This window comes from Planotetraspora sp. A-T 1434, assembly GCF_025420585.1.
Classification (GTDB): domain Bacteria; phylum Actinomycetota; class Actinomycetes; order Streptosporangiales; family Streptosporangiaceae; genus JAOEGB01.
Genome location: NZ_JAOEGB010000011.1, coordinates 1 through 55596, shown reverse-complemented (window position 1 = coordinate 55596; position 55596 = coordinate 1). Strand labels below are relative to the sequence as shown.

General features: G+C 68.6%; 60 protein-coding genes and 2 tRNA genes (1 of these 62 only partly in view). 33 read left to right on the top strand and 29 right to left on the bottom strand.

Annotated elements, in window-relative coordinates; translation table 11 throughout:
• Positions 1–2583 carry the 3' portion of an AAA family ATPase gene (locus N5079_RS16010; protein ID WP_261584605.1) on the top strand. Its footprint begins 1701 nt before the window's first position, so 2583 of the gene's 4284 nt are visible here — the last part of the coding sequence; the start codon falls outside the window, past its left edge; the stop codon is at positions 2581–2583.
• 3 nt (positions 2584–2586) lie between these two features.
• On the opposite strand, the gene N5079_RS16005 is transcribed toward N5079_RS16010, so the two are convergent.
• The 3 genes from N5079_RS16005 to N5079_RS15995 all read right to left on the bottom strand — a co-directional run bounded on the left by N5079_RS16005 (position 2587) and on the right by N5079_RS15995 (position 4733).
• Entirely contained in the window at positions 2587–3099 is a 513-nt protein-coding gene (locus N5079_RS16005; RefSeq protein ID WP_261584604.1) for a hemerythrin domain-containing protein, read from the bottom strand.
• Positions 3100–3312: 213 nt separating this feature from the next.
• Entirely contained in the window at positions 3313–4284 is a 972-nt protein-coding gene (locus N5079_RS16000; protein WP_261584602.1) for an RNA polymerase subunit sigma-70, read from the bottom strand.
• A gap of 32 nt (positions 4285–4316) precedes the next feature.
• Positions 4317–4733, bottom strand: a complete 417-nt coding sequence (locus tag N5079_RS15995; RefSeq protein WP_261584601.1) for a VOC family protein — start codon at positions 4731–4733, stop codon at positions 4317–4319.
• Between the two features lie 253 nt (positions 4734–4986).
• Between N5079_RS15995 and N5079_RS15990 the strand changes: the two genes are divergently transcribed.
• Positions 4987–5157, top strand: coding sequence for a hypothetical protein (locus N5079_RS15990; RefSeq protein ID WP_261584600.1), 171 nt, complete (start codon positions 4987–4989; stop codon positions 5155–5157).
• A gap of 37 nt (positions 5158–5194) precedes the next feature.
• Here N5079_RS15990 and N5079_RS15985 read toward each other — a convergent pair whose 3' ends face one another.
• A complete protein-coding gene (locus tag N5079_RS15985) occupies positions 5195–6637 on the bottom strand; it encodes an MFS transporter (RefSeq protein WP_261584599.1) in 1443 nt (480 codons plus the stop codon).
• A gap of 98 nt (positions 6638–6735) precedes the next feature.
• Between N5079_RS15985 and N5079_RS15980 the strand changes: the two genes are divergently transcribed.
• Positions 6736–7182, top strand: a complete 447-nt coding sequence (locus N5079_RS15980) for a MarR family winged helix-turn-helix transcriptional regulator (RefSeq protein WP_261584598.1) — start codon at positions 6736–6738, stop codon at positions 7180–7182.
• Positions 7183–7233: 51 nt separating this feature from the next.
• Here N5079_RS15980 and N5079_RS15975 read toward each other — a convergent pair whose 3' ends face one another.
• Positions 7234–7359 carry a hypothetical protein gene (locus tag N5079_RS15975; protein ID WP_261584597.1) on the bottom strand — a complete coding sequence of 42 codons (126 nt, stop codon included), beginning with the start codon at positions 7357–7359 and terminating at the stop codon, positions 7234–7236.
• Between the two features lie 115 nt (positions 7360–7474).
• Here N5079_RS15975 and N5079_RS15970 point away from each other — a divergent pair, with 115 nt between their 5' ends.
• The 4 genes from N5079_RS15970 (at position 7475) to N5079_RS15955 (ending at position 11436) form a co-directional block, all read left to right on the top strand.
• Positions 7475–8830 (top strand): transaminase, encoded by a 1356-nt coding sequence (locus N5079_RS15970; RefSeq protein ID WP_261584596.1) that lies wholly within the window; start codon positions 7475–7477, stop codon positions 8828–8830.
• Positions 8831–8987: 157 nt separating this feature from the next.
• Positions 8988–9434: an Lrp/AsnC family transcriptional regulator gene (locus tag N5079_RS15965; RefSeq protein ID WP_261584595.1), complete on the top strand. Its 447-nt coding sequence runs from the start codon at positions 8988–8990 to the stop codon at positions 9432–9434.
• A gap of 121 nt (positions 9435–9555) precedes the next feature.
• Positions 9556–10374 carry an SAM-dependent methyltransferase gene (locus tag N5079_RS15960; protein ID WP_261584594.1) on the top strand — a complete coding sequence of 273 codons (819 nt, stop codon included), beginning with the start codon at positions 9556–9558 and terminating at the stop codon, positions 10372–10374.
• Between the two features lie 213 nt (positions 10375–10587).
• On the top strand, positions 10588–11436 hold the full coding sequence (locus N5079_RS15955; RefSeq protein WP_261584593.1) for an MBL fold metallo-hydrolase: 849 nt from the start codon (positions 10588–10590) through the stop codon (positions 11434–11436).
• 122 nt (positions 11437–11558) lie between these two features.
• On the opposite strand, the gene N5079_RS15950 is transcribed toward N5079_RS15955, so the two are convergent.
• A complete protein-coding gene (locus tag N5079_RS15950) occupies positions 11559–12635 on the bottom strand; it encodes an MFS transporter (RefSeq protein ID WP_261584592.1) in 1077 nt (358 codons plus the stop codon).
• A 137-nt stretch (positions 12636–12772) separates the two neighbouring features.
• The gene (locus N5079_RS15945; protein WP_261584591.1) at positions 12773–13648 is read right to left on the bottom strand and encodes an NUDIX hydrolase; all 876 of its coding nucleotides are present in this window, start codon (positions 13646–13648) and stop codon (positions 12773–12775) included.
• Positions 13649–14223: 575 nt separating this feature from the next.
• Here N5079_RS15945 and N5079_RS15940 point away from each other — a divergent pair.
• A complete protein-coding gene (locus N5079_RS15940) occupies positions 14224–16521 on the top strand; it encodes an ATP-binding protein (RefSeq protein ID WP_261584590.1) in 2298 nt (765 codons plus the stop codon).
• A 178-nt stretch (positions 16522–16699) separates the two neighbouring features.
• Complete coding sequence (locus N5079_RS15935; RefSeq protein WP_261584589.1) at positions 16700–17254, top strand: hypothetical protein; 555 nt, start codon at positions 16700–16702, stop codon at positions 17252–17254.
• Between the two features lie 225 nt (positions 17255–17479).
• Here the strand turns inward: N5079_RS15935 and N5079_RS15930 are convergent, their stop codons facing one another.
• Positions 17480–17944 (bottom strand): M15 family metallopeptidase, encoded by a 465-nt coding sequence (locus tag N5079_RS15930; RefSeq protein ID WP_261584588.1) that lies wholly within the window; start codon positions 17942–17944, stop codon positions 17480–17482.
• A gap of 1 nt (position 17945) precedes the next feature.
• Here N5079_RS15930 and N5079_RS15925 point away from each other — a divergent pair, with 1 nt between their 5' ends.
• The 6 genes from N5079_RS15925 (at position 17946) to N5079_RS15900 (ending at position 23776) form a co-directional block, all read left to right on the top strand.
• Complete coding sequence (locus tag N5079_RS15925) at positions 17946–18395, top strand: hypothetical protein (protein WP_261584587.1); 450 nt, start codon at positions 17946–17948, stop codon at positions 18393–18395.
• Positions 18396–18527: 132 nt separating this feature from the next.
• Complete coding sequence (locus N5079_RS15920; protein ID WP_261584586.1) at positions 18528–19409, top strand: prolipoprotein diacylglyceryl transferase; 882 nt, start codon at positions 18528–18530, stop codon at positions 19407–19409.
• A 227-nt stretch (positions 19410–19636) separates the two neighbouring features.
• Positions 19637–19927, top strand: coding sequence for a hypothetical protein (locus tag N5079_RS15915; protein WP_261584585.1), 291 nt, complete (start codon positions 19637–19639; stop codon positions 19925–19927).
• Between the two features lie 5 nt (positions 19928–19932).
• A complete protein-coding gene (locus N5079_RS15910) occupies positions 19933–21489 on the top strand; it encodes a radical SAM protein (RefSeq protein WP_261584584.1) in 1557 nt (518 codons plus the stop codon).
• The gene (locus tag N5079_RS15905) at positions 21486–21938 is read left to right on the top strand and encodes a hypothetical protein (RefSeq protein ID WP_261584583.1); all 453 of its coding nucleotides are present in this window, start codon (positions 21486–21488) and stop codon (positions 21936–21938) included. The genes N5079_RS15910 and N5079_RS15905 overlap by 4 nt, the downstream gene beginning before the upstream one ends.
• Positions 21939–22594: 656 nt before the next feature.
• Positions 22595–23776 (top strand): ATP-binding protein, encoded by a 1182-nt coding sequence (locus N5079_RS15900; protein ID WP_261584582.1) that lies wholly within the window; start codon positions 22595–22597, stop codon positions 23774–23776.
• A 101-nt stretch (positions 23777–23877) separates the two neighbouring features.
• Here N5079_RS15900 and N5079_RS15895 read toward each other — a convergent pair whose 3' ends face one another.
• On the bottom strand, positions 23878–24726 hold the full coding sequence (locus N5079_RS15895; protein ID WP_261584581.1) for a MauE/DoxX family redox-associated membrane protein: 849 nt from the start codon (positions 24724–24726) through the stop codon (positions 23878–23880).
• Positions 24727–24732: 6 nt separating this feature from the next.
• Positions 24733–25671 (bottom strand): hypothetical protein, encoded by a 939-nt coding sequence (locus N5079_RS15890; protein ID WP_261584580.1) that lies wholly within the window; start codon positions 25669–25671, stop codon positions 24733–24735.
• A 601-nt stretch (positions 25672–26272) separates the two neighbouring features.
• On the opposite strand from N5079_RS15890, the gene N5079_RS15885 reads away from it, so the two are divergent.
• Positions 26273–26833 (top strand): SigE family RNA polymerase sigma factor, encoded by a 561-nt coding sequence (locus N5079_RS15885; protein WP_261584579.1) that lies wholly within the window; start codon positions 26273–26275, stop codon positions 26831–26833.
• A 45-nt stretch (positions 26834–26878) separates the two neighbouring features.
• Here the strand turns inward: N5079_RS15885 and N5079_RS15880 are convergent, their stop codons facing one another.
• Entirely contained in the window at positions 26879–27865 is a 987-nt protein-coding gene (locus N5079_RS15880) for a thermonuclease family protein (protein ID WP_261584578.1), read from the bottom strand.
• 226 nt (positions 27866–28091) lie between these two features.
• Positions 28092–28586: a MarR family winged helix-turn-helix transcriptional regulator gene (locus N5079_RS15875; RefSeq protein WP_261584577.1), complete on the bottom strand. Its 495-nt coding sequence runs from the start codon at positions 28584–28586 to the stop codon at positions 28092–28094.
• A 103-nt stretch (positions 28587–28689) separates the two neighbouring features.
• Here N5079_RS15875 and N5079_RS15870 point away from each other — a divergent pair, with 103 nt between their 5' ends.
• The 4 genes from N5079_RS15870 (at position 28690) to N5079_RS15855 (ending at position 31274) form a co-directional block, all read left to right on the top strand.
• A complete protein-coding gene (locus N5079_RS15870) occupies positions 28690–29253 on the top strand; it encodes a YceI family protein (RefSeq protein WP_261584576.1) in 564 nt (187 codons plus the stop codon).
• Between the two features lie 240 nt (positions 29254–29493).
• Positions 29494–29583 (top strand) — tRNA-Ser (locus N5079_RS15865).
• A 207-nt stretch (positions 29584–29790) separates the two neighbouring features.
• Positions 29791–30657, top strand: a complete 867-nt coding sequence (locus N5079_RS15860; protein WP_261584575.1) for an Imm10 family immunity protein — start codon at positions 29791–29793, stop codon at positions 30655–30657.
• Between the two features lie 389 nt (positions 30658–31046).
• Complete coding sequence (locus tag N5079_RS15855; protein WP_261584574.1) at positions 31047–31274, top strand: hypothetical protein; 228 nt, start codon at positions 31047–31049, stop codon at positions 31272–31274.
• 321 nt (positions 31275–31595) lie between these two features.
• On the opposite strand, the gene sepF is transcribed toward N5079_RS15855, so the two are convergent.
• On the bottom strand, positions 31596–31841 hold the full coding sequence (sepF, locus tag N5079_RS15850) for a cell division protein SepF (RefSeq protein ID WP_261584573.1): 246 nt from the start codon (positions 31839–31841) through the stop codon (positions 31596–31598).
• Positions 31842–31899: 58 nt separating this feature from the next.
• On the bottom strand, positions 31900–32370 hold the full coding sequence (locus N5079_RS15845; RefSeq protein WP_261584571.1) for a DUF3052 domain-containing protein: 471 nt from the start codon (positions 32368–32370) through the stop codon (positions 31900–31902).
• A gap of 297 nt (positions 32371–32667) precedes the next feature.
• Between N5079_RS15845 and N5079_RS15840 the strand changes: the two genes are divergently transcribed.
• Together N5079_RS15840 and N5079_RS15835 are read left to right on the top strand one after the other, a co-directional pair.
• Positions 32668–33057, top strand: coding sequence for a hypothetical protein (locus tag N5079_RS15840; RefSeq protein WP_261584570.1), 390 nt, complete (start codon positions 32668–32670; stop codon positions 33055–33057).
• Positions 33058–33278: 221 nt separating this feature from the next.
• Positions 33279–33791: a DUF4142 domain-containing protein gene (locus N5079_RS15835; protein WP_261584569.1), complete on the top strand. Its 513-nt coding sequence runs from the start codon at positions 33279–33281 to the stop codon at positions 33789–33791.
• Positions 33792–33858: 67 nt separating this feature from the next.
• Here the strand turns inward: N5079_RS15835 and N5079_RS15830 are convergent, their stop codons facing one another.
• Both N5079_RS15830 and N5079_RS15825 read right to left on the bottom strand, forming a co-directional pair.
• Positions 33859–33981 (bottom strand): hypothetical protein, encoded by a 123-nt coding sequence (locus N5079_RS15830; protein WP_261584568.1) that lies wholly within the window; start codon positions 33979–33981, stop codon positions 33859–33861.
• Between the two features lie 252 nt (positions 33982–34233).
• Entirely contained in the window at positions 34234–35430 is a 1197-nt protein-coding gene (locus tag N5079_RS15825) for an esterase-like activity of phytase family protein (protein WP_261584561.1), read from the bottom strand.
• A gap of 98 nt (positions 35431–35528) precedes the next feature.
• Between N5079_RS15825 and N5079_RS15820 the strand changes: the two genes are divergently transcribed.
• Both N5079_RS15820 and N5079_RS15815 read left to right on the top strand, forming a co-directional pair.
• Positions 35529–35984 (top strand): MaoC family dehydratase, encoded by a 456-nt coding sequence (locus N5079_RS15820; protein ID WP_261584560.1) that lies wholly within the window; start codon positions 35529–35531, stop codon positions 35982–35984.
• Positions 35985–36125: 141 nt separating this feature from the next.
• A tRNA-Arg gene (locus tag N5079_RS15815) sits at positions 36126–36198 on the top strand.
• A 218-nt stretch (positions 36199–36416) separates the two neighbouring features.
• Here the strand turns inward: N5079_RS15815 and N5079_RS15810 are convergent.
• The 3 genes from N5079_RS15810 to N5079_RS15800 all read right to left on the bottom strand — a co-directional run bounded on the left by N5079_RS15810 (position 36417) and on the right by N5079_RS15800 (position 38432).
• Positions 36417–36650: a DUF2945 domain-containing protein gene (locus N5079_RS15810; protein ID WP_261584559.1), complete on the bottom strand. Its 234-nt coding sequence runs from the start codon at positions 36648–36650 to the stop codon at positions 36417–36419.
• Positions 36651–36774: 124 nt separating this feature from the next.
• Complete coding sequence (locus N5079_RS15805) at positions 36775–37908, bottom strand: CU044_5270 family protein (RefSeq protein ID WP_261584556.1); 1134 nt, start codon at positions 37906–37908, stop codon at positions 36775–36777.
• Positions 37905–38432, bottom strand: a complete 528-nt coding sequence (locus N5079_RS15800; RefSeq protein WP_261584554.1) for an RNA polymerase sigma factor — start codon at positions 38430–38432, stop codon at positions 37905–37907. Before N5079_RS15800 ends, N5079_RS15805 begins: the two co-directional genes overlap by 4 nt.
• Positions 38433–38938: 506 nt before the next feature.
• Here N5079_RS15800 and N5079_RS15795 point away from each other — a divergent pair.
• From N5079_RS15795 to N5079_RS15785, 3 genes are read left to right on the top strand one after another with little or no spacing between them, the layout of a single operon-like run.
• Positions 38939–39784 (top strand): peptidoglycan-binding domain-containing protein, encoded by an 846-nt coding sequence (locus N5079_RS15795; protein ID WP_261584552.1) that lies wholly within the window; start codon positions 38939–38941, stop codon positions 39782–39784.
• Between the two features lie 48 nt (positions 39785–39832).
• Complete coding sequence (locus tag N5079_RS15790; protein WP_261584551.1) at positions 39833–40729, top strand: peptidase inhibitor family I36 protein; 897 nt, start codon at positions 39833–39835, stop codon at positions 40727–40729.
• A 34-nt stretch (positions 40730–40763) separates the two neighbouring features.
• Positions 40764–41711: a SpoIID/LytB domain-containing protein gene (locus N5079_RS15785; RefSeq protein ID WP_261584545.1), complete on the top strand. Its 948-nt coding sequence runs from the start codon at positions 40764–40766 to the stop codon at positions 41709–41711.
• Positions 41712–41771: 60 nt separating this feature from the next.
• On the opposite strand, the gene N5079_RS15780 is transcribed toward N5079_RS15785, so the two are convergent.
• The 3 genes from N5079_RS15780 to N5079_RS15770 form a co-directional block, all read right to left on the bottom strand.
• Complete coding sequence (locus N5079_RS15780) at positions 41772–42818, bottom strand: NBR1-Ig-like domain-containing protein (protein WP_261584780.1); 1047 nt, start codon at positions 42816–42818, stop codon at positions 41772–41774.
• Positions 42819–43026: 208 nt separating this feature from the next.
• Positions 43027–43755: a hypothetical protein gene (locus N5079_RS15775; protein WP_261584542.1), complete on the bottom strand. Its 729-nt coding sequence runs from the start codon at positions 43753–43755 to the stop codon at positions 43027–43029.
• A complete protein-coding gene (locus N5079_RS15770; protein WP_261584779.1) occupies positions 43752–44171 on the bottom strand; it encodes a sigma factor-like helix-turn-helix DNA-binding protein in 420 nt (139 codons plus the stop codon). Before N5079_RS15770 ends, N5079_RS15775 begins: the two co-directional genes overlap by 4 nt.
• Positions 44172–44422: 251 nt before the next feature.
• On the opposite strand from N5079_RS15770, the gene N5079_RS15765 reads away from it, so the two are divergent.
• Entirely contained in the window at positions 44423–44989 is a 567-nt protein-coding gene (locus tag N5079_RS15765) for a hypothetical protein (protein WP_261584541.1), read from the top strand.
• Between the two features lie 220 nt (positions 44990–45209).
• On the opposite strand, the gene N5079_RS15760 is transcribed toward N5079_RS15765, so the two are convergent.
• From N5079_RS15760 to N5079_RS15750, 3 genes are all read right to left on the bottom strand, one after another.
• Entirely contained in the window at positions 45210–45839 is a 630-nt protein-coding gene (locus tag N5079_RS15760) for a hypothetical protein (protein ID WP_261584538.1), read from the bottom strand.
• Positions 45781–46668, bottom strand: a complete 888-nt coding sequence (locus N5079_RS15755; protein WP_261584536.1) for a hypothetical protein — start codon at positions 46666–46668, stop codon at positions 45781–45783. Before N5079_RS15755 ends, N5079_RS15760 begins: the two co-directional genes overlap by 59 nt.
• Positions 46669–46989: 321 nt before the next feature.
• Positions 46990–47904 (bottom strand): LysR family transcriptional regulator, encoded by a 915-nt coding sequence (locus N5079_RS15750; protein ID WP_261584535.1) that lies wholly within the window; start codon positions 47902–47904, stop codon positions 46990–46992.
• Between the two features lie 239 nt (positions 47905–48143).
• Between N5079_RS15750 and N5079_RS15745 the strand changes: the two genes are divergently transcribed.
• The 3 genes from N5079_RS15745 to N5079_RS15735 all read left to right on the top strand — a co-directional run bounded on the left by N5079_RS15745 (position 48144) and on the right by N5079_RS15735 (position 49905).
• Positions 48144–48638 (top strand): hypothetical protein, encoded by a 495-nt coding sequence (locus N5079_RS15745; RefSeq protein ID WP_261584534.1) that lies wholly within the window; start codon positions 48144–48146, stop codon positions 48636–48638.
• 363 nt (positions 48639–49001) lie between these two features.
• The gene (locus N5079_RS15740) at positions 49002–49343 is read left to right on the top strand and encodes a glycosyltransferase family 2 protein (protein WP_261584533.1); all 342 of its coding nucleotides are present in this window, start codon (positions 49002–49004) and stop codon (positions 49341–49343) included.
• On the top strand, positions 49312–49905 hold the full coding sequence (locus N5079_RS15735) for a restriction endonuclease (RefSeq protein ID WP_315967844.1): 594 nt from the start codon (positions 49312–49314) through the stop codon (positions 49903–49905). The genes N5079_RS15740 and N5079_RS15735 overlap by 32 nt, the downstream gene beginning before the upstream one ends.
• Positions 49906–50111: 206 nt before the next feature.
• Here the strand turns inward: N5079_RS15735 and N5079_RS15730 are convergent, their stop codons facing one another.
• The 4 genes from N5079_RS15730 to N5079_RS15715 are packed head-to-tail and all read right to left on the bottom strand — an operon-like array spanning position 50112 to position 54084.
• On the bottom strand, positions 50112–51641 hold the full coding sequence (locus tag N5079_RS15730) for an SCO6880 family protein (protein WP_261584530.1): 1530 nt from the start codon (positions 51639–51641) through the stop codon (positions 50112–50114).
• Between the two features lie 31 nt (positions 51642–51672).
• Positions 51673–53070: a hypothetical protein gene (locus N5079_RS15725; protein WP_261584529.1), complete on the bottom strand. Its 1398-nt coding sequence runs from the start codon at positions 53068–53070 to the stop codon at positions 51673–51675.
• Positions 53071–53074: 4 nt separating this feature from the next.
• Positions 53075–53794, bottom strand: coding sequence for a hypothetical protein (locus N5079_RS15720; RefSeq protein ID WP_261584527.1), 720 nt, complete (start codon positions 53792–53794; stop codon positions 53075–53077).
• The gene (locus tag N5079_RS15715; RefSeq protein WP_261584526.1) at positions 53791–54084 is read right to left on the bottom strand and encodes a hypothetical protein; all 294 of its coding nucleotides are present in this window, start codon (positions 54082–54084) and stop codon (positions 53791–53793) included. Before N5079_RS15715 ends, N5079_RS15720 begins: the two co-directional genes overlap by 4 nt.
• A 306-nt stretch (positions 54085–54390) precedes the next feature.
• Between N5079_RS15715 and N5079_RS15710 the strand changes: the two genes are divergently transcribed.
• Together N5079_RS15710 and N5079_RS15705 are read left to right on the top strand one after the other, a co-directional pair.
• Positions 54391–54624: a hypothetical protein gene (locus N5079_RS15710; protein ID WP_261584525.1), complete on the top strand. Its 234-nt coding sequence runs from the start codon at positions 54391–54393 to the stop codon at positions 54622–54624.
• Positions 54624–55592, top strand: a complete 969-nt coding sequence (locus N5079_RS15705) for an NlpC/P60 family protein (RefSeq protein ID WP_261584524.1) — start codon at positions 54624–54626, stop codon at positions 55590–55592. Before N5079_RS15710 ends, N5079_RS15705 begins: the two co-directional genes overlap by 1 nt.
• Positions 55593–55596: the final 4 nt, after the last annotated feature.

The following is a 55596-nucleotide window of genomic DNA, read 5'->3' as shown; positions in this document are numbered from 1 at the left end:
CTGTACGGTCAGGGCGATCACGCCGATGACGTCGACGCGGTCCTGGACGCTTTCACCGCCAGACGGCTGATCGTGCTCAACGACACGACCGCGGAGATCGCCCATGACTGCCTGCTGCAGGCGTGGCCGCGGTTACGCGGCTGGCTGAGCGAGGATCAGGCCGGGCACGCCGTATACGGCCAGCTCCTCGACGACGCCCGCGACTGGAGCGATCATGGCGAAGACCCGTCGTTCCTCTATCAGGGCGCTCGCCTGACGGCCGTCCGGCAGGCCCGCGCCGGCTGGGATGCCGACCCCGGCCGTTACCCACCCATGGGGGAGACGGCCGAGGAGTTCCTCGCCGCTTCCAAGCACGCCGCCGAACGCGCCGAGCAGGCCGCCACTCGCCGCAGGCGCTGGGCACGCATCGGCGTGGCCGGTTTGACTGCTCTATCCCTCATAGCTTCGCTCGCGTCCCTGGCCGCCGTCAGGTCGGAGCGTACGGCCGAGGCCCGGCACAAAGACGCTCTGTCGCGACAGCTGGCCGCGCAGAGCATCAGCCTGACCGGCACCGACGTCGTCGTGTCCGGGCTACTGGCCGCCGCCGCGGGGCACTTCGCCGCCACGGACGAAGCCCGCCACGCCATGCTGAACGCTCTGGCGATGCCCATCCGAGGCATCTTGGACGACGCCACGTCCGTGACCTTCAGCCCTGACGGCGCGACCTTGGCCACCACTGGCCACGACGGAACCGTACGACTGTGGGACAGGGCCACCCGCAAGCAGGTGGGGAGTCCTCTCGCGGGCCATACCGGCTCCGTCCACTCCGTGGCCTTCAGCCCTGACGGCGGGACGCTCGCCACAGTCGGTGACGACCGGACCGTACGCCTGTGGGACAGGGCCGGCCACAAGGAGGTGGGGAGCCCTCTCACCGGCCACAGTGGGCCCGTTCACGTGGTGGCTTTCAGCCCGGACGGCAGGACCCTGGCCACGGCGGGAGAAGATGGCGCAAGAACGTGGGACCTCGCCACTCACAAGCAGATCGGCGGCGTCTTCAGGGGCGACGAAGAGACCGACGCCGTCGCCTTCAGTCCGGACGGCAAGACCGTGGCCACCTTCGGATTCGGCCCCGGCACCGGGCTGTGGGACCTCGCCACCCACGAACGGATCAGCCCTTCCCCGGCGAGCCACACCAGGGAGGACGTCACCGCCGTGGGCTTCAGCCCCGATGGGAGGACGCTGGCGACCGGTGGCGACGACGGCAGCGTCCTGCTGTGGGACGTGGCCGCCCACAAACCGATCGGACCTCCCCTCGCCGGCCACAAGGGCGGCGTCAGGGCGCTGGCCCTCAGCCGTACGGCCCTGGCCGCCGCCGACCACGATGGCCGTGTCCGGCTGTGGAATCTGGCCACCCACGAACCGCTCGGCATCCCGCTCACCGGGCAACCCAGCTTTGTCCGGTCGATGGCCTTCAGCCCGGATGGCGCCACCCTGGCCACTGTCGGCGGTGACGACACCGTCCGGTTGTGGGATGCGGCCGGGGGGAAGCAGGCGGGCACTCCACTTACGGATCAGGTCGGCGCGGCCTACGCGGTGGCCTTCAGCCCTGACCGGACCACCCTCGCCACAGTCGGCGACGACACCGTCTGGCTGTGGGACGCCGCCACCCGCAAGCAGCGTGGTGCTCTCCGTGGAAAGACCGGCTATGTCACGGTGCTGGCTTTCAGCCGTGACGGCACGACCTTGGCGACCGGTGGCCAAGACGGCGTTGTTCGGTTGTGGGATGTCGCCACCCGCGAGCAGGCGGGAACCGCCCTTACCGAGCACGGGGGCTCCGTCTACGACATGAGCTTCACCACCGACGGCAAGGTCCTCGGCACTGTGGACGCCGGCCAGGATGTCCGGCTGTGGGACATCCCAACCCACAAACGGATCGGCCGCCCGCTCACCGGTGACTCCATGAGATTCGCCGACCTTGTGGCCTTCGGCCCGGGCGGCAGGACCGTGGCCGCCGCCGGCCGTGAAGCCGACGGCACCGTCCGGCTGTGGGACGCCGTTACCCGCGAGCAACTCGGCGGCCCCTTCCGGCACACCGGCGACGTCGAGGTGCTGGCCTTCAGCCCTGACGGCACGACTCTCGCCACCGGGGAGGTGAGGGATGGCGCCTTGAGGTCTGAGGGCGGGCCCCCGGCCGACGGCGGCGAGGGCGGACTCACCGGTGAGAGCACTGTGCGGCTGTGGAGCCTCGCCACCCGCAAGCAGATCGGCATTCCCCTCGGCCACGCCGGCTTCCTCACGGAGCTCGCCTTCAGCCCGGACGGCAAGAGCCTGGCCGGCGGCAGCCAGGATGGCAGTGTCCGGCTGTGGGATCTCGCCACCTACAAGCAGGTCGGCCCTCCCCTCACCGGGTCCCTCACATCGTCGGCTTTCAGCCCTGACGGTAGGACCCTGGCGACCACCGGAACCAATGGAGCTCGGCTGTGGGATGTCGGGCCGCCACGCGACCCGGTCTCCTCGATCTGCGCCATCGCCGGTCGCCCCCTCACCAGGCAGGAGTGGGATCAGTACCTGCCGGGCGAGCCGTACGAGAAGATCTGCCCGTAGGCACTAGCCGCTGGTGATGCCGGTCAGCAGGAAGCCGGGCCGGGAGGCGTCCCAGCCGGGGGCGGTCAGCGAATTGAGGGCCGAGACGATCCGTTTCTCTTCGTAGACGAAATGCGACTCCAGCAGGGCGGCCAGGCCGTCCAGCTCGGCGCGTACGCGTTGCGCCTCGGCCGCGACGGGCTCCAGATCGCGGAGGAGGTGTTCCAGCCGGCGCAGGATGTCGGCCACCATGTGATGGTCGCGTGTCAGCTCCTCCAGCACGGGCCGCAACTCGGGGAATCGCTCAGCCAGGACGGGGAAGGCCCCGCCGTCTTCGCCGGTGTGATGCCGATCGACCGCCGAGCAGAAGGTCAGGCAGTGCGCCCGCAGGTCCCGGGGCCGGTCCCCACCGCCGTCGAGGTAGACGTCGACGGCCTCACGGAGCCGGGCGAGCTCCTCGCGGAGCCAGAGGTGGACTTCGATCAGCTGGTTGCCGAACGCCGCGAGGCGGCCGCTCGGCTCGTTGGATGTTTCCATGGTCGTCCCATGATTCGGCGCCTCCATGCCCACGGCGGTCTCTCTGCCGGGTGCACCGCGACGCTGACGTGGGATCCCATCATCCTTCGGTGGGATCGTCAAGCCCGGCCGGCGGATCCCCCGAGCACGGGTGCCGAGCCGGGCGGCTGTGCCTTCCGATTGAAGCCGGAAGGCCGCCCAGCTCGGCGACGCCCGTGCCGTACGGGGATCTCCTCAGAGCGTCGGCGGGAGGCCGAACGCCGGGAACAGCTCCGGGCCGAAGGTCGTGATCTCGGCGATCACGCCGTTCTCGACGCGCAGGACGTCGAACTTGAACGCGCGGAACTCGGAGTCGCCGGGCCGGCGCAGGTAGCTCGCGGCGGTGGGCATCCGGTTGGCCTGCGTGGGCAGGAGGCGCCAGTCGCCGTCCCTGTCCTCTCCCAGGGCGCGTTCGAGCAGCGGGGTGATCATCGCCAGCCCCTCGAAGCACATGGGGTGAGGCGGCATCGTGATGCGGAGGTCCTGCGCCGCGATGGCGACGGCCGCTGCGGCGTCACACCGTTCGTGCGCGTCGATGAACCGCCCGAGCAGGGTGCGCTCCTCCTCGTTCAGCTCCCGCGCGGGCCATTCGGCGCGGCGCGCCGGCAGGTGGTTCTGCATGGTGGCGCGGGCGCGCTGGAGGGCGCTGTTGGCCGCGGCGACGCTCGTGTCCAGGGCGGCCGCGGTTTCACTGGCCGCCCACCCGAGCACGTCACGGGCGATGAAGGCCGCCCGCTGCCTCGGCGGAAGGACCTGCATGGCGGCCACGAACGCCAGCTCGATCGTCTCCCGCGCCACCGCGACCGCGTCCGGCTGCTCGTCGCTGGGCGCGACCTCGTCCAGCAGGCGGTCGGGGTACGGCTGGAGCCACGTTACCTCGGCGAAGGAGTGCATCATCGTCAGATGACGTGAAGTGCGCCGGAGCATGTCGAGACAGACGTTCGTGGCGATCCGGTAGAGCCACGCGCGGAACAGAGAGCTGCCGTCGAAGCTGTCGCGGCTCCGCCAGGCCCGCAGGAGCGTCTCCTGCACGGCGTCCTCGGCCTCGTCGAACGAGGCGAGCATCCGATAGCAGTGGACGTGCAGCTCACGCCGGTGGCGCTCGGTGAGCTCGGCGAAGGCGGACTCGTCGCCGGACAGAGCGGCGTGGATCTCATCGGTCGGCATGTGCGTGGCGTTTTCTCGCGTCGAGTTCATGATCACGCGGGCGATCCGTCGCGCTTGACCTCCTGGACCAGCCAGCCGTTGCCGTCCGGGTCGCTGAAGGACAAGAACGAGTTGTAGCTCGCGCGCTGCGGGTCGGGTCCCGGCGTCTGGCCGTTCGGCCCGAAGTGGAAGATCTCGCTGGCGGCGATCCCCCGCCCGAGGAGCTCGGCGCGCGCCGCGTCGATGTCGGAGACGACCAGGTGCAGGCCCTGCAGCGAGCCCGGCGCCGCGATGTTGCGCATGAGGGCGATCGAGCAGGCCGAGCCGGGCGGCGTCAGCTGGACCACCCGGAAGTCTTCCCCGGCGCTGTGGTCGACTTCCAGGGTGAATCCGGCGTTGTCGATGTAGAAGGTCTTCGCGCGGTCCACGTCAGAAACGGGCACGACCACGAGTTCAAGCGTCCAGTCCACGATGCGGCCTCCTTGGCTGATCGGTGGGGGTCACCGAGGTTACGACACATGAAACGTCCGCCCCCGCGGAAACTCATCGGTGATGCGATGAGAAGATTCCGCGACGAGCCGGCGAGCGGAGCGGACGGCCTCGGGTGGTGACCCGGACCCTCACACTCGTACAGTTCCTATCGCCGCGTGATGACATGGATGGTCAATTCTGGGTAGCAGACGACGCCGAAGAGGTCTCCATCTGAACCGCACTGGAGCGACCGTGATCCTGCGACAGCCCGCTCAGCAGTCAGACTCGCCCCCCTTCGACGTCCTTCTTTCGTACGGCCGGCCCGGCAGGCGCTACCGGCTCCGCGGCCTCATGGGCATCACCGCGACCGGGATCCTCTGCTGGGCTGTGATCATCGGCCTGGCCCTGTGGCTGCTGACGTGACACCGCGGCGACGCCTGCGAGGACGCATCGGTGCTCGCTAACGCTGGGAGTTGTCCCGGCCGGTGATGAGGAAGACCGCGAGTGCGGCGAGGCAGAGGAAGCCCGCGGCGCCGAGGCTCGCGACGGTGAAGCCGTGAACGGCCGCCTGAGGGGCCGACGCGGGATGCGTGCGGAGATAGTCCGCGGCGGCGGTCCCGGCGATCGTGCTGAGCAGTGCGGTGCCGAGGGACGCGCCGATCTGCTGCGAGGTCATGACCATGGCGCCGGCCACGGCGGTGTCGGCTCCGGCGCCGAGGGTGGCGGTGCTGTTGGCGGTGACCAGCACCCATCCGGTGCCGAGACCGACCAGCGCGAACACGGGAAGCACGTGCAGCCAGTAGCCGCTGTCGACCCGGATGAGACCGAGCAGCGCGAGCCCGGAGGCGATGGTCAGCAGTCCGGGGACGAGCAGCGACCGCACCGGCGCGCGCATCAGGAGGGGGCTCACCATCCGCACGCCGACCATGAGCCCGGCGGTGAGCGGCAAGAAGGCCAGGCCCGACCGGAGCGGTGAGTAGCCGAGCACATTCTGCAGATAGAAGGTGAGGAAGAACAGCGCGGCGAACATGCCGACCGCCAGGCTGAACACCGCCAGATACGACCCGCCCCGGCGGCGGTCGAGGATCACGCGTAGCGGCAGCAGGGGGCCGGCGACCCGGCTCTGCACCCACACGAAGGCGACCAGTGCCAGGACGCCGACGGCCAGTGGCCCGACGGTGGTCGCCGCGCCCCAGCCGTCGGGTTCGGCTCGGGCGAAGCCGAATACCAGGGCCATCAGGCCGGCGGTGGCGAGCAGCGCGCCGGCGATGTCGACGCGTACGCCGGTCGCGCGGGGGGCGGGACGGACGGCGTAGAGCACTCCGGCTCCGGCGGCGACCGCGATGGGCAGGTTCACGTACATGCACCAGCGCCAGTCGAGGTAGTCGGTGAGGAGCCCGCCGAGGATGACGCCCAGGCCGGAGGAGCTGCCCATGGCGGTGCCGTAGATGCCGAACGCCTTTCCGCGCTCGGCGGGCGTGGCGAAGGTGGCGGCGAGGGTCGCCAGCACGGACGGCGTGAGCAGGGCACCGAAGACGCCCTGGAGGGCGCGGGAGGTGAGCAGCATCGCCGGGGTGACCGCCGCTCCGCCGAGCGCGGAGGCCAGGGCGAACCCGGTCAGCCCGATCATCAGGCTGCGCCTGCGGCCGATGAGGTCGGACAGGCGGCCGCCCAGGAGCAGCAGGCCCCCGTAGCCCAGAGCGAAGAGCGTGATCACCCACTGGCGGTCCGGGTCCGACAGGTCCAGTGATCTCTGCATCGACGGCAGCGCGATGTTCACGATCGTGAGATCGAGGCCGATCATCAACTGAGCCGTGGCGACCGCGGTGAGCGCCCACCAGCGCCGGGGGTCGGGAGCGGCGGGGTCGGAGGGGAGCCGGGCGGAGCCGACTGTTGTGGTCATGGCCATCCTCGGAAATCGATTGGTCAAGCCAACGTTGGCTTGACCAACGGTATACCGAAAATCGTTGGCCGTGCCAATGGATTGCTAGACTTTCCCCCATGGAGATAGGGGCCACCCGCCTGCGCGCGAAGGCCAGCTGGCTGATCAACAAGACCTCGCTGCACGCGCATCGGCTGGTGGCCGAGGGGTTGGGCTCCGTGGACGCCCGTGGCTACCACTTCGCGATCCTCGCCGCGCTCGATGAGTACGGCCCGGCGAGCCAGGCGGCTGTCAGCCAGCGCACGGGGATCGACCGCAGTGACACCGTCGCGATGGTGAACGAACTCGTCGATCAGCGCCTGGTCGTCCGGGCGCCTGATCCGGATGACCGGCGCCGCAACGTCATCACCATCACTCCGGCGGGCCGGCGGCGGCTCGAGCAACTCGAGACCGTGCTTTCCGAGGTGCAGGACGAACTGCTCGCCCCGCTGTCAGCGGCCGAACGCCGGCAACTGGTCGGCCTGCTGGCCCGCGTCCTCGACCACCACACCTCGCAGTCCGGCTGATCGCGCCGCTCGTGCTCCAACTGGCCGCGGAGACCTCCAGCGGAGTCTCCCTCAGCGTGCCGCGGTGGCCGCGTGTTCGCCGTACGCCTCGCGGGCGTCGAGAAGTGCGGACATGTGGTCCTGGTCCAGGCGCGGCGTGCGGCCATCGGCGCACCACCACCCACGCACCCTCACCACCCACGCGCCCTCCGCTCTCTGACGCCTGGGTGAAGGATCGAACGTGCTGGTGTATGTTGACTTCAGATTCCGTCATGAAGACGGTTTTGCGCGATCTTTTCTGAGGCAGTGAACAATGTTCGACCGTACTCATCTCGCCGACCTCCTCGACCGCGAGCGCCGCACGTTCCGGGAGCGCAACCCGCGCTCGGCCGCCGCCTACGAGCAGGCGCGGGCCCACCTGTTCGGCGGCGTTCCGATGACCTGGATGAACAAGACCGCCGCCGGCTTCCCGCTCTACCTGGCGGAGGCGCGCGGCGCGCGGGTCACCGACGTGGACGGCCACGAGTACGTCGATCTCTGCCTGGGCGACACCGGAGCCATGGCGGGGCACTCCCCGCAGGCCACCGTGGACGCTGTGGCCGAGCGGTTCGCCCGCCTCGGCGGCGCGACGGTGATGATGCCGACCGAGGACGCGACCTGGGTCGGCGCTGAGCTCGGCCGCCGCTTCGGCCTGCCGTACTGGAGCTTCTCGCTCACCGCGACCGACGCCAACCGGTGGGCCATCCGCCTGGCCCGGGCGATCACCGGCCGGCCCAAGATCCTCGTCAACAGCTACTGCTACCACGGCAGCGTCGACGAGGTCCTCCTCGTGGTGGGCCCGGACGGCGAGCAGGTCTCCCGTGAGGGCAACGTCGGCGCTCCCGTCGACCCGACCGTGACCTCGCGCGTCGTGGAGTTCAACGACCTGCCGTCCCTCGAGCGCGAGCTGGCCCACGGCGACGTCGCCGCCGTGCTCATGGAGCCCGCCCTCACCAACATCGGCATCGTGCTCCCGGAGCCCGGTTACCTCGACGGCGTGCGCGAGCTGACCAGGAGGTACGGCACGCTGCTGATCAACGACGAGACCCACACGTTCTCCGCCGGCCCCGGCGGCTGCACGGGGGCATGGGGGCTGGAGCCCGACATCGTCACGATCGGCAAGGCCATCGGCGGGGGCATCCCCAGCGGCGGGTACGGCCTGTCCGCCGAGGTGGCGGCTCGGATCGAGGGCATGAGCGGCCTCGACCTGATCGACATGGGCGGCGTCGGCGGCACGCTCGCCGGCAACGCGCTCTCCGTCGCCGCCATGCGGGCCACCCTGGAGCACGTGCTGACCGACGACGCCTTCACCGGAATGACCGAGCTGGCCACCCGCTTCACCAAGGGCGTCCAGGCCGTCATCGACGACCACGCGCTGCCGTGGTCGGTCACCCAGCTCGGGGCGCGGGCGGAGTATCGCTTCACGAACCCGGCCCCGCGCGACGGTGGAGAGTCGAACGCCGCGGGCGACCCCGACCTGGACGACTACCTGCACGTCTATCTCGCCAACCGGGGCGTGCTGCTCACGCCGTTCCACAACATGGCGCTGATGTGCCCCGCCACCACCGAGGCCGACGTGGACCGTCACCACGAGGTCTTCGCGGCGGCCGTGTCGGACCTCGTCGGATGAGCCGTACGGCGGCGCGGAGCGTGGTCCGGCTCCCTGGCGGCACTGTTCCTTCCGGTGTGAGCACTGTCCGCATCAGTGGGGCCACGCTCGGTCTTGGTGTGGGCACGGTCGGTCCCGGTGGAGGCACGGTCGGCCGTGGCGGGAGCGGGGTCCGCGGATGAACCTCGACGAGATCGATCGGATCGTGCTCCGAGAACTGCAGCAGGACGGCCGGATCTCCTACACCGCGCTGGCCGAGGCGACCGGGCTCTCCGCGCCTGCCGTACGGCAGCGCGTGCAACGGCTAAGGGACGAGGGCGTCGTGCAGATCGTCGGGGTGACCGACCCGATGGCGCTGGGCCTGCCGGTCATGGCCCTGATCGGTGTGCGCGTCGACGACGACGTGCACACCGTCGCCGACCGGATCAGCGAGCTGCCCGGCGTGATCTACGTGGTGCTGACCTCCGGCTCGTTCGACATGTTCGTGGAGGTGGTATGCAAGGAGCCGGCCGAGCTCCTCGCAGTGCTCAACGACCACGTTAAACGGGTTCCCGGGGTCACCCGCGCCGAGGCGTTCACCTACTTCGGGATCCATACGCACCGCTTCGCGTGGCCCGGCACGTGAATGAAATGGGTTCCATAGATCACGAATCGCGATCAGGTTCGGGAAACGCCGTGAGCGGCGGGCGTTGATATCTACTTTGTGGTGATTCGATCGGAAATGCCTGCTGTTGAGGAGAGCATCAGTGACCGACAGCTCCTTGCCCCCTGCCACGCCCCCCGGCATCGACACAACGGTGTCCCACTCACCCCGAATCTGGAACTACTGGCTAGGTGGGAAGGACAACTTCCAGGTCGACCGCGAGATTGGCGACCAGTTTCGCGGCATCTTTCCTGACATCGTCGATATCGCCCGTAGTTCGCGGGGCTTCCTTGCCCGCGCGGTCGAGTATCTGGCCGGCGAAGCCGGGATCCGCCAGTTCCTGGACATCGGCACGGGGCTCCCGACCCAGAACAACACCCACGAAGTCGCCCAGCGCGTGGCCCCGGAGTCGCGGGTGGTCTACGTCGACAACGACCCGGTGGTCCTGGCCCACGCCCGCGCCCTCCTCGTCGGCGCTCCTGAAGGCGTCACCGAATATGTCGACGCCGACCTGCGGGAGCCGGAGAAGATCCTGGAGGCCGCCGGCCGGACCACGCTGGACATCAACAAGCCCGTGGCGCTGATGCTGCTGAACATCCTCGGGCACCTCACCGACTTGGACGAGGCCCGCTCGATCGTCGGCCGGCTCCTCGACGGCCTGCCCTCGGGCAGCCACCTGGTGGTCGCCGACGGCACCAATGTCATCCGGGGCAAGGAGTTCGACGAGGCCATCGCCATCTGGAACGCGAGCGGCTCGGTTCCGTACACCCTGCGCAAGCCCGAGCAGATCGCCCGCTACTTCGATGGTCTGGAGATCGTCGAGCCAGGCGTGGTCTCGTGCCCGCTCTGGCGGCCGGGCCCCACCGACGTCGGCCTTACCCGTGAAGTCGACGAGTTCTGCGGCGTCGGCCGCAAGCCGTAACCTCACACCTGCGCGACCCCGTCGCCGGTCACCCGATCCCCTCGAGCCGGTTCGGCGCGATCGCCGGTCAGCCGGCCTTGCCGGATTAGCGGGTTCGCATATAGGCAGCCTGCCGGCTGCGTGTCAACGCCGTTCCTGCGGAGTGACGGCCACCCCAATACTGGGGGATTTGTCCGTTTATGCGTAGCCTGATGGTAAGGGGAGGAGGACGCCATGCGCGATCAAGCGGACGCCACCGTGTTCTTCGTCGGAAACGCCACCATGATCATCAGGTCTCACGGCTTCACCCTGCTGACCGATCCGAACTTCCTCCATCGAGGTCAGCGGGCCTATCTGGGCTGGGGCATCACCACCCGGCGCCGCACCGATCCCGCGATGGACGTCAGCGAGTTGCCTCCGGTGGACGCCGTGGTCCTGTCGCACATCCACGGGGACCACTGGGACCGGATCGCCCGGCGCGGCCTGGACAAGGGCGTGCCGATCATCACCACACCGCACGCCGCCCAGCGGCTCAGGCATCAGGGGTTCCACAACGCCCTCGGCCTGGAGACCTGGGAAGATCACAACCTGCGCCACGGCGATCACACGCTGAAGATCACCGCCACACCGGCGCGGCACGCGCCGGGCCCGGTGCAGATGCTGCTCCCACCGGTCATGGGCAGCGTCCTGGAGTTCGGCGACAGCGGCCAGATCAACCTCCGCATGCACATCAGCGGTGACACGATCATGGATCCGTGCCTGTCCGAGATCCCGGAGCGCTTCCCCGACATCGACGTGGGCGTCGTCCACCTCGGCGGCACGAAGATCTTCGGGGTGCTCGTGACGATGGACGGCATGCAGGGCGCCGAGTGGCTCAACCTGATCAAGCCCGATTCCGCCATCCCGGTGCACTACGACGACTACGAGGCGTTCAGCTCCGGGCTCGAGGACTTCCGGCGCCACATCAGCCGGGCGGGGCTGTCGCACCTCGTGCACTACATCACCCGCGGCGAGACCTACCACCTGCCCGTACGGCGAGCGGGCACCCAGCAACAGCGGCCCACACCCGGCCCGCCGCGCTAGTCCGCGCCAGTCCTGCGCCAGTCCCGCGCTGGTCCTGCGCTGGTCCTGCGCTGGTCCTGCGCTGGTCCTGCGCTGGTCCTGCGCTGTCCCGGATGCGCCTCACCGCCTCAGCGTCCTCGGCCTCACCGCCTCAGTGCGAAGGCGATCAGCAGGTACGGCAGGGCCGCCACGGTGAAGATCAACCATGGTCCGGCCCAGAGCGATCCGACGGCGTAACCGGCGAAGACGAGTATCGCCACGACCTCCACTCCGAGGCCGGCCATCGAGGTGACGGTCGCGCGGGACCTGTCGGCGATCTGTTCCTGCAATCGGGCCTCCGCGGCGGCGACGGCCCATCGGAAGATCCCGTACGCGACGGCGACGAGGACGAACCCGGCGGGCCGCCCGCTGGACGCCCCGGCCGCGAGACACACGGCGGCCACGGCCAGAGCGGGAGCGACCACGCGTGACCCGCGGCCCGCGAACCAACCACCGAGCGCGACGCCCGCCGTGACCAGCAATTCGAGCAACGGCACCGTGGGGGTCGTCACCCCGGTCGCCTTGGCGAGCAGCGGGAGGTACTCCTCCAGCGCATCCGCCACCGAGATGACCGAGATCAGCAGGACGGAGCGGCGGACCAGGGGCGCCTGCCGCACCTCACGGAGGCCGTCGCGAAGCACCCCGAGATAGGAGGTGTCCTCCGCGTGCTCCTCCGGGCGGGTTCTGGTCTCGGGCAGTGACCACCCGACGGCCGATCCCAGCAGGGTCACCAGAACGCTGGCGACTCCGACCGCCGTGTATCCGCCGGCGGCGAGCACCGGCGCGGCCAGGCCGGTCGCGGCCATCACCGCCGTCGTGCCGACCGCTCCCGAACGGCCGATGAGCCGGGCGTAGCCGTCCGCCGCCCCGGCCCGGGCGAGCTCCTCGTAGACCAGCGCCTGGAGTGTGCCGGACCGCAGCGCGCTTCCCGCGCCCCACAGCACGAAACCGGCCGCGAAAGCGGGATAGGACGGGACGAATGTCCACAAGGCGTATCCCGCACCGGTGACAAGCGGGGCGACGGCGAGCAGCCGCCGACGGGAGACGACATCGGCCCACAGACCGGATGGAACCTCCAGCACGATCCCGGTGATCGACCAGATCACGAACAGGGACGAGATCTCGCCGGGAGACAGCCCGGTCTCCGCGAACAGCACCGCGTATACGGGATACAGCAGCACGAAGTCTTCGAGGAACGCGTAGGCGTAGAGCCGGGCCGCGAGTCGTGACTCAGGTGAGCATCAATGTCGCCATGTCATGCCCCGCACACTACCCAACGATCGACGACCGGGACAGGGGCTTCCCGTCGCGGGCCGCATCAGAGCTGGCTGAGGAGCCAGCGGGGGCCGGTGACCAGAGCTCCCAGGGTGGTCACGCGCTCACGGAGCTCACGGTCAGCCGTGATCACGAGCACCTTCTCCCAGGGTCTGGTGTCGCGGACGACGTCCACGATCGCGTCGTCACCGCTGCCCGGCGCGACCACGGCCGTGATGCCGGGCCGGGTGGGCCCCTCGTCGGCGCCCCGGGCGGCGGCGCCCTCCAGGACCACGACGATCCGGGGAAACCACCGTGTCAGCTCCGGCAGGCCGTCGGGGGCCACGCGCAGGCCGTCCGACGCGAGCGGCAGGAGGTCGTTGAGCAGCCGGTTGGCGGCTCCCGCCCGGTCCTTCCACCAACCGTGCTCGGCCCGCGCCCCGATGATGTTGGCCACGTCGAGGACGACGACCAGGGGGCTGAGCGCGAGCCGGATCTTCGGCCAGGAGTCGGCGAACCCGGGGTGCAGCTTCTTCGCCGTCACCTCGTCGGCCGCGACCCAGCGCATGTCCGTGCTCTCCCCGTTGGCGGGGGCGGCGTCGAGCAGGCCCTCCGCCTCGGCGATCACGGTGTGGAAGGACCAGCCGCCATGGTCGTCGATGTAGACCCCCTGCACCCGGAGGAGGTCGGCGGTCAGCGCCGCCTCTTCCATCGCCTCACGCAGCGCGCCGGCGACGGCGTCCTCGTGGCTGTCGCGGGCGCCCCCCGGCAGCCCCCATGTCCCGCCGTGATGGCTCCACCAGGACCTTTTCTGCATCAAGACGTACGGCATGCCGTCGAGCGTGTGATGGACCGCGAGCAGGCCGGCCGCGCCGTGGAGCCCCCAGTGCTGGTGCCCGCGGTCGCAAAGGGCCCAGCCGTCCCCGTCCTTCGCCGTCATGGCTCCAATCCTTCCGTACGCGGCCTGGCCAGCCCGATTCACCGATTGCCCACCCTGCGGTGCCGTACGGCAGGCAAGTGGCCGGCCGTACGGGAGAGCGGGCGACGTGATGCGGCCGATGGCCGATCGTTACCAAGTGGTAAGCGATCCCCCTGAGGCCGGACACGTAGGCCCGTTAACGTGTGACCCCTCGCTCGTCATTCCCCTCCTATCCCAGCAATCTCACAAGTCGACATGAGATCGCGCGATTGCGGCTGAATCACGAGATGTCATAGCAAGGACAGATACGCCCGCTTCGTTCGGTTGAGGAAGCGGGCGTTGTTCTTTTTCACGAGGCCGGACCAGTCTGGCCCGGAACTCGCCGGGCCTGGCCGATGTCGTTGGGGGCCCGGTCCCATGCGGGCGTACATGCCCAAACCGTGACACTTCTTTTCGTACGATGTGACTCTGAAGAAGAAGTCCTTCGTGACGCGGGACCGTCACGTACAGGACAGCGGATCCGCTCGTGGCCGGACGAGGCGATTTCGGTGACAGCCGTAGCGCAGCAGAGAAGAAGAGACCTTCTCCCGCATGACTTGACGACCTTCGTCGGTCGCCGGCAGGCGGCGGCTGACGTGCGCGGCCTGCTGACCGAGGCCCGCTTGGTGACCTTGACCGGTGTCGGGGGAGTGGGGAAGTCTCGCCTGGCCGTACATGTGGCACGCCAGATCAAGCGGACTTTCAAGGACGGCGTCTGGTTCGTCGAACTCGCCAAGCTTCGTGACCCGTCTCTGGTTGGCATAGCGGTGAGCGCGGCACTGGGACTGCCCGAGACCTTCTCCGCCCGAGACCCTGAAGAGGCCCTCGCGGACTACCTGGCAGACCAGGAATCGCTCTTGCTGCTCGACAACTGCGAACACCTTCTGGACTCCTGCGCTCATCTGGTCAATATCGTGCTCGCGGCCGCGCCGGGGTTGCGGGTGCTGGCCACCAGCCGGGAGCCGCTGGGGCTCACCGGGGAGTATGTGTGGCCGGTTCAGCCGTTGACCCTGCCTACCTCGGACCATGGCTCTCCTGGCGAGGCAGCCGGGCGCCGGTACGAGGCGTTGGTGTTGTTCGAGGATCGGGCGTCCGCGGTGTGCGGCTTCGCGCTGGACCCGCAGAACGCGAGCGCGGTATCTCAACTGTGCCAGCGGCTGGACGGACTCCCCTTGGCCATCGAGTTGGCGGCGGTGTGGCTCCGCAGCCTGTCGGTGGAGCAGGTTCTGGCGCGGCTGGACAACCGTTATCGCCTGCTGTCGCGGGGTAGCCGCGACGCCCCGCCGCGGCATCAGACGTTGCGGGCCGCGGTGGAGTGGAGCTTCGATCTGTGCACAGACCTGGAGCGAACGCTGTGGGCCAGACTGTCGGTGTTCGCCGGAGACATCGACCTGGAGGCGGCCGAGGAGGTATGCGCCGGCGACGACCTGCCGGCCCAAGACGTGATGTTGGGCCTGGCCGACCTGGTGAACAAATCCATCCTGGCCAGACGGGGCCAAGGCGCGCACAGCCGCTACCGCATGCTTGAGACGATCCGCCAGTACGGCCGTGAACGGCTGGCGGAAATCGGCGAGGAGGTCACCCTACGCCGTCGCCACCGCGACTATTACCTGCGATTGATCGAGAAGGCCGAAGCCGACTGGTTCGGACCGCGCCAGCCGATGTGGCTGGACCGTTTCCAGGTCGAGCGGCCCGATGTGTGGGCGGCGCTGGATTTCTGCCTCACCGAACCGGGTGAGGCGAAGACCGGGTTGCGGATGGCGGGCGGCCTGTGGTGGTACTGGACCGGCCGTGCCAGCTGGGACGGCCGGCAGTGGCTGGACCGGTTGCTGTCCGTGGAGGGAGGGCCAAGTCGTGAACGCGCCAAGGCGCTCTGGGTGAACAGTCTCCAGGCGCTCGCCCTGGGCCAGGTGACCGAGACCCTGTCGATCGCCGACGAGTGCATCGCTCTCGCCGACGCTCTGGGGGACGACTTTGCCAGCGCCTGCGCGAACCACTGGATCGGGACGGTCAAGTGGTCCCAGAACCTGCTGCCGGAGGCGGTGGCGTATCTCGAGCAGGCCATCAGGTTGCACGGCCCCGGTCCTCCCCGCGACTCCCTCAGCGCGCTGACGTCGGGCAATCTCGGCATGGTTGCCGGCCTGCTGGGCGACGTGTCACGCGCCCACGCGCTTTGCGAGCAGAGCAGGGCGGCCTGCGAGGCCCTCGGCGAGCACTGGGCGCGGGCTTGGGCGCTGTGGGACTTCGCCATCGCCGTATGGAGCCAGGGCGACATTCGGCGGGCGGACGAATACATGAAACAAGCCCTTCACCACAAGTGGGCCATTCGCGATCAGCTCGGCATCCCGGTCTGCGTGGAGGTGCTGGCCTGGGTCGCCATGGCGGACGGTCACGCGGAGCGCGCCGCCGTCCTGCTTGGGATGAGCGACAAGTTGTGGGAGCCGATGGGCGCCCGGCTGTTCGGGGTCAACCGCTTTCTCCAGTGGAGCGAACAATGCCAGTCGCGGGCCCGGGATGTTCTCGGAGACCGCGCGTTCCAGGCCGCTTACCTGCGGGGCACCCAGCACTCCGCCGACACGGCCGTGGCCTATGCGCTCGGTAAGGCGCCCGCCACCCCCGCCGAGCCCTCCCCCGCCGCCGCTCCGGCCATGCCGCGGCTGACCCGGCGGGAACGCGAGGTCGCCGAACTCGTCGCCCAAGGCCGGTCGAACAAGGAGATCGCCGCAGAACTCGTGATCTCCCAGCGCACCGCCGAAGGCCACGTCGAGCACATCATGGCCAAACTCGGCTTCACCTCTCGCGCCCAGATCGCGGCCTGGGTCACCGAACACCACAACCACGATGCCCCTCGATGACCACTTGCCTCGCCGTCACGTGGGCACGGCGCAGGGGGCGTGGTGGGGTTTCAAACGGCGACGAACCTCGTGGCGTTATGGCCCATCTTTGACCGGACACTGATCATTAGGCACGTCATTGGCCGGTGTGTGGCGCTTACCGTCTTTCCTGTCCAGTCCACCACTTCGGGGGAATCTCATGCCTATATGTACCGCAGTAATCGCCGCCGCCCTCCTGTCCGGACCGGCGGCCCTGCCCGTTGACCCAATGCCGAAGTCCGGCAACGACGCCGCCGTCTCGTCCGGCAAGCAGTTCGCGAAGGAGGCGATGAAGCACCCGGACGACCCGGATTTCATCATGGGCAAGGCAATGGACCTGCTCAAGGCGAAGGGCCCCAAGATGGGGCAGGGGCCTCAGGGCGCCGGCACAACGTCGGAGGGCAACGCGACGCCGCAGGGCAACGCGATGCAACAGGACGACTCGGCGCCGCGGGGCGACACGACGTCGCGGGGCGACACGGAGGACGACTCGGCGCCGCAGGACGTCTCCCTCAAGGGTGACAATGCCACGACGGGCCCGCAGGGGTCCGTCTTGCCGCAGGGCATGACCTTCAAGAAGCCGAATGTCACCGGCCAGCAGTCCTCGGATGAGGCCGCGGACGCCTGGGCCTACCCCCCGGCGCGCCCGCACAAGCACAAGAAGACGACATCCCACCGCGCTCACCACGCCAAGCCGTACGACGACTGGCAGTAAGGCGTTGTTCTTGGGATGGTCAGAAGCCGGACGGTCAGAAGCCGGACCGACGGCGACGTCCTTACCTCCCACCAACGCCACGCGTCGCGCGCAGGCTCACATCTGCGCGCGACGTAGCGCCATCCCGCACGGCGAGGGCCGATCGCGACTGCGTGCGACTGGCCGTGACCGGCGCGCCCGCGTGCGACCGCGTGCGACAGGCGCTCCGCGAGTCAGCGCGGGGGATCAGCGTCCCGATGCCGAGAAGTGCTGGTAGTCCTTCGTGCCCGACCACAGGCCGCCCCAGCCCCAGCCGATGTCCTCGAAGGCCCGCACCACCCGGTCGCCCTCGTTGATCACGCCCGGCTTCTTGAGCGGGCGCTCGACGAAGGCGTCGGCGTTCCTGTGGGCATTGGACCCGTCCGCGTAGACGTACGGATTCTCCCGCGGATTGATGTCCACGGCCCTGCCGTACGCGTGCTCCGACCAACTGCTCGACCCGGTGGCGTTCCGGCAGTTGAAAGCCGACGTGTTGTCCGCGTCGATCGAGTCGTTGTCGCTCCCCTTGTAGACATCGACCGGTTCCATGCGGCGAATGGGGAAGCGGAAGTCGTAGAGCTTCCCGAAGACGGAGACGACATCCCGGGCGACGGCCGCGTTCACCACCAACTCGCCGGTGTGCGCCTTGTCGTCGAAACCCCAGTAGGTCATCGTGATCTTCCGCAGCCCGCTCAGGCCAACTGGACAGCCCGGACGCCACGAGTGCGGCACCTCGCTTCGCGAGAGCCTGCCGATCGCGGCGGTGAACTTCGGCGGCCCCGAGGGAGTTGGCGCGGGCGGAGCGGGAGTGCTCGCCACGGGCGGTGTGGCGGCCGGTGAGACAAACCAATCCGGCGACGACACCGACGCCCCCGGGGACGCCGCTGACGCTTCCACCGGAAACACGGCCGGAGTGGCGGGCGGCGCCGATTGGGGCGATATAGCATCTTTCGTCCCCCCGCAGGCCGTCAGGCTCAGCAGAGCCACCAACACCACCGCTGACCTGGGGTTCCATCTGGAAGCCATACGCGCAGAGTACCCGCGCCGCGCAAATGTGACGGTGCTTTCCGTCACCGCCGTGGTGACGGCCCTGCTGGGATCGACCGTGGTGGCTTCGTCCTGACGGCCGCCGGCGGCCCACTGTGGCTTGAGCGCATCGGGATCAGCCGAATTCGGGGAGCGAAAGCCGTACAGGAGCGAAAGCCGTACAGGACGGGGATCGGAAACGTCGGCGGGCGCGGCTATGGTGTCGATCGTGATTCCCGAGCTGCGCATCGGTGGGCTGGCGGTGCCGGCCCACGGCTTCTTCGTGGGTCTCGGGGTGATCCTCGCGAGCGTGGTCTTCGTCCTGGAGGCCCGGCGCAGAGGCGCGCTGCGGGAGGAGTCGCTCGTCGCGGTGACCGGCGCGCTGGTGGGGGGCGCCATGGGGATGCGCCTGTCCGGCTGGGCCGAGCACCTCGATCCCTCGTTGAACCCGAGCCTCCTGGAGGCGTGGATGTTCGGCTCCCGGAGCATTCTCGGGGGTCTGACGGGCGCGTACGCGGGTGTGCTGATCGCCAAGCGGCTCATCGGATATCGGGAGAAGACCGGCGACCTGTTCGCCCCTGCCGTGGCCCTCGGCATGGCGGTCGGCAGGATCGGGTGCTTCCTGACCGAGGCTCCGGGCCGCCCTACCAGTCTGCCCTGGGGGGTCCACGCGCCCGCGTCCGTGCCGGAGTGTCCCGGATGCCTGACCGGTCAGGCCATGCATCCCTCGTTCCTCTACGAGATCGCCTTCCAGCTCGCCGCCTTCGGGGCGCTGCTGTGGGCACGAGGCCGGGTCAGCCGGCCCGGTGAGCTGTTCACGCTTTACGTGGCGGCCTATGCGGTGTTCCGGTTCGCCGTCGAGTTCACCCGGGCCAACGAGACGGTCTGGCTCGACCTCACCCGGCCGCAGTGGTTCATCATCCCCGGTCTCGTGCTCGTCGCCGTCAGGCTGCGGTACGGCTACCGCCACGGGTTCTACGACCGGTTGCTGGGCAGATCCCCGGAAAGCCCGGAAAGCCCGGGAAGCTCGGAAAGCCGGATCCATCACGAGGAAGAGAGCGCAGCCCCATCGGCTTGGACGCCGGCGGCTCCGCGCCAGGAGATCTCATGAGCACACCCCCCGAGCCGCCCAACGGGCCCCAGAACGGGCCCCAGAACGGATCCCAGAGCGAGCCCCCCGAGCTCCCGGCGAACGGTCGGCCGCCCCAGTCTCCGCCGACCCCGCCGCCCCCGCCGGGGCCTCCGGGGCAGTTCGGGGCTGGTGGGCCGCAGGGATGGGGGCCGCCGCCGACCCCACATCCGGCCCCGCCGCGGAACACCACCGGGATCGTCGTCGGAATGACGTTCGCGGGCATCGCCATCTTCGTGGTCGTGAACCTGCTGGCGTTCATCGCGACGCTGAGCGCGGCCGACAGCGTCGGAAGCGGCAAGAACATCATCATGGGAGTCGGGGCGGTGATCCTCGCGGCGGCCGCGCTTGGCGGAGGGGCTGTGCTGATCATGCTCCGCAAGCCGTGGAGCAGGGGCCTCGGCCTGGGTCTGATGATCGGATGGGCCCTCATGTCCATCGTCTCCGTCGGTTTCTGCACGGGCATCAACCCGGCGATCTATACAGATGGTGCACTGTGACCGGTATGCCGCTGCGTGGGGATCGCATCCTCCGCTATGTCAACGCGTTCTGCCCGCGCTGCCACGACGAGCAGCCCGACCGTCCGCTTGAGGACGTCCCGCGCCTGTCCGGGTGGCTCGCCGCCCGGAACGAACGGGTTTACCTGGAGCGCGCCTGCCGTACGCATGGCATGGTCCGGACCCTCTATGACGAGGACCCCGACATCCTCGCCTATTTGGAGGAGTGGACCGCGCCCACCAAGGCCCACATTCCGGATGTCGCCGGAAACTTCGACCCGGTGCCCATGGCGTATCTGCGTGGCCTGCCCGAGATGCAGACCCAGCACACGTGCATCCTGCTCCAGGACGTCGCGGAGACCTGCAACCTGCGCTGCCCGACCTGCTTCACCGAGTCCTCACCGGACCTGCGGGGCGTCGTGCCGGTGGCGGAGATCCTGGCAAGCGTGGACCAGCGGCTCGCTCGCGAGAACGGACGCCTCGACGTGCTCATGCTGAGCGGCGGCGAGCCCACGCTGCACCCCGACCTGCCCGAGCTGCTGGCCGAGCTCGCGGCCCGGCCGGTCACCCGCATCCTGATCAACACCAACGGCATCCTCGTGGCCAGGGACGACGCGCTGCTCGACCTGCTGACCGAACATCGGGAGCGGGTCGAGGTCTATCTTCAGTACGACGGGGTGTCGGCGGAGGCGTCCCGCCACCACCGGGGCGGTGACCTGCGGCGGTTCAAGGCCCAGGCGATCCAGAGGCTGTCCGGGCGGGAGATCTTCACGACGCTGGTGATGACCTGCGCCCTCGGTGCCAACGACGGCGAGATCGGCGATGTCGTACGGCTCGCGCTGGGCACGCCCTACGTCGGCGGCGTCTCGATCCAGCCGCAGTTCGGCTCGGGACGCTCTGGGCTGATCGACCCGATGGACCGGCTGACGCACACGGGCGTCCTCAAGCGGCTGGGCCCCCAGACGGACGGGCTCGTCACCTGGCGTGACCTGACCGCGCTGCCGTGCTCGCATCCCCACTGCTGCTCGGTCGGCTACATGATCCGGGACGACGCCGACCAGTGGCGGTCGCTCACGGCCCTGATCGGGCACGATCGTCTGAAGGAGAACCTGGGCTTGGTCGCCAACCGGATCGCGGACACGGAGATCCCCCGCGAGTTGCGCCTCGCCGTACAGGAATCGCTCCTCGGGCTCCTGTCCGAACAGTCATCGCTGTCTCACCCGGAGATCGGCAAGCTCTGGCGGGACATCTGCGAGAACTGCGACCTCGGCCTGTCGACCCTGCTGACGCTCGCGTCCTCGGCCCTGCCCGGCCGGAAGCGGCGGCTTCGCCGGCTGCTCGGGGAGCGGGTGGTCCGGATCACGGTCAAGCCGTTCATGGACATGTCGACCATGCTGGAAGAGCGGCTGATCCAGTGCTGCGTCCACGTCGGCACCCGTTCCGACCAGGATCAATGCGCGCCCTTCTGCGCCGTGCAGGCCTGGCCCGCCCTCGCCCGGCAGCGCCTGTCGGCCGTCGCCTCCGTCGACCCCGGGGTACGGCTGCCACTCGTAGAGATCACATGACGCCGGAGCCGCCGAGAGGCGTCGCCTACGAGGAGGCTGTCGCAGCCCAGCGGCGCCGTGCCGCTGAAGAGGCCGGCACCGCCGAGCAGGGCAGTGCCGGTGAGGACGCCGGTGGGGCGGAGCAGGGCAGTGCCGGTGAGGACGCCGGTGCCGCGGAGCAGGGCAGCGCCGGTGATCAGCGCCGCACCGCCGAGCGTGGGGCCGCTCAGCCGTACGATCCGCTGAAATTGTGCGTGTACGCCACGGTCGCGTTGCTCGCCTGGCTGCTCGGCCCGTGGGCGGTGCTGGGATTCGCGGTCCTTGGCCTGGTGGGTTACTGGCGGGCTCGCCGGGCGGGTCTGACCAGGAGCAAGTGCGTGCTCCGGGACACCCGCCTGGTGCTGGCCTATCTCGCCCTGATCGCCATCGCGGCCATCGTGGCCCTGGTCCTGGCATACACCCCTCGGTAACCACCCCCGCTCGTGATCATGCACGGATTCCCGGGTAGGGCCACCGCCTCCCACCACCCCGCTCGTGATCATGCATGGATTCCCGTACGTCGCCCTTAGCTGCGCGTACATGCTCGGTGATCTGGCAATTGCATGATCACACTGGGCGTCGGGCCAGGTGAAGAGCTTGGCCGTGAACCTGTGCATGATCACGCTCGGGGTTGCGGGGTCTGTCGCGACGCGTGGCTGAAGCTTTTCATCGAAAAGCTCGCGCACGTGTTCGATGCCGCGCTACAGTCTTGGCCATCGGATCGAACAGGGGTTCGGTCCCCGTCTCGGCAGGTGAGGGGTGGGCCATGGCAGTGCGCGCGGCTGAAGTGTCCCTCAGCGGCCCGCCGGTCGCCGGGATCGCCCCCTCCGGTGAGCCCTTCAGTGGCCCCTTCAGTGGCCCCTTCAGTGGCCCCTTCAGTGGCCCCTTCAGTGGCCCCTTCAGTGGCCCCTTCAGTGAGCCCTCAGGTGGGCCCTCCGGTGAGACCGCGCCGGTGCCGTCTCCCCGGCCTCCGGCCGACGCGCCGGTCCCCGCCTGGTGTGTCCCGCTTCGATCGCGAGCGACACGCCGTAGCGCTTTCTACGGAAATCTACGACGGCCGCTATATCCCGTCATAAAGTCCGAGAGCGTGGACCCCGTGCGCAATCCCTACGCCCCCGGTGCGGGTCAGCGACCCCCGGAGCTCGCCGGGCGCGATCGCGAGTTGCAGCAGTTCGAGATCGTGCTGGAGCGGGTGGCCCGCGGCCGTCCCGAGCGCAGCATGGTTCTCACCGGCCTTCGCGGCGTCGGCAAGACCGTCCTGCTCAACACCTTCAAGTCGATGGCCATGCAGAGGCTGTGGGGCACCGGGAAGATCGAGGCCCGGCCCGACCAGTCGATCCGAAGGCCGGTCGCCGCCTCGCTGCACATGGCGATAAGGGAGCTCGCCCCCCGCCACCGGGCTCCCGAGCGGATCGAGGAGTTCCTCGGCGTGCTGAAGGCGTTCGCGATGCGCGATCCGGCCGCGGCGAAGGGCACGTCCCACTGGTCGCCCGGCATCGACGTCCCGGCGTCGCGCGGCCGGGCCGACTCGGGCGATCTGGAGATCGACCTGACCGAGCTGTTCGTCGATGCCGCGGGTGTCGCGACCGACCTCGGCGTGGGCATCGCCCTGTTCATCGACGAGATGCAGGACGTGCAGGCACCGGACATCTCGGCCCTGTGCGCCGCGTGCCATGAGCTCTCGCAGTCCGGCGGCCCGCTGATCGTGGTCGGCGCCGGCCTGCCCCATCTGCCGAGTGTCCTTTCGGCGAGCAAGAGCTATTCCGAGAGGCTGTTCCGCTACGCCCGGATCGACCGGCTCGACCGGGACGCCGCCGACCTGGCTCTCATCGCCCCGGCCGAGCGGGAGGACGTCGAGTTCACACCCGAGGCGCTCGACGCGCTCTACGAGGCGGCCGACGGTTACCCCTACTTCGTCCAGGCGTACGGCAAGGTCGCCTGGGATCTCGCTCCCCGGAGCCCCATCACGGCGGACGACATCAAGGTGTCGGCGCCCGAGGCCGAGGAGGAGTTGGCCGTCGGGTTCTTCGGCAGCCGATACGAGCGAGCCACCCCGGCCGAGCGTGACTACATGCACGCGATGGCCCAGCTCGGCGACGACCCGGTGCCGACCGCCGAGGTCGCCGACGTGCTCGGCCGCAAGCCGTCCAGCCTGTCCCCGGCGCGGGACAGCCTCATCAAGAAAGGCCTGATCTACAGCGCGGAGCGTGGAGTCATCGGGTTCACCGTCCCCCACTTCGGGAGGTTCCTGCGTGCCCAGCCGCTGTAGCCGGCCATCCCCATTGACCTCTCTACGGCTTTCTAGAGGGGAAGCTAGAGAGCCGTAGAGAGCTGAACACCGCTGTGCTCGATGCGGGAATCTATGCCTGTCTAGCGTGAAGCCGATACAGGCATAGATTCCCGCAGAGTGGTGAGCGGTCGTCCGTCCGGGTTGACAATCGCGACTCGTACGGCTGGCCTCCGGCCGCTCAGATAGACCGCGAAGACGACATCCGTGCCGTTGTGGGCGGGAAAGACGAAGAAGCGCCAGCACAGCTCCCGCCACATGTCGGCGGGCTCGTCCGACTCCAGCATCGACGCATGCGACCGCCATGCCGTACTCGCCCGGAGCCGGGAGAGGGCCCGCCCGGCGGGAAGGGGGCGCTGCTCGCAGGGGGCCCGGTAGCGCAGACGCGCCACGGTCTCCTCGATCTCCGGGGAGAGGAGCAGCAGCAGGGCGACGCCCCCGCCGAGCCAGGCCGCCGTCTCCCACGAACGGCCGGACAGAGGCGTGGATAGGGCGCTGGACAGGGCGTCGAAGCCGGTGACGCCGTCCAGCGCCACGACGACCGCCATGGCCGTGAGCAGCACCACCCGGCCGATCGACCGTAACCCCACCGGGGCCGCGCTCACTTCTCCGAAGCACCCGCACCCGACGTCCGGCCGGCGGCGGTGCAGATCCCACAGGACGTACGTCGAGACGGAGAAGAACGCCACGGGCAGCCAGCGCGCTGCCGGGTGGTCGGAGAACAGCAACATGACGATGAGCGCGAACTCGCCGGCCGCGCAGGCGATCATGGCAGACTTCCGGAACCGGTCCGGAACGAGCACGGCGGGCCCGAGCCGCCCGAGCGCGCCGGGCTCGGTATCACTCCCGGCCGTGGCCAGCTTGGCGCCGCCGCCAAGGGCCAGCATCACCACGAGGATCGGCAGAACCGCTACCGCGATGGTCGAGACCACCACCATTCACCCCAATCCGACGCGGGCGTTGAAACAGCCCTTGGTCAGGTCGCCGCCAAGCTCGACATATGCCGACGCGGACAGCTCCACGATCCGCCCGCGCGGGGAAGTGCCGCACTCCAGGCACCGGTCGCAGAAGCGGCCCGCGATGCAGCCGCAGCCGACGATCGGCAGCGCGTTCGCCCGGCCGTCGCACACGTTGCGGACGGAGAGCATCGACCCGAGCGCGAGGTACGGCAGGCCGGTGCACGAGACGCCCGCGTCGTCGCAGCCGGTGTCGGAGGTCTCCAGCATCGGATAGGCGACGCCGTACTCCTCGAAATCCGCCCACACGGCGGTGCCGGAGATCTTGGACTGGACCCCGCGGTACGCCGGGGGAGGTGGCGGCACGGCCTTCGCCCGGTAAGGCGGCTGGGAGGTCGGGGTGATCTGCGCGAGCGAGGTCCCGCCGTCGATGACGCCGATCGCGTCGAAGAGGTAGCCCGGCTCCAACTGCGGATGCCGCACCCGCATCCGGCCGGACGACCGGTAGGGGATGACGACCGAGCGCCTCGCGCGATGGGGGCCGCTGTCGAGTTCGACCGTGAGATCGCGGGTGCCGTCAACACTGAGGATGATCCCGGTCATCCGGGTGATGTCCGCCCAGATGCGGTCGACGACCGTGCCGGAGCGCAGCGCCCGGATGACGACCCGAGCCCCGAGCGGCAGGTCGGAGGGGGAGACGCGGGCGCCGCGCCAGGCGGTCGCCCACGGGGCGATGACCAGCCGCCGCTCCTCGCCCTCGTCATCCTCGACGATGACCAGGTGAGGGCTCACGTCGAGAATCTGGCCGCTCACGGCGTCGAGGGTCACGCCGTCGTCGGCCGTGACCCGTGGGGGCTCGGCCTCGCGACCGAGGGCCGCCGCCGCGAGCACGCGCCTTCGCTCAACATTCCGGTCAGGCATCGCACTCCGGTCCGACATGGCACTCCGGTAAAGCATCGCACCCCTGTACGGCCTGGCGCTCTGGTACGGCACCGGGCTCTGATATTCCGCACCCTCGTGCGGCATCGCATTTTGGTGCGGCACCGCATTCGGGTACGGCACCGCATTTTGGTGTGGCACCGCACTTTGGTGAGACGTCGCATTCTGGTACGGCACCGGAGTCCGATATGGCTCCGCGCTTGAGCCTGGCATGGCTGTCCAATGCGGCGTGGCGCCGGGGTTCGTCATGTCACTGGGGTCTGGCATCGCGCTCCGGTACGGCATCGGCCCTCCCATCTGTCTAGCCTCACATGCGGCCTTTGTCGACAGGGGTGGAAATCCGGCTGACGGTGGGCTGCGGGAGCAATATTCCCACTCCGGGTGGAACGCGTTATCTCCCACTTTGGAGCAAACTCGCGCCTACGCGGCGAGAGCCGTACGGACAGCTCGGGAGAGGTCCCGCTACCGGGCTTGTGGGGTTTTTGCCGTCGACTGTACGAAACCTGGATTTCGGTTCAGCCGGATTCTGGGGGCAGGCTGCCATTCTGGCACGAGATGCCTCCCAGGCCAGGTTGGTGATCGCGTGATCGTGAACCACGAGGAGTTTCACACATACGTCGTGTCCCGTGGAGCGGCCCTTCTGCGGGTCGCTTATCAGTTGACCGGGCATCCCTGCGATGCCGAAGACCTGCTTCAGGCCGCCCTCGCGAAGACCTACCTCGCGTGGGACCGGATCCAGGATCGGTCGTCGCTCGACAGCTATGTGCGGCGGGCGATGGTGAACATCAACATCTCGTGGTGGCGGCGGCGCAAGCTGGAGGAGTACCCATCCGAGGAGCTTCCCGAGGTCGCGACCAACCACGACCCGAGACACCGGTACGACGAGTTGGAGCAGGCACTCGACAGGCTGCCGGCCCGGCAGCGCACGGCCATCGTGCTGCGCTACTACGAGGACATGACCGAGCCGGAGATCGCCAGGACGCTCGGCATCAGCGTCGGCACGGTCAAGAGCACGGTCTCGCGCGGAATGGCCAAACTCCGAGGTGACCTCGTGGTCTCCACTCCCCGCGAGCCGATTCCCCGCGAGCCGATTCCGCGCGAGCCGATTCCGCGCGAGCCGATTCCGCGGGAGCCGGTGAACTGATCGCTGCCCCCCGCTCACCGGGGGCCGGGCCGCTTCTCCGCGCGGTCAGAACTCGCAGACGATGCCGTCGTGGTCGCGGTCGAAGTACCAGCCGTACTCGACGTCGACACCCTTCTTATAGTTGCCGTAACCGTGGCGGTTCGCCTCCGCGCAGGTCGGGAACCTCGGGTCCACCCCATCCCCGGCGGTGGGACTCGGGCTGGGCGTCGCGCTGGGACTCGGGTCGGTTGCGGGGTCGGTCTCAGGGTCGGTAGAGAGGTCGGTTCCCCACTCTGTGCCGGGGTCCGCGGGCGGGTCGGTGCTCGGGTCCATGCCCGGCTCGGTGTTGGGGTCGGCGCCGAGGTCTGTCTCTTCCGGGCTCGGCGAGGGGCTGGGTGATGCGCTTGACGACGGACTCGGCGACGGGGCCGGCGTCAGGTTCCTTCCCAGATCCAGTGACGGGACGGGCTGCGGGGTCAGAAGCGACACCGCGCCAGGGATCTCGGTCGTCCCGCGCTTGTCGTAGGTGTCGGCCGCCCAGCACAGGCCGGACCACATCCCGCGGCCCTCGGCCCGAGCCGCGGCCTGCTGCCCGAGCAAGAGGGCGGTGTACCTGTGCTCCGGCAAGGACACCTCCGCCTGGGCATAGCCGTACCTCGCCAGATTGCCGTTGACGAACACGCCCGTGGCCGACCACGCGTAGAGCAGGTATCGGCCGTCCGCGTCGCGCGACTCCTTGTCGCGCAGGAAGTACGCGGTCTTGCCGGCCGGAAGCAGCGCGGACGTGCGTGCCCACGTGTCCTCGAACCAGCACTGACCCTTGTCCGGAGCGTCCACGTCGAGGAGCCGGACGCGTGCGGTCCCGCCCTTGACCGTGACGTCGACGGTGTCCCCGTCCAGGACCTTCTTCACCTTCACCGCGACCGCGTTCGCCGGCACGCTTTTCGGTCTGCTCTCCGGCGCGGTTCCGGCCGCGGCAGGCCAAGCCGGAGTCACGGAAACGGCGAGGGCGGCGGCTCCGAGCATGGCGAGTGCGCGGGGGATGAAACGCACGAGCGCTCCAGGGGCTAGGGGACGGGCGACCACTGACGCGTCTTTCGACTTCGATCAAGATACGTCGATTGTGTGACGGTTTGTGTGCCTCACCGGTCTACTGTGACCGCAAAGGCCACAAATATTCACCCGTTAGGTGCTCTTCTGTCCCCGTACGGCTCTGTCCTGTACGGCCTGCCGCTCCGCCCGCCGTACATGCCGGGTTGGGCGCGGTGCGGCTTGGGCCTCACTCCGGTACGGCTGAGCTTGTACTGACGGGATCCACCCCCGCAGTGGCGCAGGGCCGTACGACATCGCGGATGACGCGGAGGGTTGCCAGGAAGTCGGCCAGTTGCTCCGGCGACAGGAGGCCCGTGAACGAGGCCTCGATGTTGTTCAGATGCTGGGGCAACACCCTTATGAGGCGGTCCGCGCCGACCTCGGTGAGGACGGCGTAGGACGCGCGGCGGTCCTGGGAGCAGGCGCTGCGCTCGACCAGGCCCTCGCGTTCGAGCCGGTCGACGACACGGGTGATCCCACTTGTGGAGAGCGATGTCTGGCCGGCCAGGTCGCTCATCCGCAGCTTCCGCTCCGGAGAGCGCGCCAGCCGGATGAGGGTCTCGAAGTCGACCTCGGAGAGACCCATGGCGGTAAAGGCCTGGCTGTTCCTGCTCCTTAGGCCGGCAAAGACCTCGGCAAGCAGGCCCATGGCCGTGAGCCGGGGGTCGTCGAATAGGTCCATGTCTAAAGTCTACGCGACCATAGTTGACGCGGGGAATACTTCTCCGGTACAAATTTGTTGCGGCAGACATCCACCAAGCAACTACCTCTGGAGAGCAGTATCAATGAGCATTCGTGAGTGGGAAGGCCTCAAGATCCCGGCCGCCGGCGAGTTCGCGCTGGACGTGGCTCACACGAGGGTCGGCTTCGTCGTCAAGCACATGATGGTGAGCAAGGTTCGAGGCCACTTCGGTGAGTTCGAGGGCAAGATCGTGATCGCCGAGAACCCGCTGGAGTCCAGCGTCGAGGCCGTCATCAAGGCCGCCAGCATCGAGACCGGCGCTCCCGACCGCGACGCGCACCTCCGGAGCAACGACTTCCTCGGCATCGACCAGTTCCCCAACATCACCTTCCGCAGCACCCGCGTGGCCGCCCACCGCGGCGACGAGTTCACGCTGGTCGGCGACCTCACCATCCGTGACGTCACTCACGAGGCCACCCTCAAGGTCGAGTTCGGTGGCGCGGCGACCAACCCGTGGGGCCAGGAGCTCTTCGGCTTCTCCGCCGAGACCGAGATCGACCGTGAGGCCTTCGGTCTGACCTGGAACCAGGCCCTCGAGACCGGCGGCGTCCTCGTCGGCAAGAAGGTCAAGATCGAGCTCGAGGGCGAGGCCGTGCGGCAGGGCTGAGCCTTGTCGAGCGCGGACGCCTTGCACACAGCCCTTGTCCACAGCCTGTGGATGAGGGCTGTGCACTATCAGATCCCAGGGCGGCGGCGTGTCTCGCTTGCGTCGTCCGGTCTGGTCTGCGCATATGGTCATCGAGAGCGGCCTTCGGCCGTCCTCATCCGGGGCGGCGATCCTGGCTGGGAATCCGCTTTGCCGCCTCGCACGATCGCCGGTACTCTGTGCTGAGCCACTCGGCAACCAGGAGGCTTCGCCTAGTCAGGTCTATGGCGCCGCACTGCTAATGCGGTTTGGGTCTTAAGCCCATCCGGGGTTCAAATCCCCGAGCCTCCGCACTTCAAAGCCCCTCTCGTCGTCATCGGCGAGGGGGGCTTTTGATCTCCACAGGGCCTCTGGTTGCAGTTGGTAAGGCGCAGCGCGCCAGGGCGCGTCCCCTTGATCGGGCGTAGCCACACCGGAGTTCGCCTCATAGGCTCCTGTCCTCGTTCTCGATGGAAAGGGCCCGTCAGGATGCCAGCCAACTGGACAGACGACCTCTGCATGGAGATTGGACGGATCGTGAAGGCCGCCACTCCAGACGGCTGGCGAGAAGTCGTTGTTCATCGCTGCCAGCTCGGAACCTTCAGCACGACTGCCATCACTTATCGAACGGCCGATGGCTCATCGCGGCATCACCACGTCGAGGGCCTTGACGGCCCTTTCGATCAGTTGAAATTCGCCCAGTATCAGCAGGGTGAGGGAACCTGGTTCGTCTGCCGACTCGATTACGCGCCGCGGGGGAAGTCGTACAACGCGATGATGTCGACTTTCGATGTGGAGCCGCCTTTCGCTCAGGACATCGAGGTACCTGCTTCGGCCTACGTGGAGGAGCTGACCAAGTATCCGCGCAAGCCAGAGCTCATCCCGCCATGGATGAGGGCGGGGTGGCCCGAAGGGGTTCCCTTGCCTGGCTCAGCATCTATCCCGGCTTTCCCGCCGGCCGTGGAGGAGGCCGGCCCGTCCTGGCCACCTCTCAAAGAGATGGTGGTTCGGACCATCGGCCGAGACGACGACCCCGGGCTGGTGGTGCTCGGTATGGCCGAGGACGCGAACGGCACCGGGACGGTCTTGCTGTTCATGATGTCGACGGAGGAAGCGGACGAGCAGGAGATCAGGCTGGGGATGGACACCTACTGCGTCGTGCGGGATCAAGCCACGACCTACGGTGGAGTGAGTGCTTGCAACCTCGCTTCGCGGCGTCTGACACTCCACTTCACGCAAGAGGCGGCGGAGGCGCTGGATGTGGAGCCGATCCTCCAGATCGAACTTCAAGTGGATGACGATGCTGTGGAACTCCTCCGCACCAGCTTGCGAGAGATCCTGCTGTCTGGCCGTGACGATCAACGTCCTCACTCGATACACCTCTGATCGTCCGGCCATTAGCGGGACATTAAGGGGGGTGACGAGGGGGCAACCACGGTCACTCATAACCGGCTCCACGTCCAGCTCAGTGCCGTATGGGCAGAGCGAATCCCAGGATTCCGGATCTTTGTATCGGGCCGGGGCCGCAGTTCGGCGGTGGAACCTATGTGAGTTCAGGATGCGTTACCGTCGCCTCGGTCGACAGGCATGGCCTGGAGTTCGTCCTCACCGCGCGGACTCGCCACTGGCAGCACCTTGAGTCGATGACCATGAACGCCTACTACCACGCGGGCCCCCCTCACCGGCGCCTGTTGCCGACCCCATGGACCGCTGTTGGGCCGCGTTGCCTAATCCCCTGTCGCGAGCGTAGTCACAGGCGGCACATACTGGAGGGGATGAAGCCAGCTAGCGGCGCGCCACGTCGTCACATGCCCACAAGTCCCTTCAAACCCCCGGCCCCCGCCCCGCCTGCCGAGCGGTTCAGCGTGGACGACCGGGTGACCCATGATCGATATGGTCTGGGCGTCGTCATCGGAGTAGAAGATGAGGTCGCCGTGCTCGTCGATTTCGGATCACGTCAGGAACGAATCACGACGCCATTCAACAAGCTGTACAAACTCTGACCCCGTACGGCGGGGCTTGGTGTACCTCGGGCCGTGGGAAGGCCCGCAACAGAGGGGATGTCCGGCTCGGGCCCGACGGCATCGGGGCCGTGCCGTACGGTCGGCGTACCTTGGCGCCTCTTACGTTGCGGGTCCTAGACCTGCGGTTTCGTGCCCTCCTGGGATGAAGAACCCTCTTGGAAAGTTCTTCCGTGCTCGGCGCCATGCCATCCCCGTAGATCAGGTAGGGCTGACCCACGTCGGACTCCGGCGGACGCCCGGGTTACGCCGCGAAGCCGCCCCGGCCAGCTCCGGGCGCGCCAGTGGGGCTGCGACAGCCCGTCAGTCCCGGGCAGCGGGGCGGTCGGTGGGGCCGACCACCTCGGGGGGCAGAAGCAGGAAAGTCTTGTGGTCGAGTCGATCCATGGCTCCACCGCGGCCGAAGACAAGGCCCGCGGCGAAGTCCACGAGCTGCTTGGCCTCCCCAGTGGGCATTTCGGTCAGATCCATCACTATTGGAATGCCCATGCGGAAGAAGTACCCGACGTAGTAGACCTCGTTGTAGTCCCGTGGACGCAGCGTTTTCACCACCGGCCCAGTCTGCACCCAGCCCGGAGGACGTCAAGAGCGAGATCAAGGTGCCTGCTCAGGAACGCCGGTTCTCCTTGCGGCGGACGAACTTCAGCCCGGACCAGTCCTCGCCGAGCGCGGCCACCTTCACGTCCACGACGCCAAGCGGTAGGAAGAGCTCACGCAGCGCGTTCTCGGTGATGTCGCTGTCATGCCCGGCGGCGCGACGGGGCCACGCGATCCACAGCATCGCGTCATCCGCCAGGCCGTTCACCAGTCCGGGCGCCTCGGAGGCCAGATCACCGTGGGAGCGGTAGAAGGCGACGGTGACGTGAGCGCCCTCCGTGCCGCCGTCCGTGACCACGGAGCCCTCGGGGAGGTTCGGGATCTCCCAGTGGTCCGGGCGATGCGTGAGCCGCACCTGCCGGCCCGGCATGACGCCGATCTTCTTGGCGAGTGGGGTGCCTGAATATCCGGTGGTCGCCACGCGCTCACAGTAGCCCGGACGGTACGCCCTCATCGGTACGTCCTCATCGGTGCGTCTCATGGGTACGTCCTCATCGGCCGCCCCCTATAACGGGCGCACCCGCGCGGAGTCCCGATCTATGCGCTTGGAGCCGCTGATGCTCAGGTTTGACCTGACATTGAGCGCACGCTGCGTGATCATCCGGACATGGGCCCCTTACCGTCGTCTCGTACCGTCCATGACCTCAGGGGGAGCCTCATGTTCGCCTGTACCGCAGTCCTCGCCGCCGCGCTGCTCGCCGGACCCGCCACGCCGGCTGATCCGACTCCGCCCGCGCCGAACGCCGCCACGAACGGCAAGCCGTCGGCAACGAGGCAGTTGGACCTGAAGAAGCCCGTCGCCGGTCCGGCGCAGGAAGACTTCATGGCGCAGTTCGACAGGTTCACCGACCCGGCCGGGCTTCCGGAAGGCTGGGCCGCCGCCTATGGCGTCGACCTCGCCAAGAAGATGAAGCTCTCCGAGAAGCCCACTCCGCAGGATGTCCTGATCACCGCGGCGCCCACGGACAGCGGATCAACAAACGAATCTCCGGCCGGATCGACCACCGGATCCCCTTCCAAATTCACAGCCGGATCGGAATCCGCGTCGGCACCCGAGGCCAGGCCGTTCAGCCTGCTCGCTCCGAATCCTCAGCGGCCGTCGTTCGTGCCGCCCGCGGGTCACGCGAAGACCGATCATCATCGCCTGGCGCCGCACATCGATGACTGAGTGGTCGTGGCTGCTCGGCGAACGCCCCGCCCCCGCCCCCGCCCTTGCTCTGAGGACGGGGGCGTCCGTTTCGTACGGCTCGCGGTGGTCCTTGGCGTTCTGGTCTTTGCGGTCGTCCGAATGGGATGCGGCCCTCCCGGGGTATGAGGCGTATGTACTGCTGTGTCCGGGTTGGGTCTCGGTGTCCCGGTGACCTCCCGGCGAGAGATCCGGAGGGTCCCATGGTCAGACGGATCATTGTCCTGCTGGCCGTCATGGCGGCTCTGCTGGCGGGCAAGACGGCCAGCTTCGCCGCGGCTGCCGACGTCAATGAGCAGGACCGGACATTTCTCATACAAACCCATCAGGGGAACCTGGGTGAGATCCGCGCAGGACGGCTCGCCGAAACGGAGGGCAGCAAGAAGGCGGTGCGCGAGTTCGGGACGAGGCTCGTGACCGACCACACCAAGCTGGACAAGGTCGTCCGGCAGGTGGCCCTTCAACTGGGCGTGAAGCTGCCGCACAAACCCAGTGACAAGCAGCAAGCCGAGCTCAAGCAGATCGCCGTGAAGCAGGGCGCCGAGTTCGACCGCGCCTGGATCGCCGCGATGATCGCGGACCATAAGGAAGATCTGGCGGCGATTGCCCAACAGCTGTCCAAGGGCTCCTCGGCGCAGGTCAAGAAGATCGCCACAGACTCCAAGCCGGTCGTCCAGGACCATCTCCAGACGCTGCAGAAGCTTCAGCGCGGCTGACACACAGGCCGTCTCCGCGGCTGGAGTGCCGCCATAGGCGCGCGGTGCCGCCCCATCAGGGCTCCGATCAGGTGAAGAGCTCGACGAGCGCCCAGATGATCAGAGCCCAGGACGCGATGCCGACGACGGTGATGAGGATGAGGCCGCGGAGACGGTAACGCTTGCCGGGCTGGTCGGGCTTCTCGCTCACGGGGTCCTCCACGCGGGGTGGATGGCGCATACACCCCTGCGACCAGGTGATACCCCTTCGTGGCCCCGAGTGTCGTGGCGAACACCCATAGTGCATGGAGGTGTAACCGTAACGACGGAATCAGTGCGCACATAAACGGCCTCTATGTGCGCCTAAATCCCGGCCTACCTACTTACACCCCTGGCGTACGGACGAAGTCGTCGCGGCCGCGCAGGCCTCGCCGTACGCCAGGGGATGGACCTGCGCCGTTGATCAGAGGAAGGCGCGCGGGTCCGCGTGCAGGCGGTGCGAGAGCCGTACGGTGATGAACTCGTCGTTGTCCGCCTTGCCCGGAGTGCGGCCGGAGGAGAACGGGAAGTTGTTGTCGTTGACGACGGCCAGCGTCCGGTCGTCGAGCAGTGCCACGTCCTCGATGGTCTGGAACGGGAACCGGAAGGTCTGCCCGAAGCCGCCGAGCCCCTTCGGGTTCGCGAGGGTGAGGAGGTCGGCGACCAGAGTCTTGTCCATGACGCCGTCGCCGTCACGGTCACGGGTGTCGGCGAGGTAGATCCGCTTGAAGGCCGCGGCATCGCCCTGGTTGTTGTCGCGCTCGATGATCAGGAACCGGTGCCTGTCCACGGTGATGGCGTCGCCGATGGAGTTCGACGGGGAGTCGAGGCGGTAGGTCCACCGGTCGCCGGTGTACTGCCCCTTGCGGACGTCGAAGTCGTAAAGGCGCAGGTCGCCCGGCGTGTCGCCGTCCACCGTGCCTTCGAGCAGAGGGTAGAGGTGGCGGCCGTCGACCGAGCGGGCCATGCCCTCGAAGCCTTTGCTGCTGCGGATGTTGGGCTGGCCGCCGTTCAGGTACGGGTTCTCCGGGGCCTTGACGCCATCGAGGGCGATCGGAGCCTGGAGGAGGCGCCCGGACGGCGCGAAGTGCAGCAGCCACGGGCCGAACTCGTCGCCGATCCAGTACGTGCCGTCGAAGGACCGCACGATCGACTCCACGTCGAAGTCCGCGCCGGTCAGCGTCCGGTCGGCCCTGGTGAGCGGGAACGGCACGCGGTGGTCGGGGTCGGTCAGGTTGAACCCGCCGACCACCTCGACCTTGCCGGTCGTGACATCGGGCCTGATCCGGTGGACGCGGAGCAGGAAGTCGGCGCTGTTGGCCTTGGCGCCGTAGCCGTTGTCGGACAGCACGTCGAAGGTGCCGTCGTGCCTGTTGACGATGCCGCTGAAGCCCTGGACGGGCTGACCCGCGAAGGGCGCGGCGATGCCGTTGAACGGGCCCGCCCCGATGGCGGAGCCCGACGGCTCGCTGCCGGGCACGAACGTCTCGGCGGGAAGGGACGCGAAGCCGGTCAGCGTGGCCTGGCCGTAGCCACCATGCTCAGGGTCGGCCATCGCGGCCGGCGTCGCGAGCCCGAGGGTGAGGGCGGCCGCACCAAGCATGATCGAAAGTCGTTTCATGTCGCGAACGTTAGAGATGCCGGATTACGGGGGCTCCAACGCAAGGCGACGGGACGCGGAAGCCGTACAAGTAGTCCCCGGCGTTAGGGTGCTGTGCTATGCGGATCTTCAATGACCTTGCCGAGCTGAAAGCAGCCAAGGGGGAACATCTTGGGCACACCGACTGGCGGGAGATCACCCAGGACCGCGTGAACCTGTTCGCCGACGCGACGGACGATCACCAGTGGATCCACGTGGACCCCGACCGTGCCAAGGACAGCCCGTTCGGCGGCACCATCGCGCACGGGTATCTCTCGCTGGCGCTGCTGCCGTCCTTCGCGGCCGAGCTGTTCCGGGTCGACGGGCTCCAGATGGCGATCAACTACGGACTGAACAAGGTCCGGTTCGCGCGTCCGGTGCCCGTCGGCTCCCGGATCCGCGCGGCCGCCGAGATCGTCGACGTGAAGGGCACCCCTGCCGGGACGCTGGCGAACGTGCGCGTCACGATCGAGGTCGAAGGCATCGACAAACCCGCCTGCGTCGCCGAGACCCTCTCCCTCCTCATCCCGGAGTAGCCGAGCCGTACGGCACGCCGGAGGTGGACCCCTCGTAGGTCCCTCGCCTGTGGGAGGGCAAAGTAATGGCTCAAGCAGGGGTGTACGGTCTGATAGAGTTACACCCGTTGCCAAGCACCCCAGGTGATGCCAGGCAGCCAGGCGGCCGTAGCTCAATGGATAGAGCATCTGACTACGGATCAGAAGGTTAGGGGTTCGAGTCCTCTCGGCCGCGCCCAACTCAAAGGCCACTTCCGGTCACCGGAAGTGGCTTTTTGGTTCCCGTACAGCAGCGAATTACAGCAACGTCGTCAGCAGTTGAGGTCGGCGTCCGACTTTTACGAATCCTCGTGATCCGCTGGCTGATCGGTTCCTGCGTGCCGAGCCGGCGATCGAGTTCGGCCGCGGTCATGTTGACCGCCTGGTGGGTCGGCGGCGATCTGCTTCTTGTCGTCAGTCATGGCGGTCCTTCTTGTGCAGCGCTGACGGCTTGTGTACGGCGGTCTTGCCGCTCTTGCTGCTCCGGACGCGGAACTGAGGGTCGTCGGGCGAGGCCTTCACGGTGCGTCCGCTGTCTTCCGTCGTCTCGGTGATCTTCTTTTCGACCTTCCCCGAGGTGGAAGAGCCATGGCTTTTCCAGGTGACTTCGTCACCCACGGCCGGTTCGTCTTGTTTCTTGGTGCTCATGGGGGCTCGGATACCCACCCACGACCAGGGCAATCACGCGCCGGCTGGCCCGGCGGCATGACGAAAGGGCGACCGCGGCCCATGGCCTATGGCCGCGATCGCCCCCCGTCGGAACCGCCGGCCGTTACGGCTTGACCGGCTTCCGGTTGGTCCACTCGGCCTTGGTGATCGAGGTCCAGTTGACGACGGTGCCCGGCTTCGCCCAGCCGTAGGTTCCGGTCGGGGCGACGGCCACGAACTGGTCCGTCAGCAGGACGCCGGTCTTCGGGTCGACGATGAGCTGCCGCTCGAACTTGCCGGTGGACCACGTCTCGGCCCGGGCGACGCCCTGGCCCGTGCGGCCCAGCGTGTCGGTCACCTCACCCAGCGACCGCACGCCATCCAGGCCGGCGAGCACCTGGTAGGCCGCGGCCCGGACGCTGGGCTTGACGGGCATGTCGCTCAACAGGCTCGCGGTCACCTGGAAGAGCCAGGAGTCGGCATCCTGCGGGTCGTTGGACTCGGTGCCGTGCCCCTCGTATCCCTTGAGCAGGTACGCCTTCAGCTCGGCCGCCGTCGTGGGCAGAGCCTGGAGCTCGGCCACCGAGACGTTCTTACCGGCCAGGTCGGCGACCTTGTCGCCCACGTTGATCGCGTTGCCGGAGGGCTTGCCGCCCTTGGCCTCGACGACCCGCTGTTCCCGGGTGTCGGCGTTCTTGGTCATGGTTACCGTCCACTTGGTCGGCGAGCCGTCCTGCTTCCAGGCGGCCTCCGAGCCGGGCGCGGGCTTAATCCCGAGGTTCTGGGACACCCACCAGCTTTCCTGCTTCGGCGAGCGGGCGATCCACTTCTGGTCGCCTTGCAGCATGTTCACCGTGTAGTGCACCTTGGTGCCCACCTGCTGGGCGTTACCGAGCGTGCTCTCCACGTACCAGTAGGCCCCGCCGCCGTGCCGGGCTTTGAGTGACGACTCGGCCGCGACGAGAAGGACCTGCTTGGCCGACAACCGCGTCACCGAGTGCGTGTCCTTGGCGACGGTCTGGGAGCTCGGGGCCGGTGCCGTGCCGCCGGTCGCGGTGATCGTCACGGCCACGGCGGTCGCGGCGGCCGCACCCGCCAGGCCGAGCCCCCACACGGGCCTGACGATGCCGGCCTTGCGGGTCCGCACCGGCCTGGCCTGAGACATGGCGTAGGAGAGCTCGCCAGTCCGGGTGTGCTCGTCGGCCGGGGTGTCGAGATGGGCCGGGCGTGCCGCCCGCAGCTGGTTCATCGGGTTCATGACCACTCCTCACTGAGACTGCGCACCCGGGTTCGGGGGCGGACCGCCGGTACCGACTTCATTGCCTCGACCAGCCGTTTGCGGGCCCGGTGGAGCCGCACTCGGAAGGTCGCGGCGGAACATCCGATGACGCGTGCCGCGTCGCGGGGCGTGAGCCCCTGCCACGCCACCAAGATCAGCAGCTCGCGTTCGTCCTGGTTCAACGAGGCGAGCGCGGTCATGACGGCGAGGCGTTCGGCCACCTGATCGGCGTGGTCTTCTTCCGTCCATGCGCGCAGCTCGCCGGCGAGCGACTCGCGCCGGATCTCGGCGCGGATGTTGTCGCGCAGCACGTTGCGGGCCACACCGAGCAGCCACGGCAGGGCGCGCTCCGGCATGTCGTCGAACCGCCGCCAGGCGATCGCGAACGTCTCGCTCACCACCTCGTCGGCGATCTGCCTGCCCGCCTGACTGACCACGTAGGCCCAGACCCGCTGTCGGCACTCGTCATACATCGTGGTGAACCGCTGTGAGTCATCCGTCACCGGCTGGCCCCCCTTCGTCCCGGGTAATTGCTTCAACACAAGGAAGTGGGCCGAGACCCTCAAGTGTTACAAACAGCTCCAAAATCCTTGCGGAGCCCGGTCAGCCGCGGATCATCATCACGCGGAGTTCGACGCGCCGCGCGACCTGGTCTTCCGCGCGCACACCGACCCCCGACTACACCGTGCAGACCTTCGAGTTCGAGGGCGTGCCGGGCCATGTCGCCCTGGAGTCCCTCACGGGCGCGACGGCAAGACACTCGTCCGTACGGTGTCGACCTTCCAGTCGGTTGAGGACCGCGATGGGGATGGCCCTCCGGAACCCCTGTCCGCCGCGCACGGCCGGCGTCTCGCTCGCCATCGGATTACCTGTCAGGCGGCGCGTACGCCTGTACGGGGAGCCTGTCGGACAGGCTGACAACACGATCTTGTTGTGGACAGCGTGAGCGATCCGAAACCGTGGACTCCGCCGCAGGAATCACCCCCCAGCGTCCGAACCAGGAGAAACGATGAAGCTGCCTTCATGCGCCGCTGCCCTCGTGGCGGCCGCCCTGCTCGCTTCCTTGACCGGAGTGTCCGGGATGTCAGCGGCACAGGCGGCCGACGCTAGGGCCCTTCCGACCGCGAACATGGAAGCCACTGTCAAGGCGGCCCAGATCGACCCGCGGCGGTCCGACGACAAGCTGACCCCGGGTGCCAAGGCCAGTGTGCTCCTCGTTGAGCAGGCGCTGCGCGACCGGCACCTGCTCGACGCGAAGTGGGTGGACGGCTACTTCGGCAGCACAACGGTCGTCGCTTTCGCGAAGTTCCAGAAGTCGCTCGGCCTCACTGGTCTCGCCGCCAACGGCCTGCCGGGCAAGGCGTCGCTTACCAGACTCGGAGCCGGCCGCTTCGGAGTCACCCACATCATCGGCCCGGGTGCCCGGGTGTCCGCCGACGGCGGCGTCATCAACACCCGCACGCGGAGCATGCTGGCCGAGGCGAAGCGGCTGCTCGGCCGCAACCTCGTGCTGTTGCAGGGTTCGTACAACCCCGGCGGCGACCCCACGTCCGCGGGCACCCACGACGGCGGCGGCGTCGTCGACATCTCCGTCAAGGGGATGAATTCCGCCACCCGCACCGCGATCGTCCGCGCGTTGCGACGTGTCGGCTTCGCGGCATGGGTGCGTAGCCCCGATCAAGCCGACTGGCCGTGGCACATCCACGCCGCTGCCATCAACGACACCGACCTGTCCAGCCAGGCCCAGCACCAGATCGGTGACTACTACCTCGGTCTGAACGGGCTCGCCGGCCGTGGTCCGGACGACGGCCCGAAGGTGACCATCCGCACATGGGAGGAGTACCAGCGCCGCTGACCATCCGAAACCCAGGCTGCACAGACACAAAGACACAAGGAGAACACCATGAGAACGCTTAACAAGATCCTCACCGCGGCGGCCGCCGCGATGGCGCTCGGCGGGGCGGTGCTCGCCACCGCCTCGCCCGCCTCGGCGGCGACCCGCAACGGCGTGTGCGAGACCGGCGAGTTCTGCTACTACTTCAACAGCAACAACCAGGGATCGGTGTCCGACTTCACCGGATCGGTCGGGGACTACGGCACCGAGCAGCCCTCCTGCTTCGACTTCAAGGGACCCGGCAACGGCAAGGGCACGTGCGTCAAGAACCACGCCGCCTCCGTCTGGAACCGCAGCAACAAGACCGTCCGCGTCTACTACAACAGCAACTACGTCGGCAGCATCTACCAGGACTTCAAGCCCGGCGCCAAAGGCAACCTCAAGCCCAGCCTCAAGAACCAGAACGCCTCGCACCAGTTCAGCCCGTCGTCATCGGCGCGCGTCAACATGTCGTACGCGCTGTACAAGACCGGCGGCGGCCACATCAGCTGCGGCTTCGACGGTTACACCAGCACCCGCGGCCGGCATGAGGGCATCGACATCGCCCGCGGCATCGGCTCGGATGTCCACGCCCTGGTGAGCGGTCAGCTCATCTACGTCGCGTACGGGCACAACGGCGGCTCGGGGCTCTCCACGATCGCCATCTACAACGCCTCGTTGAACAAGACGATCATCTACCTGCACTCCGCTCCGCGGTCCTCCCTGCGCGTGGGCCAGCAGATCTCGCGCGGCCAGATCATCGCCGACGAGGCGTGGCACGGGGTGTCGTCCAGTGGGGCCGCGCACACCCACGTCGAGATGCGCCCTGGACGGCAGAAGCTCGCCGCCAAGAGCGTCGGCGACCCGGTCCTGAGCAACCCGAACCCGAACTCGTTCTGGGTCTCCCAGGGCTACAACGTCCGCTAGCGCACCGCGACCTCTGATGAAGAGGAAGGCAACTGTGTCTCCACGAACCGCACGGCTGATCTCGCGGCTCACCACGGCGGCCGCCGCGATGGCGCTCGGCGGGGCGGTGCTCGCCACCGCCTCGCCCGCCTCGGCGGCGACCCGCAACGGCGTGTGCGAGACCGGCGAGTTCTGCTACTACTTCAACAGCAACAACCAGGGATCGGTCTCCGACTTCACCGGATCCGTCGGGGACTACGGCACCGAGCAGCCCTCCTGCTTCGACTTCAAGGGACCCGGCAACGGCAAGGGCACGTGCGTCAAGAACCACGCCGCCTCCGTCTGGAACCGCAGCAACAAGACCGTCCGCGTCTACTACAACAGCAACTACAGCAGCAGCATCTACCAGGACTTCAAGCCCGGCGCCAAAGGCAACCTCAAGGCCGGCCTCAAGAACCAGAACGCCTCGCACCAGTTCCTGAGCTCCGCACCGCCGACCGGGTGCAAGACCGACGGCACGCACAGCAAGCTGCCCACGACGATCCTCGTCTACCGGAAATCCCTCAATCGCGTGGACCGGGTGCCGTTCAAGACCTACATCAAGAATGTCCTGCCCAACGAGTGGCCGTCGTACTGGCCGAGGGAGTCCCTCAGGGCCGGGGCGATCGCCGTCAAGAACTTCGGCTGGTACTGGGCGCTGAACTCGGCGAGCAAGACGCCGAGCGGCCAGTGCTACGACGTCTCCGACCACACGTCCAGCCAGGTGTACAAACCCGGCTCCGCGACGGCGGCGACGAACGCCGCGGTGGACGCGACGTGGGGCACCCGGATGACGCGCAATGGGAAGATATTCAAGGCCCAGTACTGCTCTACGACGACGGCGTGCGGCCATTGGGTCACCGGCGACTGGATGTCGCAGACCGGCTCCCGCGATAAGGCCAAGGCGGGGTGGAGCTACTTCAGGATCCTCAAGTACTACTACACGGGGATCGTTCTCAACTGAACCCCCGGAGACCGTCCGCCCCTGGTTCCCCGCCGTGTGATGCACGGCGGGGAACGGGCGTCAGTTGACGATGACCTGGAAGTTGAGCGGCCGGCCTCCGGGGAACGCGACCCGTCCCGAACCATCCATCATCTTGAACCGCACATAGCACAAGCCTGGGTTCCTTGGCGTGGTGATGTCAGTCCGGATGTCGACAGTCTCTCCGGGTCGCGTGTCCTTGATCGGTACGTCGGAGATGGTCTGGCATTGATCAGGTTGCTGCGGGAGGTCGAGGCGATGCAACGAATATCCCTTCCACGGCACGGTCCCAGCGTTCTTGAGCCGCCATACCTTGGTCATGGTCTGGCCGGGGCCAACGTGCGTGCAGTCGAGTAGCGTGATGTCCCCGATGAACGCTGCCGAATCACCCTTGTGCGCAGGCGGGGCCCACGGCGGGTTGGTCGGGCGCACCGGGCAGCCGGCTGCCGACAGCGAGGCCTTCGATGGGCTGCCGGACGGGTTCAGGCTGCGCTCGTCGGTCTCGGAGCCGTGATTGACGGCGGACGCGATGAAGACCGCTGTCCCCACACCGACGGCCGCTGTTGCGAGCGCGGCCGCAGCCGGGCGGGTCAGTCGGAATCGCCCTCGGCCCCCCAGCGCAGGGAGGACCGGCTGGACGTCGCCCGCGATCTCGTCGGGCGGTGGCAGCGGCGTAGGCACAGATGCCGAGGTCTCACCAGCCGACCGTGGCGCTTGCGACCCGATGGCGATGTGCACGGTACGACCTTCCGCGGCGCCTGTGGCGGAGGCTGCGAGTCCACTAGGCGGACGGGCCGCCAAGGTGTCCGCGCGGATTGAAGGATCTCCGGCGCTCGTCGATCTGACCGCCAGGTTCGCCCTCTCCCAGCGTTCGCGGTACGCGGCCGGGTCCGCGCCGCACGCCTTGACGAACTCGACGGTGGTCTCCCAACTCGGGAGCCGGTTACCCTTCGTGGCTTCGTGCAACGTCGTGTGCGAGATCGCTCCCGAGCGGCCAGACATCTCCCGGAAAGGTGGGTTGCCGACAGATTTGCGAAGTTCTCGCAGAGCCGCCGCGAAGTCCTCGATCGTCTTCGCCCGTGCAGGCATGTCGTCCACCGGGTGAAGCTAACAGCGCCCACGGTATTCACTCAAGCTCGAACCCACAGTGGCGGGCGAAGTCAGGCGAGCTTCAGCCCATCGTGTGACGCACATTCGGTCGGTGCTGTAGGCGGTCATCCTCGAGCCCGTTAGCAGAGGTGCCAGGTGACCGTCCGGGGTCACCTGGCTACCTAATGTCTGGAGGACTCTCGGTGACCTAGGACTTGGACGGCTTGGGCTCGCGCGCCGGGCCGCTCGGGACGTCCGTGGTGCAGGTCAGCGGGGCATCGTCGAGCACCAGGCCCATCGAGACCGCGACTCGGCTAGGGGAGTCCGGCTGGTAGTCGGCTGTCCTCATCCCGATGATCAGCTTGGTCGCCGGGGGCATCGCCGATGGCGTGATGACCATCCAGGGTGTTGTGTCAGGCTGCTTCTCCTTTCGGATGGCCTCCTTGGAGTTTTCCTTTCGGATGGATTCCTCGGAGTTCTCCCGCCGGATGCCCTTGTTGGAGTTCTCCATCCGGACGACCTTCTCGAAGTCCGCTCCCAGATCCTGCGACGCGGTCGACGGCTCGCACCACTTGTTGATCGTGATCTGCGCGGGGATGCCGGCCTGGGCCAGCGTTCGCTGCATGACCTCGGGATCCAGCGACTGCTGCTTGGTCATCTTCACGGTCACCGTGCCGTCGGGGTTGGTGTCGACGGAGAAGGCGGCCAGATGCACGTGCACCTGATTGCCGGTGACCACCGGCGGTGCGTTCACCTGGGGGCTGTCGATCGCCAGCGTCAACGCCAGCCCCGTCGCCAATGCGGCGCCGGCCGCCGCGCCCCCGATTCTGCGGCGGCGGCGAGACCGGCCCGCCGCCACGAGTTTCTGCACCGGCGTGTGCATGTGCACTCCGGCCATGGCGTCGCGCACCGTGCCCAGTACGTCATCGTCGTTCATCGTTCGCCCTCCTGGCTGTTGACTGTTGCGAGGTCGCCGCGCAAAGTCGCGACAGCGCGCGACAGATGTGCGGTGACGGTTCCGGGAGCGATCCCGAGGGTCCTGGCCGCGGTCTCGGTGTCCAGATCGAGAAAGACGCGCAGCGCGACCACCTCCCGCTGCCGTGGCGGCAACCGCCGTAACGCCGCCAGCAGCGTGCCCGGCCAGGCGCGAGCCGTACGGCCGTGCAGGACGTCGGCGACAAACCCCGTCCACAGCGAGGCGACCGCGCCGCCGGTGACGAGGGCGGCAAGCCTGGCCGCCACCCATACGATCACGGCGAGGCCGGCCAGGCTCCACAACACCCCGAGCAGGAACCAGGCGCCGAAGGCGGGCCCAGGGATCACCGGCGCCGACGGCCCGAGCACGCGCCTCACCGGCAACCTTCCGCACCTTGGGAGAAATCCATGCCGGTGAGCGTCACGACCAGGCATTGCTCACCCCGTGACCATAGGGCCTTGCGCACACGGAGCGGTGCCGCGACTGCGTGCGGCGAGCAGAGCCACGTACGGCAACAGGTCGAAACTGAATGGCAACATGACCCATCCAGGAGCCGGCTCGACGCCGCTCACCATTGATGTGCCGAAAAGTAATGTTGCGGGCACTGATCGTGACGTAGGGTCGGCCCGTGCTTTTCGCCTTCGTCGATGAAAGCTGCCGAGTGCGGGCGGACGACGACTGCGTCTACGTCCTCGCTGCGGTTCTCCTCCATTCCGAAGGGCTTGACCACGTCAGATCGCTGATGGACACGCTCCGGTACGGCAAGACACCCACAGTTCACTGGAGGACGGAACGGGTACCTCGCCGATCTCTCATCGCACAGGCGGTGGCGTCCATCGACTTCGCCTCCGTGGTCGCCGTCAGCCTGCACGCCTCCGCGGGCCGTCCGGAACGCGCCAGGCGTCACTGCCTGCTTCGGCTGCTGCCCGAACTGTCGGCGCGCGGTGTCGAGACAGTGGTCTTCGAGTCGCGCAGGGAGCAGGATGCCGCCGACCGGGCGATCCTGACGGTCCTTCGCAGACGCGGCCAGGTCGCCGCGGAGATGTCGGTCAGCTGGGCGCGAGCCAGCTCGGACGCCGCACTGTGGACGGCTGACGTCGTCGCCGGAGTCGTCACCGGATGGCTAGGCGGGGAGCTCCGATGGTGGCCGCTGTTGGAGGAGCGCGTCACTTTCCTGGAAGCAGGAGAGATGTGAGCGGCGAAAACGCGAACGCCGGGCTCCCGATTCCATCGGGGGGTTCCCGGCGCCACTTTCGTTCCCCAGAGGAAACGACACGATCAGTATCCGATTGCTGGCGCTGCGCTGTCAAGCCGTCCGCCCTCGACCGCAGGACGCCAGGCGCGGTGCCACCGTGACCGGCACCGGCAGCGAGGACCACTACATCATCCTGGTACTGGAGCTCGCGGCGCTCCGGTTAGCCTGGGTGCTCCGATGAGCCTTGCACACCGCCACAATCTGGAACCGCCCCGCCGTACGGCCAGCGTGTACGACGTCCTCGGGGCGGGCTGACCGCCGCGTCGTCGAACCGCGGGTCTGTGTCGTAGAGCTGGTGCTCGATTTCGACGAGCGCGAGCTCGACCGGGATCCCGAGACGCTCCCCCGTCTTGATCAGATACTTGCCTCGGCCGGGGTGCTTCGCTCCTGGTTGCCAGGAGTCCGGCGCCGACCAGGAGGCGACCAGTTCGGCCTCGGGACCCGTGAGCGGGGTGACCTCGCTGACCCTGGCGAGCTCGCGCGGCGGCAGCCCGGCCAGCACGGTGATGGCCGATCGGTCGGCGAATCCACGGGCCTTGGCCCGGTCCTCCTCTGCGGTCAGCGCGTCCAGGTCCGACAGCGAATGCGTCACCATCACCGACGCCATACCCTTGGCCCGGTTCAGCCGGGTCAGCGCATCGGCGTACTCCACCAGGCCGGGAGCGCCGCGCAGCGCCCGCCACAACTCGTCCATCACCCCCAGCCACGACCGCCGCGGGCCCAGGCCGAGCTCACTCAACGCCGCGCAGGCGTCCACCATTGCGAAGGAGTACGCCCAGGTGGACAGCATCGCGGCGCTCAGCAGCTTGTCGCCGGCCGTACCGATCCGGGAGATGTCGATGACGACCGCCGGCGCGGCCGGATCCAGCGGGCGGGTGGTCGGCCCGTCGAACACCCCGGCCAGCGACCCCGTGCACAGCAGGTCGAGGGTGAACACCAGGTCCCGTGTTCTTTCCCCGGTAGGTCCCGTCGGTGTCGGCCCGGGCGGCCGAGCGAAGCGCCTCGGGCCCTTCCTCGATGACCGCCAGGACGTCGGGCACCGTCGGCTCGCGCGGCAGCCGCTCGTCCAGCAGGTCGACCGCGCGGCCCAGCACAACCTCTTCAAAGTTGGTAATCCGGCTTTCCCGAATCAGTGTGCACAGCGCGAGCAGCAGCGACAGGCGGCGGCCGCGCACTTCCCAGCGCAGTCGCTGAGCCTCAGGTCCGCTCATCTGCCGCAGTGCGGCGGCCAGTGGTCCGGCGTCGAGCGGATTGAGCCGGTCCATCCCCCGCCCGACGCCGATGACCTGCCCGCCCAGGTGGGCGACCAGCGGCGTGTAGTCGGGTTTGGTGTCGCCGAGGATCAGCGCGGTCGAGCCGAACGCGACCGCCCCGACGACCAGGCGCTTGACGAGGGTGGACTTGCCGGTGCCGGGCTGGCCGAGCACGAACACTCCGGGGTTGGTCACCAGCCCGGCGCGCAGCCATGTGAGCGGATCCAGGCAGACGACCTCACCGGACAGCTGATGCCGCCCGATCGGCGTGCCGACAGACGGGGCGCCCGCGCCGGCGACGAACGGATACAGCCCGCACACCTGCGTGGTCGTCGCCTGATACTCCACCCCCGGCGCGACGTGCACCGCCCGCCCGCCGTACGGCCTGCGCCGGCCTCGCGCGGGGGCAACCGGGCGCTTCCTCCCCCAGGCCAGAGCGTCCGGCGCGGCTCTCGTGTCTTCGAGGTCGCCGGGACTGGCCGCTGGCGGTAGGAGTTCGGGGCGAGGACAAAACTGCACCACGGTCACGACATGCCTCCGCGTCCGGTCGATGGCCAGTCGGCTCCCTCAGTACGCCGCAGGAGGGTTGTTCGAGCCGTGACGTAGCTCGGAACCGTGCCAGCCATGCAGGAATGATCCTCTCCACGCCGCGGCTGCGCGGCGGCTCGCACCGCCATCGCAGGGGGCCTACAGGAAGTGGCGAGGGCCGACAGCCTGGAAGGCTTCCAAGAGGGCGCGGACGGCGCCACGCCGGTCGGTGCGCCGACATGCGACATGGAATACCACAGGGGCGGCGCCAGTCAGTGTCACCGCCCGCAAGCGAGAGCCCAGCAGGCGTGGTGCGTACTCCGCGACGCCGACCATCACGGCTGTGCCATCGCCGAGTTGGCGAAGGACGGGTGTGATGTCATCGGCGTCGACCTCGACCAGGCGCGCCTCGCGGCGTGGCCGCACATCCCCGAGCCAGAACTGTTTCATCCACTCGTCGTCGGCGGCGGCGGGGTTGTACAAGATCGGTTGCTCGCTGAAGTCCTCCACGTTCATCGTTCCGGCGTCGGCGAGGGGATGACGGGCGGCGACCACGCCGATGCGAGCGCTGGTGATGGGCAGGGGGAACGAGTCCACGGCGGGATGGTGCACGGGCGCGGTGTCCCACAGGACGTCTATCCGATGCTCGGGTAGGCAGCGGGTCAGCGCGGGAAAGGGGATTTCCTGAAGCACCAACCGGATCTCGGGGAAGCTGCGGCGGACCTCTCGTGCGATGCGGGTCATGTCGAAGTGTCCAAGCATCGCGCCGCCGCCGACGGGCATACCGACCCGCAGCGTGTACCGGGCGGGTTTGGCCCGGGCACTCTCGAGCGCGGCGTTGGCCTGAGCGATCAAGGGTACGGCGGCGATCGCGAACTGTCGGCCTGCGGACGTAACGGCGAGCACCCCCGTAGAGTCCCGCTCGACGAGGGGGACCCCGAGTTGTCGTTCGAGACGTTGGATGCGCTTCGTCAACGCAGATGAGTTCATGTGCAGCCGCATGGCCGCACGCCCATAGTGCATCTCCTCCACGAGGACCAAGAAGTTGGCGACCAACCCGAGATCCAGGTCCATACGCCACATTATCGACGAGCCGGGCGGACCGATCCAGGATGCCAAATTAGGGACATCGATCAGCGGTCATTGTTGAAGTCTCCGGCGCTGTCAAGACCCGATTCCGCATTGGAACGAGGGAGCGTCACGCTCCGTCAATGCGCGTAGAAATTTACGTAATACGGCGGTGATGCGGGCAACGCCCATGTGCAGCCCGTTTCGACTCGCGGCAGCGCAGGGTCACCGGAAGGGACCGAAAAATGACGGACATCACGCGCAAGACTCGACTGGGCCTGACCTTACTCCTAAGTGTCCTGCTCTTGATAACGGCGGTAACCGTACTCCTGCCGCGTAGGGCCGACGCCGCCACGGGCGACGTGATCGCGGGCTGGAAGAACAGCTTTCGGCTCACAACCGCGGCGAACCAGCAGGTAGATGTGGGCCGGCTCAACTTGCCCGCCGGCAAGTACGCGATCTTCGCTAAGCTGTTCATCGGGCTTCCGCTGCCTTCTGGGCTCAAGACCACGGTCAGGTGCGCGCTCTGGGCAGGCGTGGACAACGATCAGAGTATCGTCGACCACGACGGCAATATCTCGGGCGTGCCGATCGCGCTTAACGTGGTCCACGACTTCACCACTCCTGGTCAGGCGGTTCTCACCTGCGGACACGACGTGGTTTCGGGACAAACCGATTTGGGAATGATCAAGATCACCGCAATCTCCACGGGGTCGCTGGTCAACGTGCCGCTGCCTTGATCAACCTGCGGCGACCGGCACAAGCCCGGCCGCCGGGCGCCCCTTCGGCGAAGGCGATATCCGGCAACCCGCACTGACGCCGCTCCCTGCGCCTCCTCGACCAATGCGATCGAGGCCCAGGGCGTCGATCAGCGCGGCGGCCAAGCGGAGCGGCTCGGCGATCCCCGAGCGCGACGGAACCGGCCCCCGAAATGGGTTTCGCCAACGTCCAGACATCCACCCGATTTCCGCCCGTGTACGGCTCCGCGGTACACGGGCGGAACCGCTGGCCGTGTCCATGACGGGATACAGGGTGACTTTGGGATAGACACCGGGGATGGGATGTCACTGATTGGAGACTTCCGGCACAGAGGCAGGCGGGCGATGACGGCACGAGTCACGGTGGTGGTGGCCACAACGAACCGACGGGACGAGCTGGATCGCGCGCTCTCGTACCATGACGACCTCGCCATCCTGGTGGACAACGGCTCCACGGACGGCACCGCCGCGTTCGTACGGCGGCGCTTTCCGCGTATGGACGTGGTAAAGCTCGGCCGGAACCTGGGTGCTCCGGCCCGCAACCCGGGCGTGCGGCGGGCCACGACGCCGTACGTCGCCTTTGCGGACGCTGTCGCCCGTCCGCACGGGGCGACGAAACCCGGCCGCTCCTACGCACGTACCTGCGGCGTCAGTGATGCCCTGGCGCCGCGCTGCTCGTACAGATAGAACCCGTGGTTTGATGACGGCCACCGCGTCCAGTACAAGTTCGCGATGGACCCGGTCACCTTGGCCAGGGCGCCCCTTTTCACGCCCGAGGATCTCCTTCTCCAACAGACCGAGCGTCCTGGATAGATCCCCATGGGCGAGGAACTGCACCCCGACCAGATCAAGTCCACCAGGGTCGAGCCGAGCGCCATGTGATCCCCCGCGCCCCCGCACAACCGTCCGTGTACTGCGAGTACTACGGGAACCCCGAGGGCGGTTTCCCCGAGATCGGCAGGGAGACAAAGGCGGCCGCGTCATGGCCCTCGATGAGCGCGGACATCGCATCGTCGCGCAGTGCAAACACACCACCACCGGCGCCAAGGTCGGAGCCGACGTCGTCTACCAGATGAACGGAACGGCGGGGCCCGCTCATGGCGCCGACGTCGCCGTGGTCGTCACCAACGGCTCCTTCACGCGGGGAGCCCGGGAGAATGCCGCCGAGTTTCGGATCCACCTCCTCGACCGGCAGGACCTTGCCCTCTGGGCCTCAGACGGGTGTTTCTCCAGCGTATGCTGTGGCTGACCACACCACTGCGGCGCCGGCGGCGCCTACGCGACACTGCCGTGGGCCGCGACCCGGTCCCATCACCTCGGGAAGCAGACCCGCAGGAGGTCATGTGAGCACGAACGACGGCGGCTCCACGAGCCGGAAGATGACGTCCGACGACGCCCGGCGGATTCAGCGCAGCGCCGACACGAACCCGCACGGCAAGACCGCCACCAGCGGATTTAAGCAGAGGGCGCAGTCGGCCGCCGACAAGTCCAGGAGCCGGTCGAAGCGCGGGAAGTAGCGCCGGCCCCGGCTGCAAGGATCAGCGGCGAACCATGGCGGGGTGGGCAGGCGCCGCAGGGCAGGGTGGTGGCGAAGCCTGCGGCCTGGGATCCGGTCAGCAGCCGCAGACGAATCTTGGACGACTCGGCGGCGGCCTCGGTCGCAGCGACAGCCTGCGGGAGGTCGGCGGCGTCGAGCACGGTGACGGTCACGAACATGCCAACCAGGCACACCCCGGCCCCCATCGCCTCCTCTCTGGCCGCCTGCCGTGCCCTTGCCTGGTCGAAGGCGTCGCGCGCGGTCTCGTCCCTGCCGAGGCGATGCCGGTAGGCCTGCCGGAAGGCCGCCGAGGTGACCTCGCTTTCCAGCACGCGGTCGGCGGCCGCAGCCGGTAGCGGCCGATACTGCAGCGTCACCCGCTTCAGGTATGGCCCAGGCGCGATCAGCCGGGCCAGCACGTCGGAGTGCACGTTCTGCCGCGGCGCCTCCTGCCAGCACCATGACACCGACACCCCACTGTCGTGCCGGTAGCAGCCCGGCAGCTCCTCGGCCGACAGCGGCACGGCATCCGCCCAGCCCGTCGTACGTGCGCCGGCCTGGGCCCGGCTCACTTCGCCGCGGACGGCGGGGTCGAAGGCGCCGCGCACGACGGCGGCGATCTGCGCCGCGGTGGCCCGCCCGAGCACGGTGATGCCGCAGGAGCCGAGCGCTGATTCCAGGCCGTCTAACGTACGGGACACCTCGGCCACGGCCAGTTCCAGTGTCATCGGCGCCGGTGGCGAGGCCGTGGGATCGAACGTGAGCGACACCCGGGTCTCGACATGTGCGGCCGCGGCCGGCGCGGACGCGACCAACTGAGCCACGATGGCCCTGGCCGAAGCTGGCGCGGCCGGGTCGATCGCCGCGGCGACGGTGTCGGCGAGCTGGCCGCCCGGCTCGGGGGCGGTCTGCACGGTGACGCTAACCCAGCGCAGCGCGGGCACGTGCCCGAGCGAGGCCAGCCAGGAGCCCCAGCAGGCGACCCAGGTGTCGGCGTCGTCGGGGTCGGCGAGCCAGGGCGAGTTGGCCACGACCCGCAGCGTCGCGGTCAGGTGCCCGGCCCGCTGGTCCCACACCAGCCCGTACGGCCTGCCGTACCCGTCTGGGACCGACAGCAGCGAGGTGGCGGCGAGCACTCCCGGCAGTTCCAAACGGGAGCCGGAGCGGAAGCGAGTGAAGCCGCGTCGGGTGCCGTACCACCAGCGCCACCGGGTGAGCAGCACCGTGGCCAGGGGTGTGCCGCCGGCTGGCGCCAGGCCAAGCAGCGCCACCACGAGGACAGGCGGCAGCAGATACAGCAGCATGCGCGGGGACAGCGCGGTGGCCAGCAGCAGCGTCACGACGGCCGCAAGCACGGCGAAGGTGGCGCCGACGCCCATGCCGAGCAGCCCCATGCTCCGCCGACGCCGCCAGCCCCCGTACGTGCGCGGTTCCCTCGGCTGCGTCACGGCCCGGCCGTCCTGCGCGACGGCCTGCGCGTCATGCCGGCTCCTGTCGCGGCGGATCCACGGAGGAGGAGACGGTGTCGCCGGCCTTCTTCGCGCCGGTGGCCAGCCCGGTGATGACCACTCCCGCCGCGGCTGTGGCAGGGCCCGCGGCGGCGGCGGCCTTGGCGGCCGACGCCCCGGACGCCGCAGACGCTCCCGCCGTACGGCCGCCGGCGGAGGGCGGGCTCCCGGGCGCGGCGGCCGCCGCGGAGGCCCGGCGTGCACCGCCTGGGGGTCGAATCGCCGAGGACATGAACCGGGCGTGGTCGACGGCGCTCGCGCCTCCCGCACCGAAGAAGCCTCCGGAGCCGGACCGGCCGCCGCGGAAGGCGCCGACCGCGACCGCTCCCCCGACGGCCGTGCCGAGTAGGCCGCCACCTGAGACCGACTCGCTGACCGTGCCGCTCGCCCAGGTGAAGAACTTCAGCAACGCGGGCAGTGCCAGGATCGACAAGACGACCATCGCGAAGCCCATGAACATTGCCCGGGCGTCGGAGGCGTTCCCGAGCATGGTGAACGCCGTCGCGTACACCATGGCGGCCGCGGGCTTGTAGAAGATCAGCGCCAGCATCCAGCCGGTCACCCGCCGAAACCAGGGACGGGTGAGTGGCGTCATCGACCCGGCGGCCGCCAGCGGCAGCACACCGGCCAGTACGACGAGCGCGGCCTGGCGGAACAGCAAAAGGACGGCCTGGATGGCCGCGATGATAACGCCGACGATGCCGAGCACGATCACCACACCCGGGGAGGCGCCGGCCAGGCCGAGGACGGCCACGAGCTTCTTGGAGACGTCGCCGGTGCTCATGTTGAGCACCCAGCTCGACCACTCGTCGCCCACCTTCAGCAGCAGGGCGGGCAGCAGGACGCCGAGGCTGCCGGTGCCGAGGATGACGAGCATGCCCGTGCCGGCATCCAGCAGGGGTGTGGTCTTGCGGGTGACGGCGATCTTCGCTGCCGCCGCCAGCAGGGACAGCGCGGCCACCGCGACGGCGAACGGCAACGTCCACTGCTGGATCCGCTCGATCGAATCCACTGCGGACGGGCCGCTGCATCCGGCCAAGGGGTCGGAGACCAGGCAGGGCGAGTCGATGCGCGTCCACCAGGAGACGGTGTTGGTGATGATCCAGGACACCGCGTACTGGATCGCCTGCGCCAGGCCGTCCACGCCGTACTGGACCGCGCCCTTGGCCGCCGTACCGGCGAGGTCTCCGAGCGCCTGGCCGCCGCCCTCGACCGCCTGCCGTGTCAGGGTTCCGGCGCCCGGCAACGCGCCGTTCGCGACGGTCTCGGCCACACACATCGGGGAGGTCAGGTCGGCACAGCCCGGTGGCGGCGACGGTGCGATCGCGTACGCGGTCCCCGCCCGCCCGCCGGCCACGAAGAAGTCCACGCTGTCACCCCCGATCCGGGAACAGGGTGTAGCCGGTCAGGTCGGTCACCGGGGCCGAGGACCGCGTCCAGTCGCCGCCGGGCGGGGCCACCATCCGCCAGTCGCCGTCCCGCCACACCAGCTGCATCCGGGTGGAGACCCGCACGGTGACGCCGTCGCGGCCGGGCCCTGCCGCGACCGCGTCGACGATCGCCAGACCGGGAGCGTAGGCCTGCCAGCGGAACGCCTCCTCCACCACGTACGCCCGGCCGATCGGCGCGCCCTCGGCGACGCCCGCCACGGCGCGGACGCTGTCGTAGGTGGCGCGAACGGCCTGCAGCAGCGCTGGCCGGTCCGCCCCGGTGAACTGCTCGGCGATGGCCGGCTCGAACACCCCCGGCCCCCACCGCGGGCTGGCCCGCATCCCCAGGTGCAGCGCCGCCAGCAACGCCCCCGCCGGGCTCCGGGCGAAGCCGTACGCCCGGTCCCCAGCCACGGTGTGCGGGCCGTCGGAGGCGGAGTACGGCAGACGCACCCCGTGGAAGTCCGCCCACCGCCAGCCGCCGAGGTCCACCCTCGTCCTGTCGTCGGCGGGCTCAGCATGCGCCGACGGGGTCGGCTTGCCGGCAGGCGAGGATTGCTGTGCGGCAGGCAGCACGGCCAGCAGCACCCCTGCCACGATCAGCACCGCGGTAACCCCGAGGAAGATGAGCAGCCTCCGGCGCTCCCGCAGGGAGGGGCTCATCCGAAGATCGCAGTGATGATCGGCACGGCGACCGTGGCGAGGGACACACCGAGCAGCACCTTGGGCAGCTCCGAGGCCCCCTCGGCCGCGTAGTGCGACCGGCCGGACTGCCCGAGCGCCATTTTCCCGGCGCAGATCAGGATCCCGGCCACGCCCAGGATCAGGCAGGCCCACTTACCCCAGCCGAGCAGCAGGTCGATTTTCGGCTGCAGGCCCGGCGGCACGCGGCGGCGGGTTGTCCACCAGGTCGTACGACCGCACGACCGTGCCGATCGCGTCCTGAAGCGCATGCGTCCACATCAACGTCTCTCCCCAGGTTCTCGAGCTCGCTTAGATCGCCTCCCAGCAAGCCGCACCGGCGTTGCACACCCCGTGACCCGCAGCTCCTGCATCAGCCGGTCGCCGACACGGGCAAGTCACAGGCCATGCAATCGGCCACCGGTGTCCTGCCCCCGCCGGCGAAAGCGGGAAGAAATGAGGCACCCATGCGGACGTCGTACGGCTTGCGCAGCGCGGGCTCGCCCGTATCGGAATGCGCGCACACCGTCAGCGATCCGGGCAACGCAGCCGGGCAGCAGCCGTATCGAACCGGGCAGATGGCAAGCGCACCCGCCGGACCGATGTACCTCATCGCCCTTGACGCCGAGGCCGCTACCCGCAAGGTGGCGCGCCGCGCTCGGGCCAGTGTGCGGTGCCGCACGCAACGTACGCCCGCCCGCCCAGGGGCGGCTCGGACCTACACCTCCGACGGGCGGCACTGGGCAACCGTCACCGGAGGTCCAGCCGCGCACCTGGTCCGGTGGCTCGTCGACGAGATCCTGTCCCGCTGATGGGATGGCGCTGGGCAGGAGCCGCCGTCGTAGCCGCGGTCACGCTCCCGTTGCTGATCGTCGTGTTCGTCCTCGCCCAGCCTCCCATCCCGGCCGGCGGCGCCGGAGACGCGACACCGAACGAGCGGGCACTCGCGGACATCCCCCCGGCGTACCTGCGCTGGTACATGGACGCCGCCCAGACCTGCCCAGGCATGTCATGGACCGTGCTGGCGGCCGTCGGCAAGGTCGAGTCCGACCACGGCCGCGATCCCGCCTCCCGGGGTCCCAACGCAGCCGGGGCTCGCGGGCCCATGCAGTTCCTCCCGGCTACCTTCGCCGGACACGCGGTCGACGGGAACGGCGACGGCCATACCGACGTCTACGACCCCGCGGACGCGATCTCCACCGCGGCCGCCTATCTGTGCGCCTCCGGCGCGGCCTCCGACGTACGCAAGGCGCTGTTCGCCTACAACCACGCCGGATGGTACGTCGACCGCGTGCTCGCCAAGGCCGCCGAGTACGGCACCCCGACCATCGCCGGCGACCTCGTCGCGGTGATCATCGCCTACGCCCGCCGGCAGCTCGGCAAGCCGTACATCTGGGGCGGGACCGGCCCGAACGGGTACGACTGCTCGGGCATCGTCTACATGGCCTACAAGGCGGCGGGCGTGACGATCCCACGGACGACCTTCGAGCAGTGGCCCTTCGGTATCCGCATCCCGTCTGGGCAGGAGCGGCCCGGTGACCTGGCGTTCTTCTCCTCGGGCCCAGGCAACGGCCCCGACCGGCCCGGGCACGTCGCCCTCGTCATCGGAGGAGGCCAGGCCATCGAAGCGCGCTGCACCAAGTGCGGCCCGATCAAAATCACCACGTACGGCTCGCGCCGCAACATCGTCGGCTTCACCCGCCCCCTGGCCAACCCCAGAGCCAAGCGACAGCTCAACGGCGGAGCGGCCGACATGCCGCCTAGCCCCTCGCCGCGCTGAGGGG

Excerpts from the sequence above, each read along its gene's own strand:
- N5079_RS16005 (WP_261584604.1), bottom strand. The coding sequence starts at position 3,099 with ATGGAAACATCCAACGAGCCGAGCGGCCGCCTCGCGGCGTTCGGCAAC.
- N5079_RS16000 (WP_261584602.1), bottom strand. The coding sequence starts at position 4,284 with ATGCCGACCGATGAGATCCACGCCGCTCTGTCCGGCGACGAGTCCGCC.
- N5079_RS15985 (WP_261584599.1), bottom strand. The coding sequence starts at position 6,637 with ATGACCACAACAGTCGGCTCCGCCCGGCTCCCCTCCGACCCCGCCGCT.
- N5079_RS15980 (WP_261584598.1), top strand. The coding sequence starts at position 6,736 with ATGGAGATAGGGGCCACCCGCCTGCGCGCGAAGGCCAGCTGGCTGATC.
- N5079_RS15970 (WP_261584596.1), top strand. The coding sequence starts at position 7,475 with ATGTTCGACCGTACTCATCTCGCCGACCTCCTCGACCGCGAGCGCCGC.
- N5079_RS15965 (WP_261584595.1), top strand. The coding sequence starts at position 8,988 with ATGAACCTCGACGAGATCGATCGGATCGTGCTCCGAGAACTGCAGCAG.
- N5079_RS15955 (WP_261584593.1), top strand. The coding sequence starts at position 10,588 with ATGCGCGATCAAGCGGACGCCACCGTGTTCTTCGTCGGAAACGCCACC.
- N5079_RS15945 (WP_261584591.1), bottom strand. The coding sequence starts at position 13,648 with ATGACGGCGAAGGACGGGGACGGCTGGGCCCTTTGCGACCGCGGGCAC.
- N5079_RS15935 (WP_261584589.1), top strand. The coding sequence starts at position 16,700 with ATGCCTATATGTACCGCAGTAATCGCCGCCGCCCTCCTGTCCGGACCG.
- N5079_RS15930 (WP_261584588.1), bottom strand. The coding sequence starts at position 17,944 with ATGACCTACTGGGGTTTCGACGACAAGGCGCACACCGGCGAGTTGGTG.
- N5079_RS15915 (WP_261584585.1), top strand. The coding sequence starts at position 19,637 with ATGACGTTCGCGGGCATCGCCATCTTCGTGGTCGTGAACCTGCTGGCG.
- N5079_RS15910 (WP_261584584.1), top strand. The coding sequence starts at position 19,933 with ATGCCGCTGCGTGGGGATCGCATCCTCCGCTATGTCAACGCGTTCTGC.
- N5079_RS15905 (WP_261584583.1), top strand. The coding sequence starts at position 21,486 with ATGACGCCGGAGCCGCCGAGAGGCGTCGCCTACGAGGAGGCTGTCGCA.
- N5079_RS15890 (WP_261584580.1), bottom strand. The coding sequence starts at position 25,671 with ATGCCTGACCGGAATGTTGAGCGAAGGCGCGTGCTCGCGGCGGCGGCC.
- N5079_RS15875 (WP_261584577.1), bottom strand. The coding sequence starts at position 28,586 with ATGGACCTATTCGACGACCCCCGGCTCACGGCCATGGGCCTGCTTGCC.
- N5079_RS15870 (WP_261584576.1), top strand. The coding sequence starts at position 28,690 with ATGAGCATTCGTGAGTGGGAAGGCCTCAAGATCCCGGCCGCCGGCGAG.
- N5079_RS15860 (WP_261584575.1), top strand. The coding sequence starts at position 29,791 with ATGGAGATTGGACGGATCGTGAAGGCCGCCACTCCAGACGGCTGGCGA.
- N5079_RS15855 (WP_261584574.1), top strand. The coding sequence starts at position 31,047 with ATGAAGCCAGCTAGCGGCGCGCCACGTCGTCACATGCCCACAAGTCCC.
- N5079_RS15845 (WP_261584571.1), bottom strand. The coding sequence starts at position 32,370 with ATGAGACGCACCGATGAGGACGTACCGATGAGGGCGTACCGTCCGGGC.
- N5079_RS15835 (WP_261584569.1), top strand. The coding sequence starts at position 33,279 with ATGGTCAGACGGATCATTGTCCTGCTGGCCGTCATGGCGGCTCTGCTG.
- N5079_RS15825 (WP_261584561.1), bottom strand. The coding sequence starts at position 35,430 with ATGAAACGACTTTCGATCATGCTTGGTGCGGCCGCCCTCACCCTCGGG.
- N5079_RS15820 (WP_261584560.1), top strand. The coding sequence starts at position 35,529 with ATGCGGATCTTCAATGACCTTGCCGAGCTGAAAGCAGCCAAGGGGGAA.
- N5079_RS15810 (WP_261584559.1), bottom strand. The coding sequence starts at position 36,650 with ATGAGCACCAAGAAACAAGACGAACCGGCCGTGGGTGACGAAGTCACC.
- N5079_RS15805 (WP_261584556.1), bottom strand. The coding sequence starts at position 37,908 with ATGAACCCGATGAACCAGCTGCGGGCGGCACGCCCGGCCCATCTCGAC.
- N5079_RS15795 (WP_261584552.1), top strand. The coding sequence starts at position 38,939 with ATGAAGCTGCCTTCATGCGCCGCTGCCCTCGTGGCGGCCGCCCTGCTC.
- N5079_RS15790 (WP_261584551.1), top strand. The coding sequence starts at position 39,833 with ATGAGAACGCTTAACAAGATCCTCACCGCGGCGGCCGCCGCGATGGCG.
- N5079_RS15780 (WP_261584780.1), bottom strand. The coding sequence starts at position 42,818 with ATGCCTGCACGGGCGAAGACGATCGAGGACTTCGCGGCGGCTCTGCGA.
- N5079_RS15775 (WP_261584542.1), bottom strand. The coding sequence starts at position 43,755 with ATGAACGACGATGACGTACTGGGCACGGTGCGCGACGCCATGGCCGGA.
- N5079_RS15760 (WP_261584538.1), bottom strand. The coding sequence starts at position 45,839 with ATGCTGTCCACCTGGGCGTACTCCTTCGCAATGGTGGACGCCTGCGCG.
- N5079_RS15750 (WP_261584535.1), bottom strand. The coding sequence starts at position 47,904 with ATGGACCTGGATCTCGGGTTGGTCGCCAACTTCTTGGTCCTCGTGGAG.
- N5079_RS15745 (WP_261584534.1), top strand. The coding sequence starts at position 48,144 with ATGACGGACATCACGCGCAAGACTCGACTGGGCCTGACCTTACTCCTA.
- N5079_RS15740 (WP_261584533.1), top strand. The coding sequence starts at position 49,002 with ATGACGGCACGAGTCACGGTGGTGGTGGCCACAACGAACCGACGGGAC.
- N5079_RS15735 (WP_315967844.1), top strand. The coding sequence starts at position 49,312 with ATGCCCTGGCGCCGCGCTGCTCGTACAGATAGAACCCGTGGTTTGATG.
- N5079_RS15720 (WP_261584527.1), bottom strand. The coding sequence starts at position 53,794 with ATGAGCCCCTCCCTGCGGGAGCGCCGGAGGCTGCTCATCTTCCTCGGG.
- N5079_RS15715 (WP_261584526.1), bottom strand. The coding sequence starts at position 54,084 with ATGCGCTTCAGGACGCGATCGGCACGGTCGTGCGGTCGTACGACCTGG.
- N5079_RS15710 (WP_261584525.1), top strand. The coding sequence starts at position 54,391 with ATGGCAAGCGCACCCGCCGGACCGATGTACCTCATCGCCCTTGACGCC.
- N5079_RS15705 (WP_261584524.1), top strand. The coding sequence starts at position 54,624 with ATGGGATGGCGCTGGGCAGGAGCCGCCGTCGTAGCCGCGGTCACGCTC.